This is a genomic window from Cumulibacter manganitolerans, from assembly GCF_009602465.1.
Lineage (GTDB): Bacteria > Actinomycetota > Actinomycetes > Mycobacteriales > Antricoccaceae > Cumulibacter > Cumulibacter manganitolerans.
In genome coordinates, this window is the sequence record NZ_WBKP01000028.1 from 1 (window position 1) to 46,628 (window position 46,628).

Consider the following 46,628-nt stretch of genomic DNA (forward strand, 5'->3'; position numbering starts at 1 on the left):
ATCACCCACGCCCGCCGCCACCACCCGGCCAGCCCGGCCACACCGACAGGCCAGCCGCCCCTCGTGAAACATCGAGGCTAGGCGAAGCGACGTCGAGACGCCCGCAGCTCAGGGTGTGCGGTCCACGGTCACGAGCCGTACGCCGTCCAAGCGGCCGTCTCGGACCTCGGCGGTCATCATCGTGCAGCTCGGTTGCCGCCGTCGGTCGGTCGGCGATCCGGGGTTGAGCAGTCGCAGACCGGGGTTCGCGGTGTCCTCGCCGGCGACGCTGTCCCACGGGATGTGGCTGTGCCCGAAGACGAGGGCGTGCGCGTCAGGGAACATCGCCGCCATCCGCTTCTCCCGGCCGCCGGCCGCACCCGTCTCATGAGTGAGCGCGATCCGGACGCCGTCGATCTCGACCACCGTCGTCTCGGGCAGTCGGCGCCGCAGCTCGTCGTCGTTGTTGCCCCAGACGCCAATTAGCCGCCGGGCCCGCGCCTGCATCTCGTCGAGCAGCTCGGCAACCTGCCAGTCCCCCGCATGCAGGACGACGTCCGCCTGCTCGACGGCGCGCCACACCTGCGCCGGGAGGGCGCGAGCGCGACGCGGGACATGGGTGTCCGCGATGAGCAGCAGTCGAACCGGCGAGGACGGCATGCTCACCAACGTAACCGCACCCGCCCGAGAGATACCGAGCACATCCCACGGTCGACGTCCACTCCGTCCACTGGTCGAGGTCGACTTCATCCCACGGTCACCGTCGACGTTCATCCCATGGTCGACGTCCGCTTTCATCCCACGGTCGACGTCGACTTTGTCCCATGGTCATCGTCGACTTCCTCCGATGGTCGTCGAGCGAGCGGAGCCGATAGGCGAAGCGACGTCGAGACGCCGGAAGCCGCCGATGTTCCCCTTCAGGAACGAACCCGCGCGCTGACGAGGAGCGCGGCCACGCTCAGTGCCGGTGCCGGCGGTGCGCGCTGTAAAGGAAGAAGCCGCCGAGCAGCAGGACCTCGACGCCCGCCAGCGCGACTATCGCGCCCGGTGAGCCGATCTGGGCCTGCTGCCGCGCGCCACTCGGCGAGTTCGAGCTACTGGCCTCCGCCTGATCAGAACGGTCGGTGACAACGGCCGCCGAGGTGCCCGTCGTGCGCCCGTCCGCGGCCGAGGCCGGCCCCGCCAGCACGGTGAGCACGAGCATGACGATGATGCCCGCCAGCGCCAGGTAGCCCCCGCGACCTGCGCGCCCAGCTTTCCCCAAAGCAAGATGCAACATATGAAGTTCCCCCGTATCGCCTTCCCCAAGGCTTGAACCGACCATACCTGGTCGGCCGACCGAATCAACGACCGACACGCAAATCGGTGCCCGTGTTGCAAATGAGTTGCGCACGATGAGTGTGGCTGCGCGGGGCTGAGCGGCGGACGACGGCATCGCCAGCTCGCCACTACAGTCGCGGGCGTGAAGCTGCCGAGGAAGACGATCGCCGCCGTGGCGCTGCTGATCGGGGGTTGGGCCGTCGCGGTCGTCCCGCTGTTCGTCCACCCGGCGCAGCACCGACCGGCGCACGCCGACGCGATCGTCGTCCTCGCGGGGTGCCGCCGGCGAGCGCTATCCCGTCGGGCGGCTGCTCTACTCGTCAGGCGTAGCCGCGGTGCTGACCCAATACGCCACACGAAACCGTCTCATCCCGACCAGGTAGAAACACCGAACGACGTGTTTGGACATCCTTGGGCGGTTTATTAGCGAGTGATTCGGAGGCGCTGCTGCGGCCTCCGGAGAAGTGCGCCGTATGCTCCTGAATCATGCGCGCGCTGAAGGACCCCACACTGGAGTCAGCCGACGCTATGGCCCGGAACGAACGTCGCCTCGACATCCAAGCACTGCGCGGCATTGCGGTCTTGATGGTGGTCGCCTACCACGCTGGACTGCCCGTGCCTGGCGGCTTTCTCGGCGTTGATGTCTTCTTCGTCATCTCCGGTTTCGTCATCATGACCGGTCTGCTCCGTCAGCTCGATCGAAAGTCGACGTTCTCTCTGTCCGTGTTTCTCGGACGCCGGGCGCGACGTCTGCTGCCGGCGCTCGCATTGCTGTTGACCACCGTGTGCCTGGCGAGCATCCTGCTGCAGTCGCCTCTCGGGCCTCAACAGTCAACGACGCGGATGGCTTTGCACGCGACCTTCTGGATTGCGAACGTGGAGGCGTATCGACTCCCGACCGGCTACTTCGACCCGACCGTGGGTACCTATCCCCTGATACACACATGGTCCCTGTCAGTTGAGGAGCAGTTCTACCTGGTCTTTCCGGTGCTCGTGCTAGTCGCCTGGAAGGTGCGCACTTCGGTCAGAACGGTGCAGATCGTGCTAGGCATTGGAACGCTCCTCAGCTTTGCGCTCGCGCAGCTGATGGTCACCGGCGTAGTGAGCGGCGGGCTGTCGGCACCTGGACGGCTGGCTTTCTACGCATCACCGACGCGTGCGTGGGAGTTCGGTGTCGGGGCGCTCCTCGCGACCGCCTGCCGGCCGGGAATGTCCACGGCACTCCGTCATGCCGCAACTCGCCGCACTGCTGCAGTGGGGGGCGTGGTCGCCGTCCTGGTCTCCGCTTTCGCGCTGACGGAAGCTACGCCGCATCCCGGTGCCGCAACGTTGCTCCCGGTTGTCGGCACTGCGGTCGCCATCTGGGCAGGGAGTGTAGGACCTGCGTGGCCGCCGTTTCGCCAACTGGTTTGGGTCGGCGACCTTTCTTATAGCTGGTATCTCTGGCACTGGCCGTTCATAAGCTTCACGGCCGTTCTACTGCCGCCCTCCGTCGTGAACGCGACGGTGGCCGCCGGTGCATCGCTAATTCCAGCGTGGTTGTCATACAAGCATGTCGAGGCTCAGTATCGAACCGGTGGATCGCATGGGTCTCTCCGACCGACGATCATCGCGTCTACCGCCATCTCGATGAGCACCGCGGCTGCAATTCTGCTTACCTTTGGCGCAGGAAACCACTGGTGGTCACCGACGGTCGAGAAGATGTTGGCGCAAACCACGCCATTGCCGATCTCTTACGCTGCTGGCTGTCATGAAGGCGCCGCACCGTCGACGGTCGTCGGCACCGCCTGTGAGTGGAACGCCACCGGGACCGGCGGCGCGGTATACCTGGTAGGCGACTCAAACGCGGCCATGTACTCGGATGGGCTGGTAAAGGCGGCCGAACGAACCGGCGAGCAGCTGTTGGTCACCACTCGCAGCAGTTGCCCTCTGGTCGAGGCAACCGTGATTGCTCCGCGATTCGACAGCACAGCCTGTTCTCATTACGTCGAGCGGACACTGAGCGACCTAGAGCATGCGGCGCCCGCGACCGTCATCACCGCGGCCGCCGGCAACCAAATAGACGATCCCGCCATTGCTCTAGCCGGCCCCGATGGCAAGCTCACCTACAACACGCGCTTAAAAGCAAGTATCTGGGCGGACGGGTTCAAGGCCGCGATCGCGCGCCTCAAGGCAGCAGGACATCGGGTGATCGTGATGCAGGTGATCCCGCACTTCCTTCTCGGTGCCCATGATTACTGGCGTCCGGACAACTGCCCCACCATCAGCACACTGCTCGGCCCGAGTTGGTGCGCTCCGGCGGCCAGCCGCGCGACGATGGACGCTGCCCAGCACTCCGTACTCGCGGCCATCCGAGGCGCCAGTTCGTCCACTGGTGTGGAACTGGTCGACCTGCGTGATCGGCTCTGTCCGTCAGGTCAGTGCAGCGCCTTTCAGTCGGGTGAATGGGTATATCGGGATGGTCGTCATATCTCGCCGTTCGCCAGCGTCGAGTTGGCACCGTTTTTGAGGCAGATGCTTGCGGCCTGAACTGCTGCGGAGTTGCTCCTGACGGACGGGGGCCGCGGGACGTCTGTAACAATCTGTTCCGATCGGCTTCTCAACCCTGAGGTGTCGACGAGCATGTTGGAGGGGTTGCAGATTGTCTGTCCGCATCGTCGACAGCGCCGAAGTCCACGAGAGTGCCACCATCGGAGAGGGTTCCACGATCTGGCATCTGGCACAGATTCGGGAAGATGCTCGGGTGGGGCGCAATTGCATCGTCGGCCGGGGCGCCTACATCGGCAGCGGCGTGACGCTCGGCGACAACTGCAAGGTCCAAAATTACGCCTTGCTCTATGAACCGGCGACCCTTGAGGATGGCGTGTTCATCGGCCCCGCCGTCGTTCTCACGAACGACACCTATCCGCGGGCCGTCAACCCCGACGGCTCCATCAAATCGGCATCCGACTGGGATGCTACGGGCGTCCACATCGCAACCGGTGCATCGATCGGGGCGCGCGCGGTCTGCGTTGCGCCCGTAACGATCGGCGCCTGGGCCCTCGTGGCTGCAGGGTCCGTGGTCACAAAGGACGTCCCCGACCATGCGCTCATCGTCGGTGTGCCGGCACGACGGGTGGGCTGGGTTGGTAGGACAGGTCACCGACTGCGGGAAGAGTCGCCTGGCCGTTTCGCGTGTCCCGACACGGGCACACGCTACATCGAGACAGACGGCGTGCTGGCTGTAGAGGGAAGCTGAGCGCGAATGAAACTAATGAGTGTCGTTGGCGCGCGGCCGCAGTTCGTCAAGCTTGCTCCAATCGCTCACGCGGCGGCCGCAGCCGGAGTTGAACACTTCGTCGTGCATACCGGCCAGCACTACGACGAGCGCATGTCGGAATCCTTCTTTGATGAGCTTCAAATTCCGACCCCAGACATCAACCTGGGCGTCGGTTCCGCTTCTCACGCCGCTCAAACGGGGCGAATGCTCGCCGACTTGGAACCGGTCATGCAGGACGTTCGACCGGACTGGGTACTCGCGTACGGCGACACCAACTCCACGCTTGCCACCGCTGTCTGTGCGGTCAAGATTCACATTCCGCTGGCTCATTTGGAGGCCGGGCTCAGGTCATTCAACCGCGGCATGCCGGAAGAGCACAACCGCGTGCTCACCGACCACAGTGCGGATCTGTGCCTTGCGCCCACTTGGAACGCGATGGGCCACCTGCGCGATGAAGGTCTCGCGGCCCGCAGTGTTCTCGTGGGAGATGTCATGACGGACGTCCTCCTCGCGACCGCCGAGTCGCTCCGCGACTCGCCTTCAGGATCCCCGATCCCGCCGACCGGCGACTACATCATTGCCACGATCCATCGCCCAGCCAACACGGATGATCCAATGCGGCTGCGTGCAATTGTTGAAGCCTTAGCCGCATCCCCGGTGCGCGTCTATCTAGCTGCCCATCCCCGACTGGTGGCGAAGTCCGCCCACCATCGCATTGAGCTGGCCGTCGGCGCGATTACCACGGTTCCACCGCTCAGCTACCGCCAGCTCGTTCAAGCAGTGACTGCCGCGCGTCATGTGGTCACCGACTCGGGCGGCCTCCAGAAGGAGGCATTCTTGTTGGGTGTGCCCACCACCACCGTGCGCCCTGAGACCGAGTGGGTCGAGACGCTCGAGCACTCGTGGAACGAGCTGGTGAATGACCCGAGCCGTCTCCTTGCCAGCGTAGAGCGCCCACGCCCAACGGCTGCCCGCGGAAAGCCTTACGGTGAGGGGCACGCTGCCGCAATGGTGATCGAGACCCTCATCCAAGCGTTCAGGAGCAAGCTATGAATGACTTCATTCCGCCCGCCAAGCCGATCATCGGGGACGAGGAGCGCGAAGCGGTGGACCGCGTTATGCGTAGCGGCATGATCGCCCAGGGACCTGAAGTTGCTGCGTTCGAGCAGGAGTTCGCCGCACACTTCGGGCTCGACCGTGCGTGTGTCGCCGTCAACTCGGGCACGTCGGGCCTACATCTGGGCCTACTCTCCTCCGGTGTGCACGCCGGTGACGAAGTGATCGTCCCGTCCTTCACATTCGCAGCGACCGCGAACTCGGTTGCCCTCACGGGCGCGACGCCCGTGTTCGCAGACATCGATCCAGCCACGTTCTGCCTTGATCCATCGAGCGTCGAGGCGTCGATCACCGACCGTACCGTGGCCATCATGCCGGTCCACCTCTATGGACACCCCGCCGACATGGCTGCCTTGAAGGCGATCGCCGACAGGCACGGACTTCGCGTGTTCGAAGACGCCGCCCAGGCCCACGGAGCATCGCTCAACGGCACACCGGTGGGCGCCTTCGGCGACTTCGCGATGTTCTCGCTTTATCCCACGAAGAACATGACCTCGGGCGAGGGCGGCATGGTGTCGGTCGCCAACCCACGGATAGAGCGCAACCTTCGTCTGTACCGCAACCAGGGCATGGAGCGCCAATACGAGAACGAGGTCGTCGGATTCAATAACCGAATGACCGATATCCATGCTGCGATCGGCCGCGTGCAGCTGAAGAAGGTGAACGCCTGGACGGCCACGCGACAATCGAACGCCTCCTTCCTCAGTGCGAATCTCGAAGGCGTCGAGGCACCGCGCGTCGCCGACGGTGCCGTGCATGTCTTTCACCAGTACACCGTGCGTATCCCCGAGGGCCGTGATCAGATCGCCGCCGCTCTGAAGTCCGAGTACAACATCGGTTCAGGCATGTTCTACCCAGTTCCCAACCACCGACTCGCTCCATTCCAAGTCGATGTCGACCTCCCGCAAACCGACGCTGCCGCCCGCGAGTGCCTCTCACTCCCGGTGCATCCCTCGGTCGATCAGGCCGGACTCGAGCGAATTGTCCGTGCTGTCAATACTCTCGCCAAGGCGGGCGCATGATGTCGGACTTACGCGTTGGTCTGGTCGGTATTGGCATGATGGGCCGCCACCACGCTCGTGTGCTCCGCTCGATCGAGGGGCTTGAGTTGATCGCGGTCGCGGATCCCGCGGGCGACAAGCACGGGATGGCTGGCCAAGCAGAGGTCGTCGCCACGGTCGCCGAGATGGTCTCCATCGGGATCGACATGGCGGTCGTGGCGACGCCCACGATGTACCACCTTGAGGCCGGACTGGAATTGGCCTCCGCCAATGTGCACACCATGATCGAGAAGCCCTTGGCCACCAATGCGGCCGAGAGCAAACAATTGGTCGACGCTTTCGAAGATGCCGGACTAGTCAACGCGGTCGGCCACATCGAGAGGTGCAATCCGGCCCTCGTAGCATTACGCGCACGGTTAGATGAGGGCGAGCTTGGAGATATCTACCAGGTGGCAACTCGTCGCCAGGGCCCTTTCCCCAATCGCATCGCCGACGTCGGTGTCGTGAAGGATCTCGCCACACACGACATCGATCTCACCGCATGGGTGCTGCAGGACGATTACAAGTCAGTGTCTGCCCATACCGCTCACAAGAGCGGCCGCCCGCACGAAGACCTTATCTCCGTGACCGCAAGAACGCTGAATGGCACCGTTGTGAGCCATCTCGTCAACTGGCTCTCGCCGCTTAAGGAGCGACTTACGGTGGTTACCGGTGAGAAGGGCACCTTCATCGCCGATACGCTTAACGCAGATCTGACCTTTCACGAGAACGGACTCGTAGCGACCGAATGGGACCGCATCGCGTCCTTCCGCGGCGTGACCGAGGGCAACAGCACCCGCTTCGCCATTCCGAAACCTGAACCACTGAAGGTGCAGCATGAGGCCTTCCGTGACGCCGTCCGTGGCACGCGCCAGGACATCGTTACCATGCGACAAGGCATGCGCACGGTGCTGGTCGCTGACGCCTGCATTGAGTCCGCTCGCGAAGAGCGCACCGTCGTTATCGATCAGGAGCTCTAACCGTATGAAGATCGCTGTCATCGGCATGGGCAAGATCGGTCTCCCACTCGCTGCCCAGTTCGCCGGGAAGGGCCATGAGGTCGTCGGAGTCGACGTAAACTCCGACACGGTGGCGACCATCAACGCCGGGCACGAGCCGTTCCCCGGGGAAGCTCACCTCGCTGAGCATGTCGCTCGCCTCGTGCCGTCAAAACGTCTCCGTGCCACGACTGAGTATGCGGACGCGGTTCCTCACGCCGACGCGATCGTCGTCGTAGTTCCACTGTTCGTCGACAACGACGGCAACCCCGACTTCGGCTGGATGGACTCCGCCACCCGGGACCTAGCGGCGAACCTGACCCCCGGGACGCTCGTCAGCTACGAGACCACTCTCCCCGTAGGTACCACGCGCACGCGATGGAAGCCAATGATTGAAGAGATTAGCGGGCTGACGGAAGGTGCGGACTTTCACCTAGTCTTCTCTCCTGAGCGGGTTCTCACAGGACGGGTCTTCGAGGATCTTCGGAAGTACCCGAAGCTCATCGGCGGCTTGTCGTCGATCGGCGCAGCGAAGGCCCGGGCGTTCTACGAAGCCGTTCTCGACTTTGATGAGCGGCCAGACCTGGTGCGAGGGAACGGCGTGTGGGACCTCGGGAGCGCCGAAGCCTCAGAGATGGCCAAGCTGGCAGAGACAACCTACCGAGACGTCAACATTGGTCTTGCGAATCAGTTCGCGAAGTTCGCAGAGACTGCCGGGATAGACGTCTACCAGGTGATTGAGGCGTCCAACAGCCAGCCCTACAGCCACATCCACCGTCCCGGAATCGCCGTCGGCGGCCACTGCATCCCGGTGTACCCGCGCCTCTACCTCTCGAATGACCCACACGCCACGGTCGTCGAGACAGCGCGCGAGGAGAATGCGAACATGCCGTCCCATGCTGTTACCCGACTGGCTGAGACCTTCGGGTCGCTCGCTGGCGCACGAGTCGCCGTGCTGGGAGCCGCGTACCGCGGAGGTGTCAAGGAAACCGCATTCTCCGGAGTCTTCGAAACGGTGCGCTCGCTACAGCAGGCCGGCGCCCACGTGGCAGTCCAGGACCCCCTGTATGACGACGAAGAGCTAGAGGCGCTCGGTTTCCGACCCTTTCATCTCGGCGACGAAGCAGACGCCGCCGTTATTCAAACCGACCACCGGGAATATCAGGGTCTCTCACCAGACGACCTTCCAGGCGCATCAGTGGTGCTCGATGGCCGAAATGTCCTGCGTGATGGCCAGTTGGGTGACGTGACCGTCGTCGTAATCGGCAGACCGACCGTCGCTGCGCGATAATGCTACGCAGGCTGCTGGCCGGCTCCAGAGCGCGTCGCGGCTTCTTGGCATTGCTCCTGGGAACTGGATTCGGCAATGCACTCACGCTGATCCTGTCCCCGGTCATAACCCGGCTCTTCGACCCTTCGAGTTTCGGGTCCTTCACTGTCCTCGCAGCCATCGCAATGGTGCTGGCGCCATTGATGTCGTTACGCCTTGAACTGGCGGTCCCACTACCGGAACGTGAGGCGTCGAGTTACGCGATCGTGCATGCGGGCATCGTCATATCGATGGTGCTCGGTAGCGCGCTCTCCGTCGTGTTCTACCTAGTAGGGCCCACGATCGGCGAGGCACTCAATCAGCGTGTCGTCGGCACATGGCTTTGGGTCACACCTGTCATGGCATCCGCAATGGCGTGCTTCTCCGTGCTCAATGCGCTGGCCATCCGCGGGGGTCGATTCACCGCGATCGCCCGGCGCAACGTAGTCATGACCTGCACGACCTTGGGCTTGCAAATCGTGGCCGGAATTCTGGGTTACGGCGTCTGGGGTCTGGTCGTAGGCTTTGCACTGGGACAGGTAGTCGGTGCATTCAGCTTGTTTCTGGGGGCGGGACTCGGTGGAGCCGATGCCGCGGCAGGTCGGCAGTTCCGGCTCGTCCGGGAGACATTGCGGCGTTACCGTCACGTGCCAGCCCTTCTTGCGGTGGCCGGGACGATCAGCATCTTGGGTCTTCAGGCTCCCGTACTCATCATCGCGCACTACTTCAGCAGCGAAGTGGTGGGCTGGTTCGGTCTCACTCAGCGCGTGCTCGCCGCACCCGTCACGTTGATCGGCCTCTCGGTGGCACAGGTCTATCTGAGCGAGGTCGCGCGAACTAGACGCGAGGTCAGCGGTCGAGAGCGCCATTACTTTTGGAAGGCGTCCAAGGCTCTCTTCGCCGTGGGAACCGTATTCGCGCTAATCCTGTTGGCCTTCGGTCCCCTCGCGTTCGGGTCAATCTTCGGCGAACAGTGGCGGACAAGCGGACTGTTCGCCCAGGCGCTGGCGATAGCACTAGCCGCACAGTTGATCGCCTCGCCGCTCTCACAAACCCTGATCGTCTTCGAGCGCAATAGGCTGCAGCTCGCTTGGGACACAGGCAGACTGCTCGCCGTCGGAGGCACGGTCATCGCTACAGGAGAGGCCGGGGGGTCTGCCACCGCTGTCGTCTGGGCACTGTGCCTTGCGCTCACAACGATGTATGCCCTGTCCTGGGATCTCAGCCGCCGAACCTTGCGAGCCGAACACCGCCACCACGACCGCCAATAGGAACGTGCCGAGAGACTCGCGGTCGGCATGAGCCTTCGGAGGAGAGCCGCTACATATGCTGGACCCGCTCCCGCGGCGGCGTGGACATTCGAGCCTCGCAACCGCGCCGCCGAGGACTACGTGGACCCCCACGCGTACACTCCAGAAGTGCTATTGCGCTTCCCAGTGATCGTCGCCTACATCCTCCTGTTGCAGCATGCCTACACAACTTTCACGGCACCCACCTTCGGGTACCTAGGCTTCCTCGCGAGGGATGGAGCGGATTTAGACTACCTGGCTTATGTCGCAACCATCGCCGGAGTCGTAACGCTCTCGCTCGCGCTTCCTCGAAGGGTGACGAGACCTAGCGACTTTGTCCTTTGGTGTGTCTACGTGCTCGCCGTCGTCCCTACCGTTACGGCTGCGCATTATGCCGAAATAGTTACCCCCGCGAAAGCTGTAGCGCTGTCGGTTGCGGTGTGCGCCTGCTTCTTCTTAGCGATCTCGGCGACTCGAAACGGTCCCCGGTTCACCCTGCGCATTAAAACCGTCCCTCCCGCAGTTGCTTGGGGGCTGATCGTCGGGTTCAGCGCCACGACCTACATTTATCTCGCCGTGACGACTGGGCTGGAAATTCGCCTGGTGGGGCTGACGGACGTAAGAGACATTCGCTTCGGGTATCGAGATCTAGTTGCTTCCGCCGGAGCTATCGGATACTTGTTGACTCTGCAATCATACGTAATTAACCCACTACTTATGGCCCGGGGGATCTTCAGAAGGAATTTGGGACTGTTCACAGCGGGCCTTTTAGGGCAGGTACTGCTGTATTCCACCGCCGGTCAAAAGATGTCTATATTGTCACCTTTGGCAGTCCTAGCAATCGCGGCCGCGTACCGTCACCGACGGCGGATCGCCGGCTCGACGATCCTGTACGGCATTACCGGCGTCACAGTTGCGACGATCGTGTTAGACCAAATCCGTAACAGCGGGGACCTTACCGTCATCTTTGTGCAGCGATTGCTACTCATTCCAGGCGCACTGGTGTCAGCGTATTTCGCCATCTTCGACGGGGAGCCGAAGGCACACTTCGCCTTCACAGCACTAATAGGCGCTTTCACCGACAGCCCCTATGATCGGACACCAGCCTTCTACGTTGGCGATGTATTCAACGGAAATCCAGATGTTTCCGCGAACGCGAACTTCTTCGCCGATGGTTTCGCCAATGCAGGGTATGCCGGAATGGTGGTCGAAACTCTAGTATTCGTCTTGATTCTCTGGCTCTTAGACGCAAGCCTTCGTCATCTTCCGATGCCGATCGCGTGCAGCATGTTGGCTCTACCTACACTCTCGCTGTGCAATGTCAGCGCTTTTACTGCGATCCTCTCTCAGGGCATGGCTCTGGTTATGGTTCTCGGTATCATTCTACCGAGGACTGGCTGGACTTCCTCGCCGAAGGCACCGCGGTCGCTTGGACGAAATGTCTCCAGCCATCACCGGCGCGCGTGAGACCGAAGCGGTCGAGAAGCGAACTGATCGAGAGCCGACGGCCAGATCGGCCGACTTGATGGCACGTGCCCCTTGCTCCGACACACCAATTCTAGTGACCCCGATTTTCACGCGTCTCGCTCATGGCCGCTATAAGGCGTTCTGCTTCCGTATCCCACGTGTATCGCGAGAAATAGGCGCTTCTAGCTCTGACGCCCATGGTGCGCACCACATCCAGGTGATCTTGGCACCACCGAATTGCGGTCGCTATCGCCTGAGATGACTCGAAATCCAATGCCACACCGATACCCTCGGAGTCCAGAATTTTGACAATTTCCGGCGAGTACGATGGCGCAAGAGTAGCCAGTCCGGCGGCCATGTACTCAAACAGACGATTCGGCAGGCTTTCGTAGCCCAAATCGCGCTGGTAGGAAATAAGTCCCACATCAAACTGTGCGAGGAGATTCCCCATCGCCTCATGCGGTATACCTGGAATGATCTTGAGTGTGCCCGGCGGCAGATCCGCGGCGCTTGCCGCCACTCGTTCTTTGATCGACTCCGGAGTGGATGCTACCTCGAGCATTAGCACTTCGGTATTGTGCTGATACTCGGTCGGTAGCGATATGAGAGCGTCGATTACTTGAAGGGTACCGTTACCCGATGACGCCTTGCCATGAATGATTTTAAGCTTGCCGCCGTCGCCGCCGTCGACGCCGTCGCGATGCAACGGTTGCTCCGTACCGAACCACGGAGGGGCGAGATTTCGAACGATCACGGCGTTGGGCTGGGCTGCGCAGTACTGTGCGATAACCGGTTCACTTACCCCTATGACTAGATCTACCGTGGCGCATGTCCTAGCGATGCGTTTCCGCAGGAATTCACGCACCGCGCTCGGGGGCGTACCAGGGTACCACCGGTTCAAAAGTGTCCCATGATAACTCTCGTGCACGTCGAACAAAGTCCGGCCGCCGCGTCCCTTAGCCAGTTTCGGTAGCCTTGCGGCGACGTCGGGGTCAGGCGTGTACCACCAATCGACCGAACCAACCAGCCGAGCCGCCCGTACTGCCCGAGATGCACCTTTGAGGCGGTCCATCTTGCTTCTACCCGTCGGAAAAAGACGATAAGTCATGTCTTGGCTTTTCGCCTCCGGGCCCGACGATCCGGCGAGGTCGGGACCGACCCACGTGACCCTGTAACCAGCTTGCATGAACGCGGAAGCTACTCGGCTCGCCACACGAACGTCATCCCAAGGATGCGCTGAAGTCACGATGCAAACGTGCCCGGGCGATTGGTTTCGCTGAACTGACGCCATAGCTATTTCCTTCAGTCGCCGACGGTGTCGTGGACACCGGTGAGATGAACGCCTAACGGCGGCGCGAACGACGGTTCGACGAGCGCGCTACGGAGCATCTCGTCATGCCTGGCGACCTGTGCGGGATCGGCGAACCGCCAGGCGACGTGGCGCGCCGGGATGCCCGCAACGATCTCGTAGGGTTGCACATCCTTGGTTACGACTGAGTTCGCCGCGACGATGGCGCCCCGGCCGATCCGTACACCGCGTCGCACGATCGCTCGATAACCGACCCATACGTCGTCCTCTATGAACGTCCGTTGTTGTTTCGGTCTTCCCGCGAACTGGATCGGTACACCGACAATGTCGAAGTTGTGATCGTCACCGACGATGGCGACGTGTGACGCCAGCATGACGTACCGCCCCAGTTCGACGCCGGGATCAATCTGCGAACCGGGCCCCACGAACCCGAACTCCCCAATCGTCACGTCCCGCGCGACACGGGTACTGCGGTGAACGTACGTGGTCGAGTCGACGTAGCGCAGACGCTTTCCCAACCGATGGATCCGGTTGCGGATCCTTCTGAGTCGCAGGCGAAGTTCGCGTTTCATCGGCTCCCCTTCCTTATGCCGGCCCAGTGGTGGTGACGGCCAGCAGTCGAAACGATGAAGCGCACCACCCGGTTGCTCGTGTCGCCGATCTCGTACCCAAGGGGATGTGAGCTTTCAATGGGCCCGTCGGCGACCGCTATGCCCACCGCGCGCACTACGTCTTCCACGTCCAGTCCCGTCATGATGATCGAGCCGCTATCCAGGGCTTCGGGACGCTCAATTGAGTCCCGCAGGGTGACCGCCGGGAAGCCCAGGATCGAAGACTCCTCGGAGATAGTGCCCGAGTCTGAAAGAACGCAACCAGCTGCTAGCTGGAGCTTGTTGTAGTCGTGGAAACCAAAGGGCTCCATGAAATCTATGCCTGCCAGATCGAGGCCGGTATTCAAAGCTTGGAGTCGCTTCTGAGTGCGCGGATGCGTGGAGACGATGATGCGCCTGCCGAACCTGTCCCTCACCGCAACGAGGCATGTCAGCAACTGGGCCAGGCGCTCAGGCAGATCGACGTTCTCCTCCCGATGAGCGCTGACGAGGAAGTATTCCCCGGGGACTAGGCCCAGCCGGGCCACGGCATCAGAGGCCTCGATCTGTTCACGGAACGCCTCCAGCACCTCCCGCATTGGGGAGCCGGTAACTACGACCCGCCGGGGGTGCAGGCCCTCCGCCAACAGGTTACGCCGCGCATGCTCGGTATAGGCCAGGTTGAAGTCGGCGACATGGTCGACGAGGCGACGGTTCGTCTCCTCCGGCACGTTCTCATCGAAACACCGGTTACCGGCCTCCATGTGATAAGTCGGAACGCCCATACGCTTCGCCATGACCGTGGCGATGCACGAATTGGTGTCACCAAGCACCAGCATGGCGTCCGGACCCTCCTCGAGCAGCACCCTCTCGATTCCGGTCATAACACCGCCGAGAACTGTTCCGAGACTGGACGTATCGACCTGCAGGTAGTGGTCGGGAGCGCGCAATGCGAGGTCGTCGAAGAAGACCTGGTTGAGCGAGTAGTCGTAGTTTTGACCGGTGTGCACCAGGACGTGTTCAATGCCTTCCGTGTCATCGAGCCGCTTGATCACACGGGCCAGCCGGATGATTTCCGGACGGGTACCGACAACAGTCATAACCTTCATGCCGTTGTCTCCTGATGAACCGTCGCGGGGTACTGATCTGGGCTGGTCACGTCTAGCAATTTGTCGGCCCAGAACATGGTGACCAGTTCACTGTCACCGACGTTGCGAATGTTATGCACCCAGAGCGTAGGCATGTCCACGAACGAAGGCTGGTCTCCGCTCAGACGGAACCTCACGACTTCGTCGTGAAACAGACGCCGAAGCTCAATTTCGGCTTCTCCCCTAACGACGAAGAAGCGCTCGACCTTATGCAGATGGTAGTGCTCGCCACGCTTCTCGCCGGGCAGCGTAGTGGACATGAACGCCATGCCGGTGCCGCCGTGTACACGAACCGTCTCGAATAGGCGACCGCGGTTGTCGCTGTGCACCGACGGCGATATCGGCCACATAGTCGGGAAGGCTGCCGCCCTGTATGTGTTGAAAAGGTTACGGCGCATCGCGGTGGAGATGTCTGGCACCTCGCCTCGTTGGGCATATAGCTCGTGGAACTCCTCGAAGCACGTGAGTACCTCACCGATACCGATCGAGTCGGCCTCGACCACCTGGCGCCCGTCGAATCCAAGCGCGCCGATCAACGCCCGAGCCGCATCCTGGGCATGCAACAGCCGGATCTTTCTGTCATTGGTGACTGTTGGGGTACGACCCGATATGACATCGTCCGCGAAAGTAGCCACGAAGGAGTTGTACGCCGGCCGTCCGTGTTCCCCGAAGAGGTTCGGAAGGAGCAAGTCCGCGAAACGACCCCCTGCTGCGCGGACGACCTCGCCGAGGATCTCGCCGGCCCGCGCTTTACCGCGTCCGTACGGATTGTCCACCTCCGCTTGGACCGAGTTGGCGTACACCACGTCCACCGGCTGACCTATTGCGTTCAAAGCCTGCGCCAGGGCACCTGCGATCGCGATATTGCCTTGCTCCACCTCCTTGACTGTCGCGGCGCGGTTGACCCCCGCGATATGAAGGACGGCGTCTACTCCCTCCAGCGCCGAGGCAAGGCGTGCTGGGTCGGCAAATGCCTCACGACCCAACCGCACCGGCTGCATGTCGTGAAGCGCGCGTAATCGGCACGCGGTATGCCATCCGAGGAATCCGAAGCCGCCGGTGACCGCGACTCTCCGCTTACTCATGGTGATCCTCACGCGCAAGAAGGACGTAGCAATTCATTCGCCGTCCCTCGGTTGTGTCGTACTCCCCTGCTAGCTTCCAGCCGCTACGAAGGTAGAAAGCGTTCGCGCTGTCGTTGTCGACGTGATCTGTCACAAGGTAGGCACCCATCTCACAACTGCGCACGATCGCCTCGAACCGGGTGATGAGCTCGGTTCCTGTACCTCGCGACTGTGCTCTCGGATCGACGCATATCGAGCTGAGCAAGGCCCCGCCCACATCGAGCGGAACCTGCCCTCGGTATACCAGTCCCCTCACGAGTCGTGGAAGTCTACTTGGCCGCCGGAGTACCGCCAACGCGGTGGCGGCTGCGAACCCCACGAACCGTCGTTTCAGCAACCGCGAGAAGAATCCCCGTGGCTCCAGGGTTCCTACGACGACGCCTGTGACATCCCCGCCAGCTGTTTCCGCGACCACGGTGACAGCATCAGGGTCGTCGAGGAAACCGCGGTAGAACTCGCGCAGGAAGCGTGGTCCGAGCTGGCTGAGGAAGAAGTCGGGGAAGGCCTGTAGGTGCAGCTCCGCGCAACGCTTTACGTCCTCAGATTGGAGTGGGCGAAAAGCAAGATCAGTCACTCGTCCTCCGATTGGCGGCCGCGGTAAGGAGCGTCTCGATACGCTCAATACCTTGGTTGTAGCTGAATTCGGCGTCATATAGCAGTCGCGCCTGCGTGCTTCGCTCCGCGAGCGCCCCACGGCCGTTCGCGGCAATCTCGCGGAGGTGCTTCTCTAGTCCAACGTCGTCGCCCGGAGCGACAACCCATCCGCCGCCGCGCCTAACGACGTCCGCAACGTCCCCCACCAGTGCCCCAATAATCGGACGCCCCGTTGCGAGCACTGCCTGAACTTTGCTTGGCATGGTGACGCGCGCGAGCGGGTGGTCGTTCAGCCCGACGTAGTGCACGTCGGCATCGGCGTTCAGCGCGCGCATGTCTTCGGCGTCTAGGCGGCCCAGAAAATGGACGTTCGTCGCGCCGGCCCGTTCGGCCCGCTCACGCAGCTGTGACTCGTGCGTGCCAGAACCTGCGATCAGAAATGTCACGTCGACATCGGTGATGCGAGGAGCCGCCGTGATGAGGGTGTCTAGATCCTGCGCTCCACCAAGCGTGCCTGCGTAGACAATCGCCAGAGTGTTATCCCGCAGATCCCAACGCCGTTCTTTAGGTGGCTCGAGTGGGACGTGTACCGACTCGTCGGCCCACATCGGCGCATACGCGAGCTTCGCGCGATTGACTCCCCGCGATTCGAGCAAGTCACCGACGCCCGGTGAGATGTAGGCAACCACATCCGCGGCATCATAGATACGGCTGCACCACGACCCCAATACTCGCCCGATCGGCTTGCCTAGTCGACCGCCGAGGCCGCTGGCAGTAACGGTGTCCGGCCAGAGGTCGAGTGCGTGCACGACGACGGGAATCCGGCGGTGCCGCTGAAGACGGAACATCGGCAGGCTGACGGTCACCGGCGAGTAGTTCACCCATAACACGTCGACGTCTTCAAGAACATCCAGGCCCGAGGCGACGGCAGAGGCGGCAAAACTGGCGTAATTGGCAATGCGTCTCAAAGCAGAAGCATCGTGACTTGGATAAAGTGCGACGCGACGCACGTGGATGGCGTCTGATATCTCATCCAGGCGCCGACGCTGCTTGTATCCCCGCGCGATCCGGCCGTGCGGGTAGTTGGGAAAGCCGGTGAGTACGCGTACGTCGTGGCCGCGCGCAGCCAGGCCCTCCGCGAGACCGGTCGGCAGGGCGGCCGGACCGGACTCAGGAGCGTACCACTGAGTGAGGAGGCCGATCTTCATCCACAATCCTTCACGAAAGGTCGACCGCAGGCATGCTTTCCAGTTCGCACCGAACCTCAACCACCCAGCGTTCGCCGGACGGTTTCAGCAAGTACCTTAAGGTCACCGATAGTCGACCGCTTCTGCACATACTGCCGGTACAGGGCAACCTTTTCGGGCAGAATTCGCTCTATGTAGAAGCGTTCTGGATCTTCCTGGGTCGCCAGAATCTCGGCCTCGCGGCGGAACGCAACGGACGCCGGGTCGGTAATGCCCGGCCGAACGGACAGAATCACTTCGCGATCCTCGGGCGGCCAATGTGCGACGTACTTCGCGACCTCTGGACGCGGGCCTACTAGGCTCATCTCGCCCCGAAGGACGTTGACCAACTGAGGCAGTTCGTCAAGTTTCGTCGAGCGGATCAGTCGGCCAACGCGCGTGATCCTCGAGTCCCGTGCGGATGTCACTTCAGGACCGTTCGTGTCCACACGCATGGATCGAAACTTGAGGATTTGAAAGGTCTTGCCATTCTTGCCCACTCGAAGCTGCCGGAACAGCGCTCCACCTGGCGATTCGAGTTGAACCGCCACGGCGACAGCTGCCAGCAGCGGGCTCAATACGACCAGTGCGCCGGCCGCAACGATGACGTCGACTACTCGCTTGGACATAGCCCACCGTGCACCTCTTGAACCGCCTGAATAACACGCTCGACTTGCCCGTCGGTCATTGCCGAAAAGATAGGCAGACTCACCACTCTTCCGAACTCGCGCGACGCCACCAGAAAGTCGTCGGGTGTATATCCGCCTCTCTCCCGCCAGTACGGCTGTAGGTGTAGCGGGATGAAGTGAACGCTCGTGCCGACGCCTCGCGCGGAAAGACCACTGATGAAACAGTCACGAGTTGCCTCGTCCGCACACCTCACGACGTATAGGTGCCAGGCGTGCTTGCCGTCGGCTTGCTCAGTCGGAAGTTCTAGGCCTAGCCCCGTGAATGCCTCCGTGTACCGGGCACTGATCGACTCACGCCTCAAACGCATCGATTCCGCTCGGCGCAGCTGCACAAGGCCCATTGCCGAGGCCGGATCGGTCAAATTGTATTTGTAGCCCGGCGCCACTACCTCGTAGCGCCAGGGTGAGCCCGTGGAGCGGTAACGGTCGAAGGCATCACGACTAATGCCGTGGAGGCGCATAGTCCGCGCACGCCGAGCGACTTCGGGCCTGCGGGTCACCAGCATCCCGCCCTCACCGGTCGTCATGGTCTTCGTCGCGTAAAAACTGAAGACCGTTGCGGCCGAGTCCCCGCCGCCGACTCGATCCGTCGCCGATGATGCAGGGAATGCGTGGGCCGCATCCTCGACGACCTCCAACCCATTAGTGGCGGCGAAGTCTGCCAGCTTGCGATAATCGACCGGCCGACCAGCGAAATGCACCGGCATGATCGCCTTAGTCCGATCGCTGACACGCTGCGCCGCCTGGTCGAGATCGACGTTGAGTGATTCGTGTTCTACGTCGATGAGCACCGGTTCAGCGCCCAGATATCGAACCACTTCCGCCGTCGCCGTGAAGGTCCACGTCGGCACGAGTACCTCGTCACCAGGTCCGACACCGATCGCTTCGAGCGCAAGATGCAGGCCCGCAGTGGCCGAACTGACAGCGACCGCTTCAAGTCCATTGCCCAGAGCCTCGGCGAACTTCTCCTCGAATTGTCGTGTCAGCGGACCGGTACTGACCCACCCGGATCGAATGGCGTTCGTCACCGCTTCGATCTCCGCGTCACCTACGTCCGGCAACGCGAAAGGAAGTGGTTGTTCCATCAGGCGCCCCGTCCGATTAAGCGCTGAAACGCGGGCAAACTGGTCAGAAGCGTCTTCACGCCCTCTACGTCGAGCCTCGTGGTGTTATGCGAGTGGTAGTCCTCAACGTGGCTTGTCACGAGCTCACCCTCGTTGTAGAACTGTGCGTAATTCAGATCGCGAGCATCGAGCGGGACGCGATAGAAGTTCCCTTGGTCGTCAGCTCTCACGAGTTCCTCCCTTGTCGCGAGCGTCTCGTACAGCTTCTCGCCGTGGCGTGTACCGATCACACGCAGCCGAGGTTCCACGCCCATCAGCTCAGAAACGGCGATCGCTAGATCTTGTACGGTGCTAGCGGGAGCCTTTCGCACGAAAAGGTCGCCCGGCGAAGCGTTAACGAACGCGTGCTCCACTAGATGCACCGCCTCGTCGAGCGACATCAGGAAGCGGGTCATACCGGGATCTGTGATCGTGAGGGGCTGCCCTTGTCGGACCTGTTCGACGAATAACGGAATTACCGACCCACGCGACGCCATGACGTTGCCATACCGCACTGTCGACACAATCGTGTTGGAGTTTGGATTGTTGCGCGCGAATGCTTGCGCTGTCTTTTCCATCATTGCCTTGGACATGCCCATGGCGTTGATCGGATAGACTGCCTTATCGGTCCCGAGACACACCACAGCCTTGACGCCGTTTGTGTGCGCGGCCTCAATAACGTTTGCGCTGCCGATTACGTTAGTCCGGACGGCCTCCATGGGAAAGAATTCACAGCTTGGAACCTGCTTGAGCGCCGCAGCGTGAAAAACGAGGTCGGCGTCCACGAAGGCACGATTGACGCTCTCCTGGTCTCGTACGTCCCCGATATAGAACCGAACCCTTTCGCTGGCCAGACTCGATCGCATCTCGTGCTGCTTTAATTCGTCGCGGCTGAATACCCGGATCTCCGTGTCTGGACTGCTACGGAGAATCCGCCTGACCACCGTGGAACCGAACGACCCTGTCCCTCCCGTGACCACGATGACGTTGGCGTTCTCCAAACCATTGGACACTTCGTCTGCTCCGTCTTATTACGGCCGGCCGATCGCGCCGACGATGACTCGAATCTTGCTTCGCGGTGTCTGCGGAAGGTGGACTAGGCCTTCGCTGGGGAAACGTCCTGTGCCTGGTCGTTGAGACTCATCGACGCGCACACGTCGCGGAGCATCCCTCGCGCGTCCGCGGACGACCGTGCGGCAATCCACTCCGCGATCTTGGGGTTCACTGGCGGGACGTCGACGTGCGAGATAAGGGGATGCTTGTCGCGACGCTCGGCCTCCTCGCTCGCGACCAGATCCTCGTGCATCTTTTCGCCGGGGCGCAGACCCGTGTACGTTATCTGGATCGACTTGCCCGATTGCGCGATAAGCTGCCTGGCGACGTAGTCGATCTTGATCGGTTCTCCCATGTCGAGGACCAACGCTTCGGCGTCCGCACCCACCGCCGCCGCTTGGATGACCAACTGCACCGCCTCGGGAATCGTCATGAAGTACCGGGTGATATTCGGGTGCGTGACGGTGACCGGACCGCCCGTGGCGATTTGTCGTGCGAACGACTCCAGTACCGACCCGCGGCTGCCAAGCACGTTGCCGAAGCGCACGCTTAGATAAGTTCCGGAGGTGCGGCCGGCGATGTACGAGGTGAGTCCCTCTGCAACGCGCTTCGTGTAGCCGAGGACGCTTTCGGGATCAGCAGCCTTATCCGTAGAAATGTTAACGAACTTGCTGACACCTTGCCGCTCCGCGGCAAGCAGGACATTCAAAGTACCGAGCACATTGGTCTTGATGCCCTCGACCGGGTACTGCTCGAGCATTGGCAGATGCTTGAGGGCCGCCGCGTGGAAGACAACTTCCGGTTTCCGGGTAGCGAAGATCGCGTTGAGCGCCTCCGAGTCGCGGATGTCGCACAGGAGCATGTCGTCGGTGTCCAGAAGCCCGTGACCGTAGATGCTCAGCTGAACCGCATGCAGCGCCGACTCATCACGATCGAGCATGTAGAGCCGCTCCGGGCTGAACTTGCTGATCTGCCGGCAGAGCTCCGACCCAATCGAGCCACCCGCGCCGGTAACTAGTACTCGCTTGCCAGTTAGGTAATCGGCGATGGAACCGAGGTCGGTCTCGATCTGCTTACGGCCGAGAATGTCGCTGAGATCGATATCGCGCAGATCGCGGATCCCGGCCCGCCCGTGGAACAGCTCAGTGACCGACGGCAGTACCTTGACGTCGAGGCCCACGGGGTGGGCGATGGCGGAGATGCGCTGGAACAGCTCGCGTCCGGCCGATGGGATGGCCACGACGACCGAGTCGGCGTCGTACGTCTCCGCCACGGCGACGAGGTCGTCAATTCTTCCGCGTACCGGGACTCCGCCAATCTTCAAGTGGCGCTTAGCGCGATCGTCGTCGACCATCGCGACCGGCAGCCACGGGCTGGTCCGGGTCCCCAGCATCGACCCGATCACCTGGCGACCAGCATCACCGGCTCCTACGACGACGACCCGATGGTCCCGATCGGCGGCTGCACGGCGATCCTCGGTCGTCACCAGGCTGCGGAACGCCGCACGACCCAGCAGCATGAACAGCAGCGCCACGAAGGCAGCGATCAGCGGCACTGTTCTTGGGACAACCTGGAAAAAAAGATTCAGGATGGATACGGTCGCGCCGGCGGTGAGCGCCACAATCCCGAGCAAGATCGTTTCATCAACCGTGGCGACCTTCGCACGGCCCTGATGAACCCGCGTTATCCGGCCCAGCGCGAGGAATACTACGATAAGCGTGGCAGCGAGAAGGACCACGCCGTCCCAGGACACGGCTTGAGGATCGAACTCTAATCGCCCAACGGCAGCGATGGCGGAGGCGACGCACCACAACACGACGTCGAAGAGAACGAGCGTAATCATCCGATGGCTACGTAGAAGCGAGCTCACGGGTGCTGCTGACCGCACACAACCGTCCCCCTCCCGGTGCTTGCGCTATTTCACAAACACACCAGACGTTACAGAAGACGAACGGATCGGACCATCCTATGGCCGATGTTTGAACGCGGAACTACGTCACAATTTGGTTGATCACCACGTGTCGCGTTAGGCAGCCTGACCTGGAATACTGCCTGAAGACCAGGAGCCGTTAACGTGGATGCGACGTGGTGGCCGGTGAGTGAAGAAGGCGGTTCTGTGGAACTTCGCGATTACCTGCGGATCATCCGACAGCAGTGGCTGCTGATCGCGTCGTGCGTGTTAGTCGCGATCGCCGCTGCTTCTGTCTTCACGCTCCGCGCTACCCCGCAGTACCAGTCAACCGCCGCGCTATTCATCTCGACACCGCAGAGCGATGGGTCCGCGGCATACCAGGGCAGCCTGTTCTCGCAACAGCGCGTCGCCTCCTATGCCGACCTGATCAAGGGCAAGCAGATCGCGCAGCGCGTCGTCGACAAACTCGGCTTAGATGAGTCCGCGGGAGCACTCGCCAGCAGAGTCAGCGCGAGCGTCGTCAAGGACACGGTCATTCTGAATGTCACGGTTCAGGATTCCCAACCGCAACGGGCGCAGAAACTTGCCGAGGCAATCGCCCAGGAGTTCACCGTCTTCGTCAGCGAGCTCGAGACGACCCCTGGTTCCGAGAATGCGCCGATCAAGGCGACAATCGTCGATCCGGCGACGGTCCCGGTGTCTGCCGTCAGTCCTCGACCGCTGAGCAGTCTGGCCCTCGCGATCGGTCTAGGGCTCATCGTCGGCGTTGGTCTTGCGGTGCTGCGCGAGATGCTGGACAACACGGTCAAGAACACCGACACGTTGCGCGAGGTCTCGGGCGCGGCGAACCTCGGCAGCATCTTCTACGACGGGAAGGCCGCCGCGCGGCCGCTGGTCACCCAGCTCGACTCGCACGCGCCGCGCGCCGAGGCGTTCCGCGTGCTGCGCACCAACCTGCAGTTCATCGACGTCGACAGCGACAGCAAGGTCTTCATCATGACGTCGCCGTTGCCTGGCGACGGCAAGTCGACCACGGCCGTGAACCTGGCGATCACCCTCGCCCAGGCCGGCCAGCGCACTCTGCTCATCGAGGGCGACTTGCGTCGCCCGAAGACCTCGGAGTACCTCGGTCTGGAGAGCAAGGTCGGCCTGACCACCGTGCTCATCGGAAAGATCGACCTGGACGACGTCATCCAGCCGTGGGGGGACGACGGTCTGCACGTGATCTCCTCCGGTGCGATTCCGCCGAACCCGGCCGAGCTCCTGCAGTCGCGACAGATGGAGACCGTCCTCGACCGGCTGCGCCGCCACTACGACGTCATCCTCATCGATGCTCCCCCGCTGCTGCCGGTGGCGGACGCCGCCGTCCTCGCCCGGCAGGCCGACGGCGCGATCCTCGTCGTCCGGCACGGCAAGACCACCAAGGACCAGGTGGTCGCCGCGGCCGACCGGCTGCACTCGGTCGACGCGGAGCTGCTCGGCACGGTCTTCAACCGCACGCCGAGCAAGGGCAACACCGGCTACGGGTACGGCTACGGCTACGGCTATGCGCCGTCGGACGACGCCGACATCCTCGCGGACGCATCGTTCACGCGCTCGAAGCGTCGCGCCGCACCCGCCGACAGCGGTCAGCTTCCGGCGGCCAAGCCGGCACCGGAAATGGTGGCTCCCGCCCACGACGCGGTCGTCGGCGACCACCACATCCCGTCACGGTCCGAGCTGGGCCTCGACGGCGATGCGGCGCCGTCCGCGCCGCGCGCCCCGCGCCGGACCGGACAGTTCGAGCAGGTGCCGACCCATCTGCAGGAGTCGCGTGACCGCACGCGCCGTCCGCAGCCGCCTACCGAAGCGGCGTCCAACGCGCCGGCGGGTCCGGTCGATCGTGACCTGCAGGCGGCCGGCCCCCGCGGCGCGCGCACCGGACGCCGCTCGGTCGGCGACTTCCTCTCGCAGGATCCGGGCGAGTAGTTCCGCTCCCGCCGGGGACATTTCCTGCTCCCGGCGTCTCGACGTCGCCTCCGCCTAGCGGCTCCGGCTCGCTCGACGACCAATGGGGTGGCTCGGTCGGCGACCATTGAGTGGCGCCGCCGGTGGTTACACGGTCGTCGAGCGAGCGAGGAACGAGCGACGTCGAGACGACGTGAGTCCAGAGGATTCCGCTCCCGCCGGGGACATTTCCGGCTCCCGGCGTCTCGACGTCGCCTCCGCCTAGCGGCTCCGGCTCGCTCGACGACCAATGGGGTGGCTCGGTCGGCGCCCATTGAGCGGCGCGGCCGGCAACCGTGGGGTGGCTCGACGACCACTGGGGTGACTCGCCGGGCGCCGGTGACCGTGGGCCGTCAGGGGTGGGTGCAGGTGGCGAGGGCTACGGCGATCTGTCGGACGCAGGCGTGGATCTCGCCCATCGCCCGGTCGTGCTGAGCCGTGGTCCCGCCGTACGGGTCGGCGACATCGAGGTCGGTGAGCCTCCGGCCGCCGCGGTGCCGGTAGGCGCTGGCGACCAGATCGGTCGCCGACAGCTGACCTTGCGCATCCACGGCGTCCGCCGTGCCGGGCAACGAGGCCAGATGGGCGAACTCCTTCATCGTGAAGGTGCGACGCAGCGCCCGCGGATAGGTCTCGACGACCTCGCTCCGGTGCTCCCGCGTCGCGGTCAGGATCAGCGATGCCGAGTCGACGATCTGCTGGGTCAGCGGACGCGACTTGAACCCCCGCGCCGTGCCGCCCCGACGCTCCAGCGCCTCGGCCGCTGCGGGGTCCATCGGCTGCGCAATCCAACCGCGGACGCCGGCCGAGGAGATCTTCAGGTACAGATCCTCCGACAGATCACGCCTCGACAGCTCGAGGGCGAGCAGCCGCTCCGCACCCGGCGAACGACAGATGTTCGCCGTACACACCATCAGGATCTGGAAGGGGTCGTCCCCGCTTTGGATCGGCTCGACGACCGGTCCTAGCTCCACGTAGCGCCGCCGTCGCTGCTCATGTGCGCCTTCCCGTCGACCGTGGCGAACACTCGCTGCCCGATCGCATCGAGGGCCTGCGGCTGGCTGCCCTGGATGCATCCGACCGGTGTCCAGGTGGCGCCCCCGTCGTTCGTACGCCGCACCTCGGCCGGGCACTGCTGCCCCACGGCCAGCGCATAGCCGTTCGACTGGTCCAGGAACGACACGCTCACCACGCCGGACGGAGCGCCGGCCTGCTGCCACTGCGCCCCGCCGTTGGACGACGACCGCACGCTGCCGTCGCTGCACGCCACGAACGCGGACTGCTTGCTGACCACCGACAACGCGACGGGCGTGCAGCCGACGTCGCCGGCGTTCCCGCCGGGGGCGACCAGGCCCTTGCCGCCGGGCTTGAGGTACCAACTGCCGTCGGCCGGACCCTTCGACCAGGTCTTTCCGCCGTCGACCGACTGGTACAGCGAGACCGCGCAGCTCTCATCGGCGCCGACGTACTGCAGGTTGGCCTGCGACTTCGCGATCACCCGGAGCACCTCGCGGGCGCCGTCACCGACCTGGTTGAACGACTTGCCGCTGTCGGTCGACAGCTCGATCTTCGCCTCGTTGCCACCCTGGCAGGCGCCGGCGGTCGCGCGGAGCACGGTCCCGTCGGAAGCCATCGACAGCAACGCGCTCGCGGGAGCCTGCTGACCGGGCGCCGAACTGCCGGCGGCGCTGCTGGAGCTGCCGGCCGAGCGGCTCGCACTGCCCGAGGTCGCCGGGCTCGAGGTCGCCTGCGTGGTCGGATCGGCTGCGCCGGCCGCCGGGGCGCTGGTGTGCCGGAACGCGAGATAGACCAGGACGAGGTCGACCACCGCGAATGCGGCAAGCGCGATCGGCGCCCAGTTCTTCTTCATGACGTCGCCCCGGTCTGATCTGGTGTGACAGGAAGTATCTCTTGGGACAATACCGGTCGGGCTGCGCGGAGGATCACCGCAACAACGCAGGTCGGGCTGCGATTCTTCTTACGACATCCCATAGCCACAGGTCGCGGCCCTTAGAGTTGATTGTCGAGCACCGCCGTACGCCCCGAGCCGAGGAGCAGCCACGCATGGCCAAGCATCACGACGATGACGAGGACGCCCTGCGTCTGGAGGACCTCGCCGGTGACGACTCGGACTCGTACCGCGCGGACTCCGCGCCGGCCGGCCGGCGCAAGAACTTCTTCGGCCGCCACAAGGTGCTCACCGCGTTCCTCGTGCTGCTCGGACTGCTCGTCGGCAGCGTCGTCGGATTCGCGGTCTACCTCAACTCCAAGCTGTCGGACGTCGACACCTACGTGAGCAAGATCGACGAGAAGGACCGCGTCCCGAAGGTCGACGTCCCCGCCGGACAGAAGGCGCCGATCAACATCCTGCTGCTCGGCGCCGACAAGGCGAGCGGCAAGTCGATCGCCGAGCTGATCGCCGCCGGCAAATGGGCGCCGGGATCGATGCGCTCGGACACCATGATGCTCGTGCACATCCCGGCCGACCGATCCCGCGTCTACCTGATGTCGTTCCCCCGTGACTCGTGGGTCAACATCCCCGGCCGCCAGGGCAAGGACAAGATCAACGCCGCCTTCTCGTACGGCGGACCGGACCTCGCGTTGAAGACGATCGAGCAGTACTCCCAGGTGCACATCGACCACGTGATGATGATCGACTGGAACGGGTTCAAGGACCTCACCGACGCCCTCGGTGGCGTGACGATCAACGAGCCAGGCGTCGGCACCCACAAGATGAACGGCGAGCAGGCCCTGGCCTACGTGCGCACCCGCTACACGCTCCCCAACGGCGACTTCGACCGCGTGAAGCGGCAGCAGAACTTCCTGCGCGCGATCATGGCGCAGACGGTCGACAGCATCTCCGTCACCGACCCGTTGATGCTCTCCGGCGTACTCGGCGCCGTCGCCAACAACACCACGGTGGACGCCGACTTCACGCCGTCCGTCATGCGCGATCTGGCGTGGGAGATGCGCGGTATCAAGACGCAGAACGTCTCCTTCTTCACCGTGCCGACCAAAGGCACTGGCATGGAAGGGGCGGCGTCCGTGGTGTACCTCGACGACGCCCGCTGCAAGGAGCTGTTCACCGCGGTCAACAACGGCCTCCTGCCGCAGTACATGAACAGCCACAAGGTCGACTCGCTCCCCGACCCCAGCAACGTCAACTAGCGCGCCTCGCTTCATCCGAACCACCACCTGCCGGCACCCCGCCCACCGGCGGTGTGCGGCCGGCTTCGCGGTGGGCGGCCGGCTGCGCGGGCGGCCGGCTGCGGGGCGGCCGGCTGCGGGGCGCTGGGCGTTGGCAGGCTGCTCGCCATACCGCGCTCCCGCCGTGCCGGCGGCTCGGCGGTTGGCGCTCCTCGTACCCGCGCTCTCGCGGTGGCTTCGACCCCGCTGACGCTGGTCGCGGTGGCTTCTGCCCCGCTCTCGCGCCGATAGCGGGGTGCCACCCACCGCATCGATGGGGAGTCGGGCACCTTGACACGTGAAGCCGGCCCCTCGAGACACGTCGTCCCCCTGCGGGTTTATGCATCCCCGCCTGGCCAGCCCGGGCGCGAGTGGCGACGTCGGTCATCTCTCTCCGTAAATTTTTCGCCGATCCTCTTGCGCATTTATTCGAACGTATGTACGATTAATTCAACGCTTCGAGGGAAGGGGGTTCGCCATGGACGAGCTGTCCGGCTGGGCCGACCCCGTCGCGTACCTCACGCGCACCACTTCCTCGAACAGCGAGGCCCCCGGGGCGAGTGACAGTCGATCTGGGGCAGCCGGCGATTCGGTCGGCCAGAGCGGGCGCTCGGCCGGTGCGGGCGACGCCGGACGGACGCCTGTATCCAGCGGGGACGGCGGGTGGGCGCCGGCGTGGGGCACGGACTTCGAGTCGTCGCCGGGCGCTGTCGAGCTCGATGCGGAGATCGCCGAGCTGCTCGGGCGGCTCCGCTCGGGCCTGGACGGACTGTTGGCCATCGGCGACCGCGGCGACTTGATGGCGCTGGGGCCGCGCCGGCTGATTGGGGTGATCCAGGGGTTCGAGGCGCACCGCAACGCTCTGGCCGCGGTGGACGCGCTGCTGGTCGAGGCCGCCGGCGAGGAGCGGCTCGCCGCGCACCTGACGGCGCCGACCCTGCCGTCGGCATTGTCGCGGTTGGTGAAGATCTCCCCCGCCGCCGCAGCCGCGCGGGTTCGCCAGGCGGAGCAGATCCTGCCGCAGCATGCCTACAGCGCCGGGACGCTCGAATGCGAGCGTCCCGCGCTGCGCGACGCCGTCCGCGCCGGTGTCCTCAGCTGTGATCAGCACGCGGTGATCAGCAGCGCGCTGCGAAAGCTCGCCACCAACCCCGAGGTCCAGGCCGAGCAGCTCGAGCAGGCGGAGAACACCCTGGTCGAGTTCGCGGCCTCGCTCACCCCGGATGAGCTGAAGCAGGCCGCGCGGGTGATCGACGACTGCCTGCTTCCCGACGGGACACTGCCGAGCGAAGAGCTCACCCGCGCACGGCGTGGGCTGCACCTCGGACCGGCTCGCCGCGACGGCACCCACCACCTCACCGGCAGCCTGACCCCGGAGCTGCACGCGAAGCTCTCGGCGATCCTGTCCCCGCTCGCGGCTCCGAAGCCCTCGAACGAGCACGGCGCGGACCGGCGCAGCGCCGACCAGCGCCAGCACGACGCGCTCGAGGAGATCGCCGACCGAATGCTCGACAGCGACGCGCTCCCGCGCACCGGCGGGGCGAAGACGACCATCCACGTCACCATCTCCCTCGAGCAGCTTCGCCGCCGCCTGGCGGAGATGCGTCGCCGCGATGCGGCGCTCGGTGGCTACCGGGGCAGCGCCGACCCCGCCGCCTCCGGCCACCGATGCGGGTGGCTCGCCGACACTCCGACCGGCGCGGGTCTCGACGGCGCGCTGAGCCCTAACGGGGCTCGCCACGACAATGCCGAGCCGGCCGGAACAGAGCCGAATGGTTCGGGACGGCGAGGGGCCGGGCCGGACGGCGCTGAGCCGTGGACGCCCGGTGGGTGGAACGGCGGGCGGTTCAACCTCAGCACGTTCCAGGAGCGCGCCGCGGCGACCACGACGTTCGGCACGCAGCTGTCGGCCAGCGAGCTGCTGCGCCTGGCCGAGCAGGCCGAGATCATCCCGACCTTCGTCAACGATGCAGGCGGCGTCCTGGCGTATGGACGGGCGCGGCGCTTCGCCTCACCCAGCCAGGTCAAGGCCCTGGTCGGGCGCGACAAGGGTTGCTCCTTCCCCGCCTGCACCGCGCCACCGGAGTGGTGCGACAGCCACCACATCATCGAATGGTGGCGCGGCGGACGCACGGACATCGACAACCTGACCTTGTTGTGCGGCTACCACCATCGGGAGTTCCTGCAGCGTGGCTGGAGCGTGCGCATGCACGACGGCATCCCCCTGTGGATACCGCCGCCGTGGATCGATGCCGATCGCAAGCCGCAGGTCAACACGCGCATCGCGGGACTCCAGCCGCATCTCGACCTGTCCCTGTTCCAGCTCGGGGAGCAGCCGGAGCCCGGCAGGCCGACGCCAGACAGCGGAAGTCCGCCCGGACATCTCGACCTCTCGCGGACCGACCGGATCGATGATCTCGACCCGCTCGACGACCTCATCGACCTACTCGAGCACCACGTCACCGCCGAGCAGCGCGACGCCTTCCATCGCGACCTGGCCGACCTGCTCACCCACTACGGCAGCCAGTGCCCGCTGGAGCAGGCCGTCGACGTCGGCCCTCGAGCGATGGCCTGACCTGGTAATTCGCGGCGGCGAGCAGTGATCTGGGTCGCCACGCACTCGACTTGACCGAAGATTCATCGCCCGGTTCGTAGGGTGAATCTCATGCCCCTTGACGTCTCTGCGCATCGCACCGGTCTGCGGCGGGGAGCACAGGTCGTCACGGCGATCGCGGCGCTTCTGCTGTGTGCGGCCGTCGCCCCGGCGTACGCCGCCCCCGCGGCCTCGACGTCCAGCACGCCGTCGAGCACCCCAGCGGGCGCAGGCGGCCAGGCGGCCTCAGCCGCCCCGACGTCGACCATCGACCCGGCCGCCCCGACGCCCACCACTCCTCCCGCCGGTGGACCGGCCCAGGGGTTCGGTCCCGGAGGCATCACCATCGGCGGGCCGCAGCTCGACACCCGCGGGCGGGTGACCTACGACGGCGCACCGGAGCTGCCGGCCGACCTCAACGTGCACGGCCTGGTTGTCGCCGACCTCGGGTCGGGGCAGATCCTCGCCGCGCAGGACCCGCACGGCAAGTACTACCCCGCCAGCACGCTGAAGACGCTGACCTTCGTGTCGCTGTATCACCAGCTGGACCCCAACCAGGTGCTCACCGCGACCCGCGAGGACGCGACCGTGGAGGGCAGCCGGGTCGGCATCGTCGAGAACGGCAAGTACACCGTCGCGCAGCTGTGGACCGCGCTGATCCTGCAATCCGGCAACGACGCGGCCCAGATGCTCACCGAGGCCGCGGGCGGCAAGGAGACCGCGCTCAAGCTGATGAACGCCAAGGCGAAGGAGCTGCAGGCGTACGACACCCTCGCGGGCAGCACCTCGGGCCTCGACGTCGCCGGCCAGAGCTCCTCGCCGTACGACCTCTGCCTGTTCATGCGGCAGATCGTCGAGGACTCCTCGCTGCGCGCCATCGCGGGCCAGCTGCTCGGGCAGCTCCCGGCACAGCCGCCGCAGTACCCGCAGCCGCTGAGCTTCGGCACCCAGAACCAGCTCATGCACAGCTACCCCGGCACGATCGCGGGCAAGACCGGGTTCACCGACGCCGCCCGTCATACCTTCGTGGCCGCCGCCGAGCGCAATGGCCGCACGCTGGTGGTCAGCCTGATGGACGCCGAGAACAAGCCCGTACCGAACTGGAAGCAGGCCATGTCACTGCTCGACTGGGGGTTCGCCTCACCGGTCGATGCGCACGGAGCCGGCAAGCTCGTCACGCCCGACGAGGTGTCCGAGATACCGCCGGCCAGCAGCAGCGCCGCCCAGGCGGCGGCGTCCGGCTCGGGTGTCGCCGCCGACACTGCCGTGTCACAGCAGGCGTCGGCCGATCTCGGCAAGCGCGGACGGTCGCTCACCACCTGGCCGCTGTGGCCCATCCTCGGCGTCCTGCTTGCCGTGGCGCTCTGGATCGCGGCCCCGCGCCGCAGCAAGGTCGCGCGCGACACCCGCCCGAAGCACCGCCCGTAGCAGGGGCACGGGCGGCTCCCGGCGTCTCGACGTCGGTCGCTGGCGCTCCCTCGCTCGACGACCAGCGGAAGGGCCTCCCTTACTCGACGACCAGCGGAAGGGGGCCCTCGCGGGGCGGCTCCCGGCGTCTCGACGTCGGTCGCTGGCGCTCCCTCGCTCGACGACCAGCGGAAGGGCCTCCCTTACTCGACGACCAGCGGAAGGGGGCCCTCGCGGGGCGGCTCCCGGCGTCTCGACGTCGGTCGCTGGCGCTCCCTCGCTCGACGACCAGCGGAAGGGCCTCCCTTACTCGACGACCAGCGGAAGGGGGCCCTCGCGGGGCGGCTCCCGGCGTCTCGACGTCGGTCGCTGGCGCTCCCTCGCTCGACGACCAGCGGAAAGGCGCTGCCTCGCTCGACGACCAGCGGAAGGGGGCCCTCGCGGGGCGGCTCCCGGCGTCTCGACGTCGGTCGCTGGCGCTCCCTCGCTCGACGACCAGCGGAGGGGCCTCCCTCGCTCGACCAGCGGAGGGGGCCCTCGCGGGGCGGCTCGCGTCGTCATGGGAGGGCGCGTGGGATGATGGACGACGCACTTTGCGTCACGTCTGAAAGGTCCCCCGTGAGCTCCTCGCAGCGCGTCTTCTCCGGCATCCAGCCGACCGCCGATTCGTTCCATCTCGGCAACTACTTCGGCGCGCTGAAGCACTGGCGGACCATGCAGGACGCCGGCAGCGACTGCGTCTACTCGGTCGTCGACCTGCACGCGATCACCATCGAGTCGCAGCAGGATCCCGCGCAGCTGCACCGCCGGACGCTGGTCAGCTACGCGCAGCTGTTGTCGATGGGCATCGACCCGCAGAAATCGGTGCTGTTCGTGCAGTCCCACGTGCCCGAGCACGCCCAGCTGGCCTGGGTCCTGCAGTGCATCACCGGTTTCGGCGAGGCCGGCCGGATGACCCAGTTCAAGGACAAGTCCGGCAAGGAGGGCAACGACCACACCTCCGTCGGCCTGTTCACCTACCCGATGCTGATGGCCGCCGACATACTGCTGTACCGCACCGACGGCGTCCCGGTCGGCGAGGACCAGCGCCAGCATCTGGAGCTCTCGCGCAACCTCGCGCAGCGGTTCAACTCGCGGTTCGGCGAGACGTTCACGGTGCCCGAGCCGATCATCCAAAAGGCCACCGCGAAGTTCGTGGACCTGCAGAATCCGACCGGCAAGATGAGCAAGTCCGCCGGTACGGGCGGCGGCATGATCAACGTCCTCGACGACCCGAAGCAGATCACCAAGCGCATCAAGTCGGCGGTCACCGACAACGAGGGCGTGGTCCGGTTCGACCGCGAGACCCAGCCGGGCGTCGCCAACCTGCTGTCGATCCTCGGCGCCGCAACGGATCGGGATCCCGAGAGCCTGGTGGCCGACTACGAAGGCAAGGGCTACGGCGCGCTCAAGACGGACGTCGCCGATGCGGTCGTCGCGGAGTTCACGCCGATCGCGGAGCGCACCCGCGAGCTGCTCGAGGACCCCGCCCAGCTGATCCGCACGATGGCCGACGGCGCCCACCGCGCCCGCGCGCTCGCCGAGCCGGTCCTCAAGGACGCGTACGAAGCAGTCGGATTCGTCGGGATCGCATAACGATGGGCGGCAGCGAGGTCACCGTCGGGCTCTCGATCCCGATGCCTGCGCCGTACGACGCGGTGCTGCAGGAGTGGCGCCGGCGAAGCGGCGACCCGATGGCCGAGCTGGTGATGCCGCACGTGACGCTGGTCCCGCCGACACCGGTCGCCGAGGAGGCGCTGGACCGGGTGCTGTCGACGCTCCGTGAGCGGTGCACCGGGTTGACGTCGTTTCCCCTGCGGCTGCGGGGAACCGGCACCTTCAGGCCGATCTCGGACGTCGTGTTCGTCGCGGTCGCCGACGGCATCTCGCACTGCGAGGTGCTCGCCGAGCGCCTGCGCACCGACGAGCTGCGGCCCCAGCTCGAGTACCCCTATCACCCGCACGTCACCGTCGCGCAGAACGTGCCCACCGAGGCGCTGGATGCGGTGTTCGACGGCCTGGAGGACTTCCGGGCCGACATCGTCGTCGACGAGGTGTGGGCGCATCGCCAGAACGACGACGGCTCGTGGACGCCGCTCACCTCTTTCGCCCTGGCAGAAGGAAACCAGGAGCAGACCTGATGTCGGACCGGGTGCCGCTCCGCCAGCTCGCGAGGCAGGTCGACGACCTGCAGAGCGTGCGGGAGGAGCCGGCGCCCGATCCGGAGGCGGGCCGCGTCGTACGCCGCTTCCGCGCCATGCGGGCGAAGTGGGAGTGGTTCGACCATGCGGTGATCGCCCTCCTGCGCTACGACCGGCGCAACGGTGACACCTACGCGGCCGGGCTGACGTTCCAGACCTTCACCGCCATCGTCCCGCTGCTGATGCTCGCCGCCGCCGGATTCGGGCTGGTGCTGCGACGCGAGATCACGTGGGCCCGCGACCTGTTCGAGAAGGTGGCCGAGCAGATTCCAGGCGGCGGCGGTGAAGTGCTGATCCGGGCGCTGCGCGCGGTGCAGACCCTGGCGGGCACGATCGGCGTCCTGTCGCTGCTTCTCGTGCTGTGGCTGGGAACCAGCTGGATCGGGAACATGCGCGTGGCGATCCAGCGCATGTGGGGCCACATCCCCGGGGGCGTGAGCTGGCTGAAGGAGAAGGGCGTCGACCTCGTCGTGCTGATCGGCCTGGGCCTCGCCGCACTCGTCTCGCTCGGGCTGAGCACCTCGGCCGGTGACATCACCGGGCACATCGTGTCCGCGCTGGGGCTCGACCACATCCCCGGAGCGGGCGTCTTCCTGAAGATCGTCGCGGTCGGGGCCGCGCTGCTCGCCGACATCGCGATCCTGCAGTACATGATGGTCACCCTCGCCCGGCAGCGGGTCTCCCGCCGCCCGGTGCTGCGCGGCGCGGTGCTCGGCGCCGTCGGCTTCGAGATCCTCAAGCTGCTCGGCACCGTGTTCATCGGACGGCTGATCTCGACCAGCCCCGCCGCCGGCGTGTTCGGCGCGATCGTCGTGCTGCTCGTCTGGCTCAACCTGATCTGCCGATGGCTCCTCATCGTGGTGTGCTGGACGGCGACGAGCCGCCCCGTCCTGGACGCCCAGCTGACCGCGTTCCGCCGCGAAAGTCCAGGTCAGCCGACCTAGATCCCGACCCGCCCCGCACTGGACAGAAGCTCTTCTTGGGTGTCTACTGACCGTAATCAAGCACAGCCCATTCACAGACAAGGAGGCCCACCCGGCCTTCCTCATCCCCTCGGCGGAGTCTCCGTGGCCCTGCTCATGACCGGTGCGGCGGCGGCAGTCGTAGGACGGCGTCGTCGGACCCGAGGGGTCGCGCGCCGGGCCCTGTCCAGCACGTGGCTGGGCAGGGCGTCCGGTGCGGGATCGAGCCGGCGAACGCGCGGATCAGGCCAGCGTCTCCCGCAGCAGCGCATCGACGTCCGCGAACACCCCGGTGGGCGCGATCGCACGGCCGGCGACGGCGTCCACCATCGCGGCCAGCCCGGGCAGCGGCTCGCCGGCGCGTGCACCGTCGGCGTCCTGCAGCGGATTGCGCCGGCCGGGCCACGAGGCGGTGAGCTGCGACCACGTCCTGGCCCACGCGGCCGCGAGCTCCTTCGCCGTCGGTACGCCGAACCCGTGCCCGACCGGAGCGGCGTGCCGCAGCGCCACGAGCGGCAACTCGACGAACTGGCCCGCGATCACCAGCCGGTCGGCGAGCGCCTCCTTGTCGCCGGGGAGGTCGCGCCACACGGCGCACTTGCGCTCGCACGCCCGCAGCGGCCTCGGACGGCCGGCCTCCAGCAGGCCGCACGTCGACAGCGCCGCCGACACCCGGGAGTGGTCGCGTTCGAGGTACTCGCGCCAGATGCGCCCATGGTCCTCACGCGACCACTCCTTCGACGGGCGACCGACGCGCACCGCCTCGCGCAGCGAGCCGCGCAGGGTTGGCGAGTGCGCGCACTCGCGGCCGCGGGGCTCGTCGCGGTCGATCCCCCACAGGCTGCCGGGCCGGGTCACCAGCTCGACCAGCCGCGGCGGATCCCCGGCATGGCCCAGATGCGGCTCCCACGCGAGCAACGGAAGATACTCGCTCATGATGTGGCAGACGAGCAGCACGCCGGCGAGGTCGCCCTGCCGGTGGCGGACCGCGATCACCTCCTGCAGGATCGCGAACGTCGGCGCGAGGGAGCCGAGCGCGCCCCGGTCCTTCGCCGCCGGGTCCTGCGGCACGTTGGCCGCCCGGGCGATCTCCCGCAGCCGGGCCGGCACGTGGGGGAAGTCGGTCCAGTCCTCGGCATCGAGCGCGAGGATCGACAGCGCGTAGTCGCACAGCGTCTGCGCGGTACGGCGCCGTGCCGGCTCGAGGTCGAGGACCGGCAGGATAGCCCGCAGTCCTCGGTAGCTTGGCGCCGACAGCAGCGCGTCGACGAATCCGCCCGCGCTCGTCACCGTGGCCCTCAGCAGCCCAGGGCGGACAGCATCGCGTCGTTCTCGGCGGGCGTCCCGATCGTGATGCGGATGCCGTCGCCGGTGAACGGGCGGCCCATGATCCCGTTGTCCATCAGGCGTTGCGCGATCTCGTCGGTCTTCTCGCGGGCGCTGATCCACACGAAGTTGGCGTGGCTGTCGGGCACCGGATAGCCGCCGGCGCGCAGCCGCTCGGTGACCCGGGCACGCTCGGCGACCGCCTCGTCGACCCGCTGCTGAAGCTCGTCGACCGCGCGCAACGACGCCACCGCGGCGATCTGGGCGATGGTGGAGACGGCGAACGGCATCATCGTCTTGCGCACCACCGCCGCGATCGCGGGATCGTCGGAGATCAGGTAGCCGACCCGCAGGCCGGCCAGTCCGTACGCCTTGGAGAAGGTGCGCAGCACACAGACGTTGTCGCGGCCGCGCATGACCTCCAGGCCGTCGGGGACGTCGGGATCGGTGATGTACTCGCCGTACGCCTCGTCGAGCACGACGAGCACCCCGTCGGGCACGGCGTCCAGGAACCGGACGAGCTCGGCCCGGCGTACCGCCGTGCCGGTCGGGTTGTTCGGGTTGCAGACGATCACGACGCGGGTCTTGTCGGTGATCTGCGCGAGCATCGCGTCGAGGTCGTGGGTCTCGTCGCGCAGCGGCACCATCGCCAGGTGCGCGCCCACGACCTCCGCCACGAGCGGGTACGCCTCGAACGAACGCCATCCGACGACGACCTCGTCGTCGGGCGTGCAGTAGGCCTGCATGATCTGCTCGAGCACGGTGACCGAGCCGCAGCCGAACGCGACCTGCTCGGGCCGGACGCCGTACTTCTCACACAGGGCGGCGGTGAGCTCGGTCATCCCGTTGTCCGGATACCGGTTGATGACGGCGGCGGCCTCGGCGATCGCCTCGACGACCGAGGGAAGCGGCGGATGCGGGTTCTCGTTGGAGGCCAGCTTGATGGGCGCGCTCGCACCCGGCTTGTACGCCGTCAGGTCGACGATCGACCGGCGGGCACGCGTCGTCATGAATGGGCTCCTTGCTCGTCGACGGCGTCCTCGTCGTTGTCGGGGTCCGCCTTGGTCACCGCGGTCACGTGCAGCCGGGCGACCCGGCGTCCGTCGAGCTCGGCGACGGTGAGCACGCCGGTGTGGCGCGCGGTCTCGAACTCGACCTTATCGCCCAGCTCGGGGACCCGGCCCAGCCGCGACATCACGTAGCCGCCGACCGACTCGTACGGCCCCTCGGGCAGCTCGACGCCGGTCAGGTCGGCGAGCTCCCACAGGTTGGTGCCGCCCTCGATCGAGAAGTCGCCGCTGGCCAGCCGCGACGCGGTCGAGGTCTCCTCCGCGTCGTACTCGTCGCGGATGTCGCCGATGATCTCCTCGATGAGGTCCTCGAGCGTCACGATGCCGTCGGTGCCGCCGTACTCGTCGACCACGATCGCCAGATGGTGGCCGCCGCGGCGCATCTGCGACAGCGACTCGAGCACCTTCTTCGAGCCCGGCAGGTAGAGCACCTCCCGCGCGACGTCGCGCACCGTCTGCGCCCGGTCCGTGGGATCGGCGAGCATCAGGTCGCGGATGTGCACGAAGCCGATGATGTCGTCCTGGCCGCCGTCCCCCATCACGGGGTAGCGCGAGTGCGGCGAGTCCCGCGCGTCGCGCACCGCCTTGCTGACGGTCAGGCCGCCGTCCAGGAACGCCGTCTGCCCGCGCGGCAGCATGATCTCGCGGATGTCGCGCTCACCGGCGTCCAGCACCTCGCCGATCAGCTGGCGCTCGTCGCGGGTGAGCGACTCGCTGGTGGCCACGATGCCGCGCAGCTCGTCGCCGGTCATCTCCTCCTTCGCGGCGTTCGGGTCTCCGCCGAGCAGCCGCACGACGAGGTCGGTCGACTTGCCCAGCAGCCAGATCACCGGCCGGAAGATCCGCGCCATCCGGTCGAGGGTCGGCGCGAGGGCCATCGCGATGCCCTCGGTGCGCTGCAGCGCCAGCCGCTTCGGGGTCAGCTCGCCGATGACCAGCGAGACGTAGGCGACCGCGAGAGTGACCGTCAGCAGCGCCACGATGCTCGCGACGCCCTCCGACAGCCCCCAGCCGGTGAGCACGGGGATGAGGTACTGCCCGAGGCGCTCGGCGCCGAGCGCCGCGGACAGGAAGCCGAGGACGGTGACGCCGACCTGCACCACGGCCAGGAACCGGTTGGGGTCTTCCAGCAGCCGCTTGAGCTTCCTGCCGCGCTTGCCGCCGGAGTCGGCCAGGCGCTGGACCTGGCTGTCGCGCAAGGAGACCAGTGCGATCTCGGCTGCGACGAAGACGGCGGCGACGAGGGTGATCCCGAGGACGATCAGGATGTCGACGAGCACTAAAGGCCTTTCTGTGACGTGCTGCCCAGGCTACCGGAGCATCACCGGGGCGGCCCGGTCGTACGACGAGCCTCACCCTCGCCGCGGGGCCCCGGGCACGGCGAAGGGGACGCCGCCGCCCGGCCACCTGTTGACGGTGGCTGAGCGTCGGCGTCCCCTTCGCGGACGTCCTGACGAGGGCTCGACGAGCCCGCGGCGCTACTTGCTCGGGTAGTCCCGCTCGGTCGCGCCGGTGTAGACCTGCCGCGGGCGGCCGATCTTCGTCTTCGGGTCGTTGATCATCTCGCGCCACTGCGCGATCCAGCCCGGGAGCCGGCCGAGGGCGAACAGCACCGTGAACATCTCGGTCGGGAAGCCCATCGCCTTGTAGATCAGGCCGGTGTAGAAGTCGACGTTCGGGTAGAGCTTGCGCTCGACGAAGTAGTCGTCCTTCAGCGCGATCTCTTCCAGGCCCATCGCCAGGTCGAGCAGCGGATCGGGCTTGTTCATCGTCTCGAGGACCTCGCGCACGCCCTTCTTCACGATCGCGGCGCGCGGGTCGTAGTTCTTGTAGACGCGATGACCGAAGCCCATGAGCTTCACGCCATCTTCCTTGTTCTTGACCTTCTCCATGAAGGCCTTGGGGTCGATGCCCCGCTCGTTGATGTCGTTGAGCATCTCCAGCACGGCCTGGTTGGCGCCGCCGTGCAGCGGGCCGAACAGCGCGTTGACGCCGGCGGAGATCGAGGCGAACATGTTCGCGTTCGACGAGCCCACGAGGCGCACGGTCGACGTCGAGCAGTTCTGCTCGTGGTCGGCGTGCAGGATGAACAGCATGTCGAGGACCTTGGCGACGGTCGGGTCGACCTGGTACTGCTCGGCCGGTACGCCGAAGGTCATCCGCAGGAAGTTCTCGACGTACGACAGGCTGTTGTCCGGGTACAGCATCGGCTGGCCGATGGCCGTCTTGTGCGCGTACGACGCGATGGTCGGCAGCTTGGCCAGCAGCCGGATCGTCGAGATGTGCACGTGGTTCTCGTCGAACGGGTCGAGCGAGTCCTGGTAGAAGGTGGACAGGGCCGAGACACCGGAGCTGAGCACCGCCATCGGGTGCGCCTCACGGGGGAAGCCGCTGAAGAAGCGCTTCATCTCCTCGTGCAGCATCGTGTGCTGCGTGATGCTGGCGGTGAAGTCGTCGAGCTGCTCCTTGGTGGGCAGCTCCCCGTAGATGAGGAGGTACGAGACCTCGAGGAAGGTCGACTTCTCGGCAAGCTGGTCGATCGGGTAGCCGCGGTAACGCAGAATGCCCGCGTCGCCGTCGATGTACGTGATCGCCGACTCGCAGGAAGCCGTGTTGACGAAGCCGACGTCCAGCGCGACCTTTCCGGTGGTCGACAGCAGCTTGGAGACGTCCAGGCCGTCTGAGCCTTCGGCCGCCTTCACGACGCCGAGATCAATCTCGCCATCAGGGTGCTTGAGCGAGTAGTCAGTCATGAATTCACCAATCTAAGAGACGTACTCCGATCGCAACGCCTGCGCGACGGTGGCCGACGCAGACATCCACCATCAATCTATTCCCGCGCGCGTAGGCGCCCCGGGGCGCCCCCCAAGAATCAGGCCGTCTCGCATGGTGGGACGACTCCGCCTCGCCCTGGCGAAGCCATATCCCCCGGCCACCACCCCTTGCGCGACGCAGCGGCGCTCGCGCGGCGTCGCTGTGCGGTGCGGCTTCCTTGGCGAAGGCACCGGCCTCCGCGACGCAGCGGCGCTCGCGCGGCGTCGCTGTGCCAGACTCGCGCCATGAATACTTCTCAGGTTTCCGGGGGCGACGGCTGCGCGATCAACGTGGTCGCCGCAGGCCCCGAAGATGGCCCGCTCGTCGTCGGCATCCACGGCATCGGGCAGTCCCTGCTCGCCTACCAGCCGCTGCTGGACGTCGCCGACGAGCGCGGCTGGCGCGTCGTCGCGTTCGACCTGCGCGGGCACGGCGACTCCGACAAGCCGCACGACGCGTACGGCGACTCGCAACTGTGGGCCGACGACGTCAAGGCCGTCCTCGAGTGGGCCGACGCGTCGGCGGACAACCGCGCGACCGTCCTCGCCTGGTCGTACGGCGGCGCGGTGATCACCGACTACCTCGGCGCGTACGGCGACGAGCTCGTGAGGGCGATCGTCACCCTGGGCGCCACCGACAAGCTGGGCGGCCCGGTATCGGCGTTCGTGACGCCGCAGTTCGGGAAGCTCGGCAAGGCGATCATGACCGACGACACCGGCGCGGTGGCCGACGAGCTGCTGACGATGTGCGCCGCCAAGCCGCTGGATCCGGCGTACCGCAAGGCGCTGCTCGAGGGCGCGATGAAGTGCCCCGCGTACGTGCGCAACGGCATGTTCCGCCGGACCCTGGACAACGACGAGGCCCTGGCGTCGTACGGCGGCGTCGTCCTCGCGACGCACGGCGACCAGGACCAGATGTTCTTTCCGGACCTCGGCAAGCACCTCGCGGAGGTCGCCAAGAACGGCCGGTTCAAGGGCTACGCGGGCTGTGGCCACATGCCGCTGTGGGACGTCACGGACGAGTTCCTCGAGGACGTCGCCTCCGTCGTCGACTAGCCGCCCGCGCCGCGGACGCCGGCCCGGAAGCGGTTCCCGGCGTCGGCGCCGCGGACGTCGTCCGGAAAAGAACGTCCAGGAGGGCCACTGTCCACCCCGGGTGGACAGTGGCCCTCCTGCGTGATCATCTCCGGAGAGCCGGGCGAGGAACCGCCGACCGGCGCGGCGCCCTGAGGCTCGAATGCCCCGGTCACGGCCTCGTAGGCCGGCCTCACGGCCCTGTGGAACCGGGCGCCGGGAGCGGTCCTGCGAGGCACAATGGGCGCGTGCGGTTTCAGAGCGCGGAATGGATCGCGACGGCCCGCCTGGTACGCCGGACCGGGTTCGGCGCGGGTGGCTCGGCCGTCGACGCCGCGGTGGCCGAGGGCGCCGAGGCGTACCTCGCCCGGGTTCTCGCGATGGACCCCGCCGCGGACGCCGGCAGCAAGGCGACGCCGATGCCGAAGGCCGGCACCGGGCCCGGCTCCACCCCGGAGCAGCGCGCCGCCGAGACCCGAACGATGAGCCGGTGGTGGCTGCGCCGGATGGCGGCGGCCACCACTCCGCTCGCCGAGCGGCTCACGATGGTCTGGCACAACCACTTCGCGACCTCGCTGCGCGGGGTGGTCTATCCGGGCCTGATGCTCCGGCAGAACGAGTCGCTGCGCAGCCTCGGCCGCGGCGACTTCCGCAACCTCGCCCTCGCGATGCTGACCGACGGCGCGATGCTGCGGTGGCTCAACGGCGTCCAGAGCACCGCCAAGGCGCCCAACGAGAACCTCTCCCGGGAGTTCATGGAGCTGTTCTCGCTCGGCCACGACGGCGGGTACACCGAGCAGGACGTCAAGGAGGGCGCCCGCGCCCTCACCGGCTGGCGGGTGCGCGACGACGGCTCGACGTACGTCGAGCCGAAGGCCCGGGACACCACCACCAAGACCGTGCTGGGCGTGACCGGCAACCTCGACGCCGCCGGGTTCTGTGACGCAGTGCTCGCGCAGCCCGCGGTCGGCAGGTTCCTGGCGCGGCGGATGTGGACGCAGCTCGCGGCGAGCACCCCGCCCAGCGAGGCCGCGGTCGGCCGGATCTCCGCGGCGTACGGCCCGCAGCGGAACCTGCACGCGCTGTTCGCCGCGCTGCTCGCCGACCCCGATGTGGCGGCGGCGTCCGGGGCGCTCATCTGCGGTCCCGTCGAATGGCTGGTCGGCGTGCTGCGGGCGCTGAAGGTCCCGACCGCCGACGACAAGCTGTGCGATGCCTACCTGTCCTACCTGCGGGTGCTCGGCCAGCTGCCGTTCGACCCGCCCAGCGTCGGCGGCTGGCCGACCGGCGTGGCATGGCTGTCGACCGCCGCGACCGAGCAGCGCATCAAGGCCGCGCAGCTGATGGCCTCCCACGGCGACCTCTCGACGGTCACGGCGGCGTCCGGCAAGGACCGGGTGGCTGCGGCCTGCTACCTGCTGGGCATCGGCGAGCTCAGCGACCGCACGTACGACGCGGTTTCCCCGCTGACGGCACAGCCGGCCCAGCTGGTGACCGCCCTCGCCTGCAGCTCCGAGAACCTGGTGATCTGATGGACGCCTTGACCCGTCGCAAGTTCTTGAAGGCCTCCGCCCTCGTCGGCGGCGCGGCGGCGCTGGCCGGAGCGACCGCGCTGACCCTCGACGACCTGCTCTCCGAGGCGGCGCGGCGGCCGCTGGTCCACGACGCCCGCATCCTCGTCGTCATCACGCTGTACGGCGGCAACGACGGGCTGAACATGCTGGTGCCATACGCCGACGACGCGTACTACGCGCGGCGTCCGGAGCTCGCCTACGACCCGGCGTCCGTGCTGCCGCTCGACGCCGAGCTCGGCCTGAACCCGGCGATGACCGGCCTGCGCGACCTCTGGGGAACCGGCGCGCTGGCGATCGTCCGGGGCGTGGGCTACCCGAAGCCCGATCGCAGCCACTTCCGTTCGATGGACATCTGGCAGACCGCTCACCCGGAGGCGCCGGTCCCCACCGGTTGGATCGGCCGGTGGCTCGACCAGACCGGTGACGATCCCCTGCGCGCGGTCAACATCGGGGCCGTCCTCCCGCCGCTGATGCTCGGCGCGAAGACCAACGGCGCCGCGCTGACGCCCACCCGGCCCACGGTCTTCACCCCGGCGCTCAACGACGCGATCGGCAGGCTGGCGAAGCCCGCGGCGTCCGACACCAGCGCGCAGCGGGCCGTCGCCGGGGTGTACGCCGACACGATCAAGACGGAGCTCGCGCTGGGACCGATCCAGCGGGCGTACGCCGACGACCGCGCGCAGGAGAACGCCTCGTCCGGCACGGCCGGCGGATCGGCCGGGGGCCAGAGCGAGCTCGCCGTGCAGCTCGGGCTGATCGCCGCCTGCATCAAGGCCGCGGTGCCGACGCAGGTATACGCCGCGAGCCTCGGAGGCTTCGACACGCACGCCGACGAGAAGGGCACGCAGCAGAAGCTGATGGGCGCGCTCGACGGGGCGGTGTCCGGATTCCTGCACGAGCTGGCCGGCCACCCGCGGGGCGCGAGGACCACCGTGCTGGTGTACTCCGAGTTCGGGCGACGAGTCGCCGCGAACGCCTCCCAGGGCACCGACCACGGAACCGCCGGGCCGGTGCTGGTGGCCGGCCCGCTGGTGGACGGCGGCCGGTTCTTCGGGGACTCGCCCAGCCTCACCGACCTGGACGCCGGCGACCTCAAGGTCACGACCGACTTCCGCGACGTCTACGGCGGCCTGCTGGCCGACGTCCTGGAGCACGATCCGGCCGACGTCCTGGGCCCCGGCCGAACCCCGCTGAAGCTGCTTCGCCGCTGACCTCCAGCCCGCCAGCGGCGTCCTCCGGAAGCCCGGCGTCCCGGCGTCCCCTGCGAGCCGGCGGCCCCGGCGTCCACGGCGTCCACGGCGCCCACGGCGAGGTTCTTCGGAAAACGTCGCGCCGGGGCGTCACTGATCGCCCGGAGTGGAAAGCAGCCCGGAAACGCGACGGTTTCCGGAGGTGCCGGGCGGCGCGGACTCGTCCGCCGGCCGGAGGTCGTCGCCGGCCGGAGGTCGCCGGGCGGCGCGCTAGAGCCGGGCGGCGCGCAGCGCGCTGCGGCGGGACTTTCCCGCCTCGTCCCGCAGCGGTTCGTCGCTGATCTCGATCGTGCGCGGCCGCTTGTGCGGGGACAGCTGCTCGGCGAGGTGCCGGTGGATGTCGTCGATGTCCGCGTCGGCCGGGGCGTGCACGATCGCGTGGACCCGGTTGCCGTACTCCTCGTCGGGCAGGCCGATGACGGCGGACGACGACACGCTCGGGTGCTTCTCGAGCGCCGCCTCGATCTCCGCCGGGAAGACGTTGACGCCGCCGACCAGGATCATGTCGGTCTTGCGGTCGTGCAGGTACAGGTACCCCTCGTCGTCGAACTGGCCGATGTCGCCGAGCGACTCCCACTGGACCCCGTCGCCGCGGTCGAGCCGCTTGGGCTCGGCCCCGACGTACCGGTAGGTCTCCGGGCGGTCCTCGGGACGGCGCATCCAGAGCTCACCCGGGGTGCCGGCCGACACGGGGTTGTGGTCGTCGTCCAGCGCGATCATCTCGCCGACGACGACCTGCCCGACCGAGCCGCGATGCGTCAGCCAGTCGACGCCGTTGATCACGGTGACCGCCTGAGCCTCGGTCCCGGCGTACAGCTCCCAGATCGGCTCGGCGCCGAACCATTCGATCCAGCGTTCCTTCAGCCACGCGGGGCAGGGCGCGCCCATGTGCCACACGGTGCTGACCGACGAGTGGTCGTAGCGCGCCTTGACATCGTCGGGCAGGTTCCACATGCGGTGCATCATGATCGGGACGACGTACAGCAGGTTGCAGCGGTACTTCTCGATGTTGGCGAGCACCTGCTCGGCGTCGAAGCGGTCCATGAGCACGACGTGCCCGCCGGCGCCGATCGTCATGAACATGACCGAGTGCGGGGCGTTGTGGTGCATCGGTGCGGACACCAGGGCCACCGTGTCGCCGGTGGTGCGCCACATGTCCATCGTGGCCTGGTCGATCGCCGCCGGACCGCCCGCGAGGATGATCTTCGGAAGGCCCGTCGAGCCGCCGGAGGTGGGCGCCTTCAGCGACGGCGACAGGACGTACGGGAGGTCTGCGTCGTACGCCGCACCCTCGGCCGCGAGCTGCGCGACGGTCGCCATCTCGACACCGAAGCGCTCCGCGAGGGCCTCGTCACCGATCACGATCGACGGGCGGCCGATGTCGAGGATGGCCTGGAACTCCGGCACCGCCAGCTTCTGGGACAGCGGCTGGGGCGTGGCTCCGATGCGCCACGCCGCCATGTCCGCGACGACGAAGTCGATGCTGTTCCACAGCGCGACCGTGACCAGATCACCCTGCTTGGCGCCGCGGGCCACCATTCCCTTCGCGACGACCTCGGCGCGGTCCACCAGCTCGCGCCAGGTCAGCGACTCGCCGGTCGCCGCATCGGTCACCGCGGGATGGTCGGGCCGCTCCTCGGCGTAGCGGGCGAACGCGTGGACGAGCCACTCCGGCTCGGCGGCAGTCTCGGTCATGGCTAAGTTTCTAGCACCCGCGATCGTTAGCGAATCTAACGACCCCGCGTCCACGGGATATTGGGCAGCCGACCAGGTCGTCAGGGACGCTACACAGCCCACACGTGACGCTTCTCACTTTCGCCGCCGCTATCGCAAACCGGCCCCCAGGATGTAAGCGCCGTGTAAGGCGACTGCGTCTTATACGGGTGCCCCCCGTTTCAAACCCCCGAGGACCGCCATGTCCCCCATCACCGCGCGGTTTCGCCGCGCCATCACGTTCGCCGCAGCCGCGGTTCTAGCCACCCTCTTCGTGAGCGTCGCGGCGCACGCCGAGTCGACGCCCTCCACGTCGCAGACAGCCGCGACGACCGCCACCGGCAACAACCCCGAGGGCTACCTCGGTGCGTGGAGCGCCGGCGACGGCATCATCTACTTCACCGGCTACGCCTTCGACCGCGACGACTTCTCCAAGAAGGTGACCACCTTCTACACCCTCGACGGCAAGGTCGTCGCCTACCAGATCGCCCAGCTGCGCAGCCCGGAGCTCGACCCGTACGGCCTGCCCTACAGCGGCGTCTTCGGCGGCGTCCAGGCGCCCTCCGCGGGGCGCCACGAGCTGTGCATGTTCGGCAACAACATCGGCGCCGGACAGAGCGGCATCATCGCCTGCGTGTACGTCGGCGTCGAGGCCAAGAACCCGCGCGGAGACATCGTCGTCGAGGCAAAGAACAACCAGATCGTCGTCAACGGCTGGCTGATCGACGACTCGGACCTCTCGAAGTCCCTCGGCTACTGGGTCTTCGACAACGGACAGCCGATCTCCTACAACATCACCAACGCGCCGAGCCCCTACCTCTACCCCTACGGCGTCGGCGGCAACCACGCCTTCGGCTTCAGCTACACCCCGGCGACGTCCGGCAAGCACGACATCTGCGTCCTCGGCCA

Annotated in this window: 38 protein-coding genes; 19 read left to right on the forward strand and 19 right to left on the reverse strand. The window is 66.3% G+C overall.

Going from position 1 to position 46,628, the window contains the following annotated elements; translation table 11 throughout:
* Positions 1-108: 108 nt before the first annotated feature.
* A complete protein-coding gene (locus F8A92_RS11175; RefSeq protein WP_153505244.1) occupies positions 109-639 on the reverse strand; it encodes a metallophosphoesterase family protein in 531 nt (176 codons plus the stop codon).
* A 298-nt stretch (positions 640-937) separates the two neighbouring features.
* A complete protein-coding gene (locus tag F8A92_RS11180) occupies positions 938-1,549 on the reverse strand; it encodes a hypothetical protein (protein ID WP_153505245.1) in 612 nt (203 codons plus the stop codon).
* A gap of 236 nt (positions 1,550-1,785) precedes the next feature.
* Here F8A92_RS11180 and F8A92_RS11185 point away from each other — a divergent pair, with 236 nt between their 5' ends.
* From F8A92_RS11185 to F8A92_RS11220, 8 genes are all read left to right on the forward strand, one after another.
* Positions 1,786-3,828 (forward strand): acyltransferase family protein, encoded by a 2,043-nt coding sequence (locus F8A92_RS11185; RefSeq protein ID WP_153505246.1) that lies wholly within the window; start codon positions 1,786-1,788, stop codon positions 3,826-3,828.
* A gap of 112 nt (positions 3,829-3,940) precedes the next feature.
* Positions 3,941-4,537, forward strand: a complete 597-nt coding sequence (locus F8A92_RS11190) for an acyltransferase (RefSeq protein ID WP_153505247.1) — start codon at positions 3,941-3,943, stop codon at positions 4,535-4,537.
* A 15-nt stretch (positions 4,538-4,552) separates the two neighbouring features.
* Entirely contained in the window at positions 4,553-5,611 is a 1,059-nt protein-coding gene (wecB, locus tag F8A92_RS11195) for a non-hydrolyzing UDP-N-acetylglucosamine 2-epimerase (RefSeq protein ID WP_228389382.1), read from the forward strand.
* Positions 5,608-6,696, forward strand: a complete 1,089-nt coding sequence (locus F8A92_RS11200) for a DegT/DnrJ/EryC1/StrS family aminotransferase (RefSeq protein ID WP_153505249.1) — start codon at positions 5,608-5,610, stop codon at positions 6,694-6,696. Before wecB (F8A92_RS11195) ends, F8A92_RS11200 begins: the two co-directional genes overlap by 4 nt.
* Positions 6,693-7,694, forward strand: a complete 1,002-nt coding sequence (locus F8A92_RS11205; RefSeq protein ID WP_153505250.1) for a Gfo/Idh/MocA family protein — start codon at positions 6,693-6,695, stop codon at positions 7,692-7,694. Before F8A92_RS11200 ends, F8A92_RS11205 begins: the two co-directional genes overlap by 4 nt.
* A 4-nt stretch (positions 7,695-7,698) precedes the next feature.
* On the forward strand, positions 7,699-9,003 hold the full coding sequence (locus F8A92_RS11210) for a nucleotide sugar dehydrogenase (RefSeq protein ID WP_153505251.1): 1,305 nt from the start codon (positions 7,699-7,701) through the stop codon (positions 9,001-9,003).
* Positions 9,003-10,292: a lipopolysaccharide biosynthesis protein gene (locus tag F8A92_RS11215; RefSeq protein ID WP_153505252.1), complete on the forward strand. Its 1,290-nt coding sequence runs from the start codon at positions 9,003-9,005 to the stop codon at positions 10,290-10,292. The genes F8A92_RS11210 and F8A92_RS11215 overlap by 1 nt, the downstream gene beginning before the upstream one ends.
* A 147-nt stretch (positions 10,293-10,439) precedes the next feature.
* Entirely contained in the window at positions 10,440-11,777 is a 1,338-nt protein-coding gene (locus F8A92_RS11220; protein WP_153505253.1) for a hypothetical protein, read from the forward strand.
* Between the two features lie 91 nt (positions 11,778-11,868).
* Here the strand turns inward: F8A92_RS11220 and F8A92_RS11225 are convergent, their stop codons facing one another.
* The 10 genes from F8A92_RS11225 to F8A92_RS11270 all read right to left on the reverse strand — a co-directional run bounded on the left by F8A92_RS11225 (position 11,869) and on the right by F8A92_RS11270 (position 22,456).
* On the reverse strand, positions 11,869-12,531 hold the full coding sequence (locus F8A92_RS11225; RefSeq protein WP_153505254.1) for a glycosyltransferase family protein: 663 nt from the start codon (positions 12,529-12,531) through the stop codon (positions 11,869-11,871).
* Positions 12,532-13,079: 548 nt separating this feature from the next.
* Positions 13,080-13,658 carry a DapH/DapD/GlmU-related protein gene (locus tag F8A92_RS11230; protein WP_153505255.1) on the reverse strand — a complete coding sequence of 193 codons (579 nt, stop codon included), beginning with the start codon at positions 13,656-13,658 and terminating at the stop codon, positions 13,080-13,082.
* Positions 13,655-14,785: a non-hydrolyzing UDP-N-acetylglucosamine 2-epimerase gene (gene wecB / locus F8A92_RS11235; protein WP_153505256.1), complete on the reverse strand. Its 1,131-nt coding sequence runs from the start codon at positions 14,783-14,785 to the stop codon at positions 13,655-13,657. The genes F8A92_RS11230 and wecB (F8A92_RS11235) overlap by 4 nt, the downstream gene beginning before the upstream one ends.
* Complete coding sequence (locus tag F8A92_RS11240) at positions 14,782-15,909, reverse strand: polysaccharide biosynthesis C-terminal domain-containing protein (RefSeq protein ID WP_153505257.1); 1,128 nt, start codon at positions 15,907-15,909, stop codon at positions 14,782-14,784. Before F8A92_RS11240 ends, wecB (F8A92_RS11235) begins: the two co-directional genes overlap by 4 nt.
* Entirely contained in the window at positions 15,902-16,522 is a 621-nt protein-coding gene (locus tag F8A92_RS11245; protein WP_194291457.1) for a GNAT family N-acetyltransferase, read from the reverse strand. The genes F8A92_RS11240 and F8A92_RS11245 overlap by 8 nt, the downstream gene beginning before the upstream one ends.
* The gene (locus F8A92_RS11250; RefSeq protein ID WP_153505259.1) at positions 16,515-17,750 is read right to left on the reverse strand and encodes a glycosyltransferase family 4 protein; all 1,236 of its coding nucleotides are present in this window, start codon (positions 17,748-17,750) and stop codon (positions 16,515-16,517) included. The genes F8A92_RS11245 and F8A92_RS11250 overlap by 8 nt, the downstream gene beginning before the upstream one ends.
* A 56-nt stretch (positions 17,751-17,806) precedes the next feature.
* The gene (locus tag F8A92_RS11255) at positions 17,807-18,397 is read right to left on the reverse strand and encodes a sugar transferase (protein ID WP_153505260.1); all 591 of its coding nucleotides are present in this window, start codon (positions 18,395-18,397) and stop codon (positions 17,807-17,809) included.
* A complete protein-coding gene (locus F8A92_RS11260; protein ID WP_153505261.1) occupies positions 18,382-19,542 on the reverse strand; it encodes a DegT/DnrJ/EryC1/StrS family aminotransferase in 1,161 nt (386 codons plus the stop codon). Before F8A92_RS11260 ends, F8A92_RS11255 begins: the two co-directional genes overlap by 16 nt.
* On the reverse strand, positions 19,542-20,573 hold the full coding sequence (locus tag F8A92_RS11265) for a polysaccharide biosynthesis protein (RefSeq protein ID WP_323368433.1): 1,032 nt from the start codon (positions 20,571-20,573) through the stop codon (positions 19,542-19,544). The genes F8A92_RS11260 and F8A92_RS11265 overlap by 1 nt, the downstream gene beginning before the upstream one ends.
* Before the next feature lie 83 nt (positions 20,574-20,656).
* Positions 20,657-22,456, reverse strand: a complete 1,800-nt coding sequence (locus F8A92_RS11270) for a nucleoside-diphosphate sugar epimerase/dehydratase (protein ID WP_153505262.1) — start codon at positions 22,454-22,456, stop codon at positions 20,657-20,659.
* A 273-nt stretch (positions 22,457-22,729) separates the two neighbouring features.
* Here F8A92_RS11270 and F8A92_RS11275 point away from each other — a divergent pair, with 273 nt between their 5' ends.
* Complete coding sequence (locus tag F8A92_RS11275) at positions 22,730-24,493, forward strand: polysaccharide biosynthesis tyrosine autokinase (protein WP_153505263.1); 1,764 nt, start codon at positions 22,730-22,732, stop codon at positions 24,491-24,493.
* A 371-nt stretch (positions 24,494-24,864) separates the two neighbouring features.
* Here the strand turns inward: F8A92_RS11275 and F8A92_RS11280 are convergent, their stop codons facing one another.
* On the reverse strand, positions 24,865-25,485 hold the full coding sequence (locus tag F8A92_RS11280) for an arsenate reductase/protein-tyrosine-phosphatase family protein (protein ID WP_194291458.1): 621 nt from the start codon (positions 25,483-25,485) through the stop codon (positions 24,865-24,867).
* Positions 25,476-26,381 (reverse strand): WD40/YVTN/BNR-like repeat-containing protein, encoded by a 906-nt coding sequence (locus F8A92_RS11285; protein ID WP_153505265.1) that lies wholly within the window; start codon positions 26,379-26,381, stop codon positions 25,476-25,478. Before F8A92_RS11285 ends, F8A92_RS11280 begins: the two co-directional genes overlap by 10 nt.
* A gap of 194 nt (positions 26,382-26,575) precedes the next feature.
* On the opposite strand from F8A92_RS11285, the gene F8A92_RS11290 reads away from it, so the two are divergent.
* The 6 genes from F8A92_RS11290 to F8A92_RS11315 all read left to right on the forward strand — a co-directional run bounded on the left by F8A92_RS11290 (position 26,576) and on the right by F8A92_RS11315 (position 34,881).
* Complete coding sequence (locus F8A92_RS11290; protein ID WP_153505266.1) at positions 26,576-27,679, forward strand: LCP family protein; 1,104 nt, start codon at positions 26,576-26,578, stop codon at positions 27,677-27,679.
* 496 nt (positions 27,680-28,175) lie between these two features.
* The gene (locus F8A92_RS11295) at positions 28,176-30,272 is read left to right on the forward strand and encodes an HNH endonuclease signature motif containing protein (RefSeq protein ID WP_153505267.1); all 2,097 of its coding nucleotides are present in this window, start codon (positions 28,176-28,178) and stop codon (positions 30,270-30,272) included.
* 90 nt (positions 30,273-30,362) lie between these two features.
* On the forward strand, positions 30,363-31,718 hold the full coding sequence (locus tag F8A92_RS11300) for a D-alanyl-D-alanine carboxypeptidase family protein (RefSeq protein WP_153505268.1): 1,356 nt from the start codon (positions 30,363-30,365) through the stop codon (positions 31,716-31,718).
* Positions 31,719-32,315: 597 nt separating this feature from the next.
* Positions 32,316-33,332 carry a tryptophan--tRNA ligase gene (gene trpS / locus F8A92_RS11305; protein ID WP_228389383.1) on the forward strand — a complete coding sequence of 339 codons (1,017 nt, stop codon included), beginning with the start codon at positions 32,316-32,318 and terminating at the stop codon, positions 33,330-33,332.
* A 2-nt stretch (positions 33,333-33,334) separates the two neighbouring features.
* Positions 33,335-33,877, forward strand: a complete 543-nt coding sequence (locus F8A92_RS11310) for a 2'-5' RNA ligase family protein (protein ID WP_153505270.1) — start codon at positions 33,335-33,337, stop codon at positions 33,875-33,877.
* Positions 33,877-34,881 carry a YihY/virulence factor BrkB family protein gene (locus F8A92_RS11315; RefSeq protein WP_153505271.1) on the forward strand — a complete coding sequence of 335 codons (1,005 nt, stop codon included), beginning with the start codon at positions 33,877-33,879 and terminating at the stop codon, positions 34,879-34,881. Before F8A92_RS11310 ends, F8A92_RS11315 begins: the two co-directional genes overlap by 1 nt.
* A 261-nt stretch (positions 34,882-35,142) precedes the next feature.
* Here F8A92_RS11315 and F8A92_RS11320 read toward each other — a convergent pair whose 3' ends face one another.
* From F8A92_RS11320 to F8A92_RS11335, 4 genes are all read right to left on the reverse strand, one after another.
* Positions 35,143-36,189, reverse strand: a complete 1,047-nt coding sequence (locus tag F8A92_RS11320; RefSeq protein ID WP_153505272.1) for a hypothetical protein — start codon at positions 36,187-36,189, stop codon at positions 35,143-35,145.
* Between the two features lie 8 nt (positions 36,190-36,197).
* Positions 36,198-37,235, reverse strand: coding sequence for a histidinol-phosphate transaminase (gene hisC / locus F8A92_RS11325; RefSeq protein ID WP_153505273.1), 1,038 nt, complete (start codon positions 37,233-37,235; stop codon positions 36,198-36,200).
* Positions 37,232-38,575 carry a hemolysin family protein gene (locus F8A92_RS11330; RefSeq protein ID WP_153505274.1) on the reverse strand — a complete coding sequence of 448 codons (1,344 nt, stop codon included), beginning with the start codon at positions 38,573-38,575 and terminating at the stop codon, positions 37,232-37,234. The genes hisC and F8A92_RS11330 overlap by 4 nt, the downstream gene beginning before the upstream one ends.
* 198 nt (positions 38,576-38,773) lie before the next feature.
* The gene (locus F8A92_RS11335) at positions 38,774-40,048 is read right to left on the reverse strand and encodes a citrate synthase (RefSeq protein ID WP_153505275.1); all 1,275 of its coding nucleotides are present in this window, start codon (positions 40,046-40,048) and stop codon (positions 38,774-38,776) included.
* A 306-nt stretch (positions 40,049-40,354) separates the two neighbouring features.
* Between F8A92_RS11335 and F8A92_RS11340 the strand changes: the two genes are divergently transcribed.
* The 3 genes from F8A92_RS11340 (at position 40,355) to F8A92_RS11350 (ending at position 43,967) form a co-directional block, all read left to right on the forward strand.
* Complete coding sequence (locus tag F8A92_RS11340; RefSeq protein WP_153505276.1) at positions 40,355-41,164, forward strand: alpha/beta fold hydrolase; 810 nt, start codon at positions 40,355-40,357, stop codon at positions 41,162-41,164.
* A 266-nt stretch (positions 41,165-41,430) separates the two neighbouring features.
* Positions 41,431-42,714 carry a DUF1800 domain-containing protein gene (locus tag F8A92_RS11345; RefSeq protein ID WP_153505277.1) on the forward strand — a complete coding sequence of 428 codons (1,284 nt, stop codon included), beginning with the start codon at positions 41,431-41,433 and terminating at the stop codon, positions 42,712-42,714.
* Positions 42,714-43,967: a DUF1501 domain-containing protein gene (locus tag F8A92_RS11350; protein WP_153505278.1), complete on the forward strand. Its 1,254-nt coding sequence runs from the start codon at positions 42,714-42,716 to the stop codon at positions 43,965-43,967. Before F8A92_RS11345 ends, F8A92_RS11350 begins: the two co-directional genes overlap by 1 nt.
* Positions 43,968-44,216: 249 nt before the next feature.
* Here the strand turns inward: F8A92_RS11350 and F8A92_RS11355 are convergent, their stop codons facing one another.
* On the reverse strand, positions 44,217-45,701 hold the full coding sequence (locus tag F8A92_RS11355; protein ID WP_153505279.1) for an AMP-binding protein: 1,485 nt from the start codon (positions 45,699-45,701) through the stop codon (positions 44,217-44,219).
* A gap of 220 nt (positions 45,702-45,921) precedes the next feature.
* Here F8A92_RS11355 and F8A92_RS11360 point away from each other — a divergent pair.
* Positions 45,922-46,628, forward strand: a 707-nt coding sequence (locus F8A92_RS11360) for a hypothetical protein (protein WP_153505280.1), incomplete at its 3' end; no start/stop codon positions are given.

Coding starts and splice junctions, on each gene's coding strand:
- F8A92_RS11175 (WP_153505244.1), bottom strand. CDS start 639: ATGCCGTCCTCGCCGGTTCGACTGCTGCTCATCGCGGACACCCATGTC.
- F8A92_RS11185 (WP_153505246.1), top strand. CDS start 1,786: ATGCGCGCGCTGAAGGACCCCACACTGGAGTCAGCCGACGCTATGGCC.
- wecB (WP_228389382.1), top strand. CDS start 4,553: ATGAGTGTCGTTGGCGCGCGGCCGCAGTTCGTCAAGCTTGCTCCAATC.
- F8A92_RS11200 (WP_153505249.1), top strand. CDS start 5,608: ATGAATGACTTCATTCCGCCCGCCAAGCCGATCATCGGGGACGAGGAG.
- F8A92_RS11205 (WP_153505250.1), top strand. CDS start 6,693: ATGATGTCGGACTTACGCGTTGGTCTGGTCGGTATTGGCATGATGGGC.
- F8A92_RS11210 (WP_153505251.1), top strand. CDS start 7,699: ATGAAGATCGCTGTCATCGGCATGGGCAAGATCGGTCTCCCACTCGCT.
- F8A92_RS11215 (WP_153505252.1), top strand. CDS start 9,003: ATGCTACGCAGGCTGCTGGCCGGCTCCAGAGCGCGTCGCGGCTTCTTG.
- F8A92_RS11230 (WP_153505255.1), bottom strand. CDS start 13,658: ATGAAACGCGAACTTCGCCTGCGACTCAGAAGGATCCGCAACCGGATC.
- wecB (WP_153505256.1), bottom strand. CDS start 14,785: ATGAAGGTTATGACTGTTGTCGGTACCCGTCCGGAAATCATCCGGCTG.
- F8A92_RS11240 (WP_153505257.1), bottom strand. CDS start 15,909: ATGAGTAAGCGGAGAGTCGCGGTCACCGGCGGCTTCGGATTCCTCGGA.
- F8A92_RS11250 (WP_153505259.1), bottom strand. CDS start 17,750: ATGAAGATCGGCCTCCTCACTCAGTGGTACGCTCCTGAGTCCGGTCCG.
- F8A92_RS11255 (WP_153505260.1), bottom strand. CDS start 18,397: ATGTCCAAGCGAGTAGTCGACGTCATCGTTGCGGCCGGCGCACTGGTC.
- F8A92_RS11260 (WP_153505261.1), bottom strand. CDS start 19,542: ATGGAACAACCACTTCCTTTCGCGTTGCCGGACGTAGGTGACGCGGAG.
- F8A92_RS11270 (WP_153505262.1), bottom strand. CDS start 22,456: ATGATTACGCTCGTTCTCTTCGACGTCGTGTTGTGGTGCGTCGCCTCC.
- F8A92_RS11285 (WP_153505265.1), bottom strand. CDS start 26,381: ATGAAGAAGAACTGGGCGCCGATCGCGCTTGCCGCATTCGCGGTGGTC.
- F8A92_RS11290 (WP_153505266.1), top strand. CDS start 26,576: ATGGCCAAGCATCACGACGATGACGAGGACGCCCTGCGTCTGGAGGAC.
- F8A92_RS11295 (WP_153505267.1), top strand. CDS start 28,176: ATGGACGAGCTGTCCGGCTGGGCCGACCCCGTCGCGTACCTCACGCGC.
- F8A92_RS11300 (WP_153505268.1), top strand. CDS start 30,363: ATGCCCCTTGACGTCTCTGCGCATCGCACCGGTCTGCGGCGGGGAGCA.
- F8A92_RS11310 (WP_153505270.1), top strand. CDS start 33,335: ATGGGCGGCAGCGAGGTCACCGTCGGGCTCTCGATCCCGATGCCTGCG.
- F8A92_RS11315 (WP_153505271.1), top strand. CDS start 33,877: ATGTCGGACCGGGTGCCGCTCCGCCAGCTCGCGAGGCAGGTCGACGAC.
- hisC (WP_153505273.1), bottom strand. CDS start 37,235: ATGACGACGCGTGCCCGCCGGTCGATCGTCGACCTGACGGCGTACAAG.
- F8A92_RS11335 (WP_153505275.1), bottom strand. CDS start 40,048: ATGACTGACTACTCGCTCAAGCACCCTGATGGCGAGATTGATCTCGGC.
- F8A92_RS11340 (WP_153505276.1), top strand. CDS start 40,355: ATGAATACTTCTCAGGTTTCCGGGGGCGACGGCTGCGCGATCAACGTG.
- F8A92_RS11350 (WP_153505278.1), top strand. CDS start 42,714: ATGGACGCCTTGACCCGTCGCAAGTTCTTGAAGGCCTCCGCCCTCGTC.
- F8A92_RS11355 (WP_153505279.1), bottom strand. CDS start 45,701: ATGACCGAGACTGCCGCCGAGCCGGAGTGGCTCGTCCACGCGTTCGCC.